This is a genomic window from Colwellia sp. 5_MG-2023 (assembly GCF_030547795.1).
Taxonomy (GTDB): Bacteria; Pseudomonadota; Gammaproteobacteria; order Enterobacterales; family Alteromonadaceae; genus Colwellia.
Window position 1 is genome coordinate 115,200 of sequence record NZ_JAUOPW010000004.1, and the last position, 57,671, is coordinate 172,870.

General features: G+C 36.1%; 47 protein-coding genes (2 of these 47 cut by a window edge). 14 read left to right on the plus strand and 33 right to left on the minus strand.

The features are described from left to right. On the minus strand, nucleotides 1–638 hold the 5' portion of the coding sequence (locus tag Q4496_RS05205) for a YcbX family protein (RefSeq protein ID WP_215973166.1). Its footprint begins 601 nt before the window's first position; only the first 638 of its 1,239 coding nucleotides appear in the window; the start codon lies at nucleotides 636–638; its stop codon lies beyond the left edge, outside the window. Between the two features lie 97 nt (nucleotides 639–735). Here Q4496_RS05205 and mpl point away from each other — a divergent pair, with 97 nt between their 5' ends. Together mpl and Q4496_RS05215 are read left to right on the plus strand one after the other, a co-directional pair. Then, a complete protein-coding gene (mpl, locus tag Q4496_RS05210) occupies nucleotides 736–2,118 on the plus strand; it encodes a UDP-N-acetylmuramate:L-alanyl-gamma-D-glutamyl-meso-diaminopimelate ligase (RefSeq protein ID WP_303610019.1) in 1,383 nt (460 codons plus the stop codon). Between the two features lie 177 nt (nucleotides 2,119–2,295). Then, entirely contained in the window at nucleotides 2,296–5,559 is a 3,264-nt protein-coding gene (locus Q4496_RS05215) for an amidohydrolase family protein (protein ID WP_303610020.1), read from the plus strand. A 582-nt stretch (nucleotides 5,560–6,141) separates the two neighbouring features. On the opposite strand, the gene rraA is transcribed toward Q4496_RS05215, so the two are convergent. Further along, entirely contained in the window at nucleotides 6,142–6,627 is a 486-nt protein-coding gene (rraA, locus tag Q4496_RS05220; protein ID WP_215973489.1) for a ribonuclease E activity regulator RraA, read from the minus strand. Nucleotides 6,628–6,760: 133 nt separating this feature from the next. Between rraA and Q4496_RS05225 the strand changes: the two genes are divergently transcribed. Further along, nucleotides 6,761–8,773, plus strand: coding sequence for a bifunctional diguanylate cyclase/phosphodiesterase (locus Q4496_RS05225; RefSeq protein ID WP_303610021.1), 2,013 nt, complete (start codon nucleotides 6,761–6,763; stop codon nucleotides 8,771–8,773). A gap of 76 nt (nucleotides 8,774–8,849) precedes the next feature. Here the strand turns inward: Q4496_RS05225 and Q4496_RS05230 are convergent, their stop codons facing one another. The 6 genes from Q4496_RS05230 to priA all read right to left on the minus strand — a co-directional run bounded on the left by Q4496_RS05230 (nucleotide 8,850) and on the right by priA (nucleotide 15,230). After that, nucleotides 8,850–9,773 (minus strand): hypothetical protein, encoded by a 924-nt coding sequence (locus Q4496_RS05230; protein WP_215973491.1) that lies wholly within the window; start codon nucleotides 9,771–9,773, stop codon nucleotides 8,850–8,852. A gap of 108 nt (nucleotides 9,774–9,881) precedes the next feature. Then, a complete protein-coding gene (locus Q4496_RS05235; RefSeq protein ID WP_303610022.1) occupies nucleotides 9,882–10,241 on the minus strand; it encodes a gamma-butyrobetaine hydroxylase-like domain-containing protein in 360 nt (119 codons plus the stop codon). A gap of 31 nt (nucleotides 10,242–10,272) precedes the next feature. Then, nucleotides 10,273–11,616, minus strand: coding sequence for an ATP-dependent protease ATPase subunit HslU (gene hslU / locus Q4496_RS05240; RefSeq protein ID WP_215973493.1), 1,344 nt, complete (start codon nucleotides 11,614–11,616; stop codon nucleotides 10,273–10,275). Between the two features lie 84 nt (nucleotides 11,617–11,700). Next, complete coding sequence (hslV, locus tag Q4496_RS05245) at nucleotides 11,701–12,219, minus strand: ATP-dependent protease subunit HslV (RefSeq protein WP_215973494.1); 519 nt, start codon at nucleotides 12,217–12,219, stop codon at nucleotides 11,701–11,703. Nucleotides 12,220–12,338: 119 nt separating this feature from the next. Continuing rightward, a complete protein-coding gene (locus tag Q4496_RS05250; RefSeq protein WP_215973495.1) occupies nucleotides 12,339–12,899 on the minus strand; it encodes an SPOR domain-containing protein in 561 nt (186 codons plus the stop codon). A gap of 120 nt (nucleotides 12,900–13,019) precedes the next feature. Next, nucleotides 13,020–15,230, minus strand: a complete 2,211-nt coding sequence (priA, locus tag Q4496_RS05255) for a primosomal protein N' (protein WP_215973496.1) — start codon at nucleotides 15,228–15,230, stop codon at nucleotides 13,020–13,022. 241 nt (nucleotides 15,231–15,471) lie between these two features. Here priA and rpmE point away from each other — a divergent pair, with 241 nt between their 5' ends. Further along, nucleotides 15,472–15,684 carry a 50S ribosomal protein L31 gene (rpmE, locus tag Q4496_RS05260; protein WP_215973497.1) on the plus strand — a complete coding sequence of 71 codons (213 nt, stop codon included), beginning with the start codon at nucleotides 15,472–15,474 and terminating at the stop codon, nucleotides 15,682–15,684. A 177-nt stretch (nucleotides 15,685–15,861) separates the two neighbouring features. Beyond that, the gene (gene dnaB, locus Q4496_RS05265) at nucleotides 15,862–17,280 is read left to right on the plus strand and encodes a replicative DNA helicase (protein ID WP_215973498.1); all 1,419 of its coding nucleotides are present in this window, start codon (nucleotides 15,862–15,864) and stop codon (nucleotides 17,278–17,280) included. 115 nt (nucleotides 17,281–17,395) lie between these two features. Here the strand turns inward: dnaB and Q4496_RS05270 are convergent, their stop codons facing one another. The 8 genes from Q4496_RS05270 to Q4496_RS05305 all read right to left on the minus strand — a co-directional run bounded on the left by Q4496_RS05270 (nucleotide 17,396) and on the right by Q4496_RS05305 (nucleotide 26,280). Further along, nucleotides 17,396–17,815 carry a secondary thiamine-phosphate synthase enzyme YjbQ gene (locus Q4496_RS05270; RefSeq protein WP_303601283.1) on the minus strand — a complete coding sequence of 140 codons (420 nt, stop codon included), beginning with the start codon at nucleotides 17,813–17,815 and terminating at the stop codon, nucleotides 17,396–17,398. 183 nt (nucleotides 17,816–17,998) lie between these two features. Next, nucleotides 17,999–18,961, minus strand: coding sequence for a LysR substrate-binding domain-containing protein (locus Q4496_RS05275; protein WP_215973500.1), 963 nt, complete (start codon nucleotides 18,959–18,961; stop codon nucleotides 17,999–18,001). 360 nt (nucleotides 18,962–19,321) lie between these two features. After that, on the minus strand, nucleotides 19,322–20,806 hold the full coding sequence (locus tag Q4496_RS05280; RefSeq protein ID WP_215973501.1) for a cadherin repeat domain-containing protein: 1,485 nt from the start codon (nucleotides 20,804–20,806) through the stop codon (nucleotides 19,322–19,324). Beyond that, nucleotides 20,807–22,840 carry a TonB-dependent receptor gene (locus Q4496_RS05285; protein ID WP_303610023.1) on the minus strand — a complete coding sequence of 678 codons (2,034 nt, stop codon included), beginning with the start codon at nucleotides 22,838–22,840 and terminating at the stop codon, nucleotides 20,807–20,809. Between the two features lie 2 nt (nucleotides 22,841–22,842). Next, on the minus strand, nucleotides 22,843–23,736 hold the full coding sequence (locus Q4496_RS05290) for a cobalamin-binding protein (protein WP_303601286.1): 894 nt from the start codon (nucleotides 23,734–23,736) through the stop codon (nucleotides 22,843–22,845). Between the two features lie 35 nt (nucleotides 23,737–23,771). After that, nucleotides 23,772–24,407 carry a cob(I)yrinic acid a,c-diamide adenosyltransferase gene (gene cobO / locus Q4496_RS05295; RefSeq protein ID WP_215973504.1) on the minus strand — a complete coding sequence of 212 codons (636 nt, stop codon included), beginning with the start codon at nucleotides 24,405–24,407 and terminating at the stop codon, nucleotides 23,772–23,774. Nucleotides 24,408–24,464: 57 nt separating this feature from the next. Then, nucleotides 24,465–25,466 carry an iron ABC transporter permease gene (locus Q4496_RS05300; protein ID WP_215973505.1) on the minus strand — a complete coding sequence of 334 codons (1,002 nt, stop codon included), beginning with the start codon at nucleotides 25,464–25,466 and terminating at the stop codon, nucleotides 24,465–24,467. Further along, the gene (locus Q4496_RS05305; RefSeq protein WP_215973506.1) at nucleotides 25,459–26,280 is read right to left on the minus strand and encodes an ABC transporter ATP-binding protein; all 822 of its coding nucleotides are present in this window, start codon (nucleotides 26,278–26,280) and stop codon (nucleotides 25,459–25,461) included. The genes Q4496_RS05300 and Q4496_RS05305 overlap by 8 nt, the downstream gene beginning before the upstream one ends. A gap of 329 nt (nucleotides 26,281–26,609) precedes the next feature. On the opposite strand from Q4496_RS05305, the gene bfr (Q4496_RS05310) reads away from it, so the two are divergent. Next, the gene (gene bfr / locus Q4496_RS05310; protein WP_215973507.1) at nucleotides 26,610–27,095 is read left to right on the plus strand and encodes a bacterioferritin; all 486 of its coding nucleotides are present in this window, start codon (nucleotides 26,610–26,612) and stop codon (nucleotides 27,093–27,095) included. 20 nt (nucleotides 27,096–27,115) lie between these two features. Beyond that, complete coding sequence (gene bfr, locus Q4496_RS05315; protein WP_215973508.1) at nucleotides 27,116–27,583, plus strand: bacterioferritin; 468 nt, start codon at nucleotides 27,116–27,118, stop codon at nucleotides 27,581–27,583. Here the strand turns inward: bfr (Q4496_RS05315) and Q4496_RS05320 are convergent. The 4 genes from Q4496_RS05320 to Q4496_RS05335 all read right to left on the minus strand — a co-directional run bounded on the left by Q4496_RS05320 (nucleotide 27,580) and on the right by Q4496_RS05335 (nucleotide 32,175). Further along, complete coding sequence (locus Q4496_RS05320; protein WP_215973509.1) at nucleotides 27,580–27,774, minus strand: (2Fe-2S)-binding protein; 195 nt, start codon at nucleotides 27,772–27,774, stop codon at nucleotides 27,580–27,582. The two genes, bfr (Q4496_RS05315) and Q4496_RS05320, sit on opposite strands and share 4 nt — an antisense overlap. A gap of 161 nt (nucleotides 27,775–27,935) precedes the next feature. Then, complete coding sequence (locus Q4496_RS05325) at nucleotides 27,936–30,008, minus strand: M13 family metallopeptidase (protein ID WP_303610024.1); 2,073 nt, start codon at nucleotides 30,006–30,008, stop codon at nucleotides 27,936–27,938. Between the two features lie 234 nt (nucleotides 30,009–30,242). After that, nucleotides 30,243–30,905, minus strand: a complete 663-nt coding sequence (locus Q4496_RS05330) for a TetR/AcrR family transcriptional regulator (RefSeq protein ID WP_215973622.1) — start codon at nucleotides 30,903–30,905, stop codon at nucleotides 30,243–30,245. A gap of 43 nt (nucleotides 30,906–30,948) precedes the next feature. Further along, on the minus strand, nucleotides 30,949–32,175 hold the full coding sequence (locus tag Q4496_RS05335; protein ID WP_215973511.1) for a threonine/serine exporter ThrE family protein: 1,227 nt from the start codon (nucleotides 32,173–32,175) through the stop codon (nucleotides 30,949–30,951). 88 nt (nucleotides 32,176–32,263) lie between these two features. Here Q4496_RS05335 and Q4496_RS05340 point away from each other — a divergent pair, with 88 nt between their 5' ends. Beyond that, a complete protein-coding gene (locus Q4496_RS05340; protein WP_215973512.1) occupies nucleotides 32,264–32,437 on the plus strand; it encodes a hypothetical protein in 174 nt (57 codons plus the stop codon). Between the two features lie 118 nt (nucleotides 32,438–32,555). On the opposite strand, the gene prsT is transcribed toward Q4496_RS05340, so the two are convergent. The 5 genes from prsT to dnaK all read right to left on the minus strand — a co-directional run bounded on the left by prsT (nucleotide 32,556) and on the right by dnaK (nucleotide 42,024). Then, complete coding sequence (prsT, locus tag Q4496_RS05345; RefSeq protein WP_303610025.1) at nucleotides 32,556–35,432, minus strand: XrtA/PEP-CTERM system TPR-repeat protein PrsT; 2,877 nt, start codon at nucleotides 35,430–35,432, stop codon at nucleotides 32,556–32,558. 109 nt (nucleotides 35,433–35,541) lie between these two features. Beyond that, complete coding sequence (locus Q4496_RS05350) at nucleotides 35,542–36,555, minus strand: collagen-binding domain-containing protein (protein WP_303601290.1); 1,014 nt, start codon at nucleotides 36,553–36,555, stop codon at nucleotides 35,542–35,544. Nucleotides 36,556–36,883: 328 nt separating this feature from the next. After that, nucleotides 36,884–39,160 (minus strand): putative bifunctional diguanylate cyclase/phosphodiesterase, encoded by a 2,277-nt coding sequence (locus tag Q4496_RS05355; RefSeq protein WP_368411053.1) that lies wholly within the window; start codon nucleotides 39,158–39,160, stop codon nucleotides 36,884–36,886. Between the two features lie 281 nt (nucleotides 39,161–39,441). Then, nucleotides 39,442–39,717 carry a hypothetical protein gene (locus Q4496_RS05360; RefSeq protein WP_303610026.1) on the minus strand — a complete coding sequence of 92 codons (276 nt, stop codon included), beginning with the start codon at nucleotides 39,715–39,717 and terminating at the stop codon, nucleotides 39,442–39,444. A 396-nt stretch (nucleotides 39,718–40,113) separates the two neighbouring features. Beyond that, on the minus strand, nucleotides 40,114–42,024 hold the full coding sequence (dnaK, locus tag Q4496_RS05365) for a molecular chaperone DnaK (protein ID WP_215973516.1): 1,911 nt from the start codon (nucleotides 42,022–42,024) through the stop codon (nucleotides 40,114–40,116). 273 nt (nucleotides 42,025–42,297) lie between these two features. Here dnaK and Q4496_RS05370 point away from each other — a divergent pair, with 273 nt between their 5' ends. The 3 genes from Q4496_RS05370 to Q4496_RS05380 all read left to right on the plus strand — a co-directional run bounded on the left by Q4496_RS05370 (nucleotide 42,298) and on the right by Q4496_RS05380 (nucleotide 45,904). After that, entirely contained in the window at nucleotides 42,298–42,600 is a 303-nt protein-coding gene (locus Q4496_RS05370) for a hypothetical protein (RefSeq protein WP_215973517.1), read from the plus strand. 79 nt (nucleotides 42,601–42,679) lie between these two features. Beyond that, a complete protein-coding gene (locus Q4496_RS05375) occupies nucleotides 42,680–44,800 on the plus strand; it encodes a TonB-dependent receptor (RefSeq protein WP_303610027.1) in 2,121 nt (706 codons plus the stop codon). 336 nt (nucleotides 44,801–45,136) lie between these two features. Then, on the plus strand, nucleotides 45,137–45,904 hold the full coding sequence (locus Q4496_RS05380; RefSeq protein ID WP_215973519.1) for a Crp/Fnr family transcriptional regulator: 768 nt from the start codon (nucleotides 45,137–45,139) through the stop codon (nucleotides 45,902–45,904). 36 nt (nucleotides 45,905–45,940) lie between these two features. Here Q4496_RS05380 and Q4496_RS05385 read toward each other — a convergent pair whose 3' ends face one another. The 7 genes from Q4496_RS05385 to Q4496_RS05415 form a co-directional block, all read right to left on the minus strand. Continuing rightward, the gene (locus tag Q4496_RS05385) at nucleotides 45,941–46,546 is read right to left on the minus strand and encodes a DUF3365 domain-containing protein (protein WP_303601292.1); all 606 of its coding nucleotides are present in this window, start codon (nucleotides 46,544–46,546) and stop codon (nucleotides 45,941–45,943) included. Nucleotides 46,547–46,564: 18 nt separating this feature from the next. After that, complete coding sequence (gene cydC / locus Q4496_RS05390) at nucleotides 46,565–48,346, minus strand: thiol reductant ABC exporter subunit CydC (RefSeq protein ID WP_303610028.1); 1,782 nt, start codon at nucleotides 48,344–48,346, stop codon at nucleotides 46,565–46,567. Beyond that, the gene (cydD, locus tag Q4496_RS05395; RefSeq protein WP_303610029.1) at nucleotides 48,343–50,133 is read right to left on the minus strand and encodes a thiol reductant ABC exporter subunit CydD; all 1,791 of its coding nucleotides are present in this window, start codon (nucleotides 50,131–50,133) and stop codon (nucleotides 48,343–48,345) included. Before cydD ends, cydC begins: the two co-directional genes overlap by 4 nt. A gap of 85 nt (nucleotides 50,134–50,218) precedes the next feature. Further along, complete coding sequence (gene cydX, locus Q4496_RS05400) at nucleotides 50,219–50,344, minus strand: cytochrome bd-I oxidase subunit CydX (RefSeq protein WP_215973521.1); 126 nt, start codon at nucleotides 50,342–50,344, stop codon at nucleotides 50,219–50,221. Between the two features lie 55 nt (nucleotides 50,345–50,399). After that, nucleotides 50,400–51,554 carry a cytochrome d ubiquinol oxidase subunit II gene (gene cydB / locus Q4496_RS05405; protein WP_215973522.1) on the minus strand — a complete coding sequence of 385 codons (1,155 nt, stop codon included), beginning with the start codon at nucleotides 51,552–51,554 and terminating at the stop codon, nucleotides 50,400–50,402. 10 nt (nucleotides 51,555–51,564) lie between these two features. Continuing rightward, complete coding sequence (locus Q4496_RS05410) at nucleotides 51,565–53,151, minus strand: cytochrome ubiquinol oxidase subunit I (RefSeq protein ID WP_215973523.1); 1,587 nt, start codon at nucleotides 53,149–53,151, stop codon at nucleotides 51,565–51,567. 77 nt (nucleotides 53,152–53,228) lie between these two features. Then, nucleotides 53,229–53,783, minus strand: coding sequence for a GbsR/MarR family transcriptional regulator (locus Q4496_RS05415; protein ID WP_215973524.1), 555 nt, complete (start codon nucleotides 53,781–53,783; stop codon nucleotides 53,229–53,231). Nucleotides 53,784–54,193: 410 nt separating this feature from the next. On the opposite strand from Q4496_RS05415, the gene Q4496_RS05420 reads away from it, so the two are divergent. Then, nucleotides 54,194–55,498 carry a sigma-54-dependent Fis family transcriptional regulator gene (locus Q4496_RS05420; protein ID WP_215973525.1) on the plus strand — a complete coding sequence of 435 codons (1,305 nt, stop codon included), beginning with the start codon at nucleotides 54,194–54,196 and terminating at the stop codon, nucleotides 55,496–55,498. A gap of 26 nt (nucleotides 55,499–55,524) precedes the next feature. Here Q4496_RS05420 and Q4496_RS05425 read toward each other — a convergent pair whose 3' ends face one another. Continuing rightward, a complete protein-coding gene (locus Q4496_RS05425; protein ID WP_215973526.1) occupies nucleotides 55,525–56,301 on the minus strand; it encodes an NRDE family protein in 777 nt (258 codons plus the stop codon). Nucleotides 56,302–56,465: 164 nt separating this feature from the next. Between Q4496_RS05425 and Q4496_RS05430 the strand changes: the two genes are divergently transcribed. Together Q4496_RS05430 and Q4496_RS05435 are read left to right on the plus strand one after the other, a co-directional pair. Beyond that, nucleotides 56,466–57,236: a class II aldolase/adducin family protein gene (locus Q4496_RS05430; RefSeq protein ID WP_215973527.1), complete on the plus strand. Its 771-nt coding sequence runs from the start codon at nucleotides 56,466–56,468 to the stop codon at nucleotides 57,234–57,236. Nucleotides 57,237–57,356: 120 nt separating this feature from the next. After that, nucleotides 57,357–57,671, plus strand: partial view of a mandelate racemase/muconate lactonizing enzyme family protein gene (locus tag Q4496_RS05435; RefSeq protein ID WP_215973528.1) — the beginning only. Its footprint extends 861 nt past the window's final position; the window shows 315 of its 1,176 coding nt (coding positions 1–315); the start codon lies at nucleotides 57,357–57,359; its stop codon lies beyond the right edge, outside the window.

The following is a 57,671-nucleotide window of genomic DNA, read 5'->3' on the forward strand; positions in this document are numbered from 1 at the left end:
GGCTTACTTACTTTGAACTCTACTTCACCAATACGAATATGTTGCCAACTATCTTCAGCAAAAGGAAGGCAGTCATCGACGACAATATTTGGTCGAAATTGTGCCATTGAAATATCTTGTGGTGAATTATTAGATGAATTAGCGAGTAAACGTTTATTAAGATCGTTTAATGATGCTTTTGAAATAAGTAATATAGGGTAGCCATCAGCGAATGCAATTTTTCTTGCATTATCCGTATTAGGTTTTCTTTCTCGATGAGAATTTTTTCCGAAGTAGAGTAATTCACAAGGTCGTTGTAAGTAATCACTAAACCAGTTATTCGCTTTTTGCGAGCAAAATTGTCCATTAACCTCATCACCCCAAACCATCACTTTATGATACTGGTCGGTAAATTCTTGATACGATAATGTTAACATTTCCATATTAGGTGCTGACAATGCTACCCCTTGCTCGGTCATTGTTGTTTGTACCAAGCATAACTTTGGCTCTGTTCTCGCTGTGATAAATTGTCCTGAAGGATCGCAAACAATAAAGCGTCTATCAAAGGCTAACCCAAGCTCTTCAACCTTTGAATTAGGTAAACTTATACCTGCTGTCGACTTAATAGGGTAAATATGAATACTGCTAACTTTTGTCATTTCTGTATATTGTCCGATATTTTTTTACTTGTCATAAGTGGATACGTTATATTAACCCTCATAATCTTTCATCTACTTTCAGTACTTTTTTTTGCTCATGACAAATAAAATTCAACATATACACATTCTTGGCATCTGCGGCACCTTTATGGGGGGCATTGCAGCATTAGCGAAAGAGCTGGGTTTTCGCGTAACAGGATGCGATGCTCAGGTTTATCCACCAATGAGCACACAATTAGAAGAACTTGGCATTGAGTTAATGCAAGGCTATAAAACAGAGCATTTTGATGATGAGCCAGATTTAGTTATTGTTGGTAACGCTATGTCTCGTGGCAATGTGATGGTGGAGTACATACTTGATCGAAATATTCCCTATATTTCAGGTCCTCAATGGTTATTAGAAAATGTTTTGAAAAATTGTTGGGTGCTTGCTGTCTCTGGTACGCATGGTAAAACAACAACAAGTAGCATGCTTACTTGGATTTTAGAATACGCACAGTTATCGCCAGGTTTTCTTATTGGAGGTGTCCCGCAAAACTTTAATTGTTCAGCACGATTAGGTAACACTCCTTTTTTTGTTATTGAAGCAGATGAATACGATACCGCCTTTTTTGATAAACGATCTAAATTTGTCCATTATCGTCCAAGAACATTAGTTATCAATAATTTAGAATTTGATCATGGTGATATCTTTAATGATTTATCTGATATTCAACGCCAATTTCATCACCTTATCCGAATGGTGCCTAGCAATGGTTTAATTTTATCACCAAAGAATGAATTCGCGATTAACGAAACATTAGCAATGGGCTGTTGGACCCCAACAGAGCAAAGCGACAGTGATAAAGGTTGGCAAGCTAATAAAGTTGTTGCAGACGGGAGTGAATTTATTGTTACTTTTAACGGTAAAGAGCAGGGCACTGTTAAGTGGGGACTCATTGGCGACTTTAATATTGATAATGCATTAATGGCAATTGCTGCAGCCAGACATGCTGGAGTACCAAGTCATATTGCTATTGAAGCTTTAGCCGAGTTTATTAATACTAAACGACGTTTAGAATTACGAGGCACAGTAAATCAAATTAAAGTTTATGATGATTTTGCTCACCATCCAACAGCGATTGCTAAAACCCTTGCCGGCGTTAGAGCGCAAGTTGATGGTAATAATAGTCCAGGCCGTGTTATTGCAGTATTAGAGCCTCGTTCTAATACGATGAAATCTGGTGTACATAAGGACACCTTGCCTGGTTCATTAGCTCAAGCGGATCAAGTGTTTTTATTTCAAGGTGAACAAGTAAAGTGGTCAGTCAGCGATTTAATTAATAATTGCCAGCAGCCTTGTATTGTTGAAGATGATATTAATCAGTTAGTGAATAAAATTACAGATTATGCACAAGCTGGCGATAGTATTGTCGTGATGAGTAATGGTTCATTCTCTTCTATTCACGAAAAATTACTTCAACGTCTTGACTTGAAATAGGTCACGTTACTCCCTTTGCTAAGCAAGAGACTTGTTTGGTGATTATCATTTAAAGTTAAGATTGATTGTATTATATTGTATGCAATCAAGCTTGACTTGAAACTATTCCACTATGAACTAAAACGATATTATTGATATGGTTTTAGCACATAAAACAATCGAATAAAGGACTGTAATATGTCGAAATACCTTCAGAAAATTATCACTGTCGGAATGATGCTAACCATGTCAGTATCGATAGTGAGCGTTAATGCCCAGGCGAAAGAATTAAAAGAAGAAAAACCTACTTGGTCGGTTAATTCGCCACAAGGCGTGTTTAAAAATGCGAGTATAGACGTGACCTCTGGTACATGGATGAATGTTGATGTTAGTCCAGATGGTACAACGTTGCTTTTTGATTTGCTCGGTGATATTTACACTATGCCAATCACAGGTGGTGAAGCTACTCCGCTAATGACGGATATTGCATGGCAAATGCAGCCGAAATTTAGTCCGGACGGCAAGTATATAGCATTTACTTCCGATGAAGATGGTGGCGATAATTTATGGATTATGAATCGAGATGGCAGTAATCGAAAAGCCGTTTCAACAGAGCCATTTCGTTTATTAAATAGCCCCGCATGGTCTCCTGATGGTAACTATTTAATTGGCAGGAAACACTACTCTAGTACACGTTCTTTGGGGGCTGGTGAGGTTTGGCTTTACCATAAAACTGGTGGTAGCGGTGTTATGTTAACTAAAAGGCCTAATGAACAAAAAGATTTAGGTGAGCCTGCTTATTCTGCTGATGGCAAGTATGTTTATTTTTCTCAAGATGCAACACCAGGGAAAACCTTTCATTATTCAAAAGATTCAGTGAAAGGTATTTACAAAATAAAACGCTTGGAGTTAGCAACAGGCGAAATTGACACCATTATTAGCGGTAAAGGTGGTGCTATTCGTCCAACACCGTCACCCGACGGAAAATACCTTGCTTTTATTAGCCGTGATGACTTTTCTTCAAACCTCTATTTATACGATTTAACCAGCGGTAAAGAAACAAAAATCTATGAAAATTTAGAACGTGACTTGCAAGAAACATGGGCGATTCATGGGGTGTATCCTAATATTGCTTGGACACCTAAGAGCGATAGTTTAGTTTTTTGGAATGGTGGAAAAATTAATCGTTTAGATATTGCTTCTAAAAAATCATCAATCATTGATTTTCATGTAAAAACTGTGAAAAGAATTCAACAAGCATTGCGATTTAAGCAAGACTTACCACAAGATAAATTTAACGTAAAAATGCTTCGTGATGTTGAGATATCGCCAGATGGCAATAAAGTTGTGTTTGAATCTATGGGGCACATATACACACGTAATATTAAGAACGGTAAAGCAGAAGGAAAGGCGAAACGATTAACTAAACAACAAAGCCATTATGAATTAAACCCAAGCTTTTCTCGTGATGGTAAAAACATTGTTTATGCTACATGGAATGACGATAAACAAGGTCAGATTCGTATTGTTTCAAGTAGAGGAGGTAAAGGCAAAGCATTATTAAATGAGCCAGGGAAATACATTGAGCCAACTTTTTCTCCTGATGGAAAAACAGTGGTATATCGTAAAATATCTGGTGGTTATATTACTCAACCGACTTGGGATCTTAATACAGGGATCTATGCGATATCTGCTAAAGGTGAACGTCAAGGTCGTAAACCTATTTTCATCACGAAAGATGGCAGACAGCCTCATTTTGGCAGCAGCAGTGATAATATTTATGTCATGCGCAATGGTGACAAGCCACAATTAGCATATGTGAGTCTTGATGGGAAAGAAGACCGAGTATTATATCAAGGAGAATTTGCTACTGAGTATAACGTATCACCTAACGGTAAATATTTAGCTTTTGCAGAACGTTTTAAAGTATTTGTAACTCCTTTTGTTGAACGTGGTGATGTTATTACTATTGGCCCTAAAGGAGGTAACTTTCCTGTTAAACAATTATCAATGCGTGCCGGTGAAGGGATTAATTGGAATAGTGATTCAAATGAACTGTACTGGAGCTTAGGTGCTAATTTATTTCAAGCCAATATTACTGATATTTTTGCAATAACTGATGCTGTAGATAAGAAAGAAAATATTGATAACACCTCTAAAGAGGCATCAGCAACAGAAGTAACTAAAACTTACCTTGGTTATACTAGTGCTGTTGACAAGCCTTCAGGCATTATCGCTTTTGTGGGGGGGAAAGTGATTACCATGGAAGGCGATAAAGTTATCGATAATGGTACTGTTTTGGTTGAAGGTAATATAATCAAAGCGATAGGTAGTAAGTCAGATGTTACTATTCCTTCTTCAGCTATTGTTATTGATATAACTGGCAAGAGTATTATGCCGGGGCTCATTGATGCGCATGCACATGGTCCACAAGGTAACAATCAAATAATTCCTCAACAGAACTGGAAAAACTATGCCGGTTTAGCTTTGGGAGTTACCAGTATTCACGATCCATCTAATGACACTAACGAATTTTTCGCTGCGAGTGAAATGCAAAAAGCAGGAAAAATTGTTGCGGCGCGTTTATTTTCAACAGGAAAAATCCTTTATGGCGCCAATGCTGCTGGATATACGGCACATGTGGATAGTTTAGATGATGCTAAGTTTCATGTAGAGCGCTTAAAAGAAGCGGGCGCTTTTAGTGTGAAAAGCTACAATCAACCACGCAGAAACCAACGTCAGCAATTTATTCAAGCGGCACGAGAGTTAAATATGCTGGTAGTTCCTGAAGGTGGCTCTTTATTACAGCATAACTTAACCATGTTAGTTGATGGTCATACAACTTTAGAGCATTCAATTCCTGTCGCTAATATTTACGACGACGTGAAGCAGTTATGGTCGCAATCTGAAATGGCATATACACCTACGCTTGTCGTTGCCTATGGTGGAATTTGGGGGGAGAACTACTGGTATGATAAAACTGATGTTTGGTTACATCCTCGTTTAAGTAAGTATGTACCAAGTGAATTTTTACAACCTAGAGCGATGCGTAGACCAAAAGCGCCATTGCATCACTATAATCATTTTAGCGTTGCTAAGGTGGCTAAAGAGTTACAAGATTTAGGTATTAAAGTTAATTCAGGTGGTCATGGACAGCGTGAAGGATTGGCGATGCACTGGGAAATGTGGATGATGGCGCAAGGTGGGATGACACCATTACAAGCATTAAAAACTGCGACTATTGCTTCAGCAGAAACGTTAGGCTTAGACGAACAACTTGGTTCAATTAAAACAGGTAAATTAGCCGATCTAATTGTGGTTGATGGCGATGTCAGCCAAGATATACGACAAAGTGATAAGGTTATTTATACTATGATTAATGGTCGTTTATACAATGCTGAAACTATGGATGAAGTAGGGCATTATGATAATAAACGCGCTAAGTTCTATTTTGAAAATTAGCAATAGCGCTAACTACATGTAATAAAAAGACTGTCTTTTTATTACATGTTATATGTTTGTTTAGGAAGTAAATATATACCTACCAAATAGGCATAATAAGTTCATTTTATTAGGTTAGATTAGATTCGTTTAAATTTAAATGGTTAACTTTTATAATTATACCAATCTCACTAGCTATGTGATCATTTCTACTTGCTAAAATCACCAACTACATCGTTATTTATTTAATAATTAGAACAACTAGTTATTGCAATAAATGCCTTGTATTTGGCAATTTTTTCTACGTATAAAATTGTTCACTTAATTAATGAAACTGGTATTAAGCATTTTTTCACTTAAATTTTTTCATTTAAAGGATAGCGAGTGAATTTAAGTCGCTAGGGTAAGAAAAACCCTAGTAGCTTTATATGAAACAAAATTTAGTACAAGGCGGTATTTATTAATAGAGAATAACTCTCAATGACAAAGAAATACGGTTGAAATCACTGGTTACTACAGTTAAGCACCTTCAAGCAAAATCACCCGTGAGCGAAAACACCAGAATAACCTTTTTTGCATTTTTCCAAGTAACTCAATTTGACTTTATTCAATATCTAATGGCTCTGGAGACAATATAATACCGGTATTGTCAGCATAAATATGATCATCAGGTAATATGGTTACGCCACCAAAGTTAATCGCAATATCAATTTCACCAAATTCATTATCGTTAGCGCCAACAGGAATTGAAACTAATCCTTGAATACCGATATCTATTTCTTCAATAGCGTCAACATCACGAACACTTCCATAACAAACAATACCTTCCCAGCCATTGTTTGCGGCAGTCTCAGCAATATCTAAGTCAATTAAAGCGCGCCTAGTTGAACCACCACCGTCAATGACGAGTACCTTGTTTGCTCCTTCCGTCATTACTGTTTTTTTTATGAGCCCAACACCTTCGAAGCACTTTATGGTGACTACTTTGCCCCCAAAAGAATGTCGGCCACCATAGTTGCTAAAAATAGGATCGATAACGTCAATTAAGTCAGCGTAGATATCACACAGTTGCGAGGTATCACATTCCATAACAATAGCCTTAAGTTTTAGAGATAATAGCTGTTAGTATAACCTGCTGAAGTGAAAATAAAATAGCTACTTGTATTTTGGACTAAAACTCTCTTTAATAGATGATTCATTCTCACTAATAATTGATATATTAATGCTTGTAAGTACGGACTCATTTACATTTTTATTTGCTATGCAAGCCATTGTGTTTGCTATTTTGTCATTAGTATTTTTAGTGTATTTTCGCTCTTTTAAACGTGAGTATGTCAAATGTTGGTTGTTTAGTTTAGTGGCATTAAGTGGCTATTATGTTATTAGTGCAGCACTTCCTATTACCGACATCTATATAAAAAATAACAGCTTATTGCTTTTTTATGAGCAAGTTCAACAAACAGCCTTATATCTCTTTCTAGCTTTTTTATTACTTGGCCTTTATCGCACAAAAAGAAAGCTCACAAAAACCTTTGTGAGTCTAGCCGTGTTACTCACTTTTTTTGTTAGCTTAACGGCATCAATTGCTTATTTATTTAGCGAAGATAACGCAGCTATGTACTTTGAGGTTAAAGCACAGGTACAAAGTTTTATTTTCATTATTAGTTTCTTAAGCGCAAGTTTATATCTCTTTATTGATCGCAAACCACACTTTTCTAGTAAACTTTTATTTGCCTTTTTCCTTATTTCTGCCATTCGTTATCTCGCTTATGTAACCATGACAGTGATGACTTTAACAGCTGAGTGGCTAAACCAATTAACGTTACTATTAACTTATTTTGATATTGGTGCTCACAGTATTTTAGGATTTATTTTACTTATTTGGATACAAGGGGATGAGCGTAATATCTCGAAACAGTCTATTCTTCGTGAGCAGTATTTAGGAAAGCATGACTTCTTAACGGGCGCGTTAAATCGCATTGCAGTAATGAATCAGCTAACAGAGGCAATTACTACTGCTAAACAACAATCATGTAAGCTTGCTGTATTTCTAATTGATATAAAGCAGTTTAAATTTATTAATGATACTTATGGGTTAAAAGTAGGTGACTGCATTCTTAAAGAAGTCGCAAGTAGGCTAAATAATAGTCTGCTACGGCCTAAGGCGGTAGGGCGGTTAAGTGGTGATTCTTTTATGTTTGTTATTGAGTATTATAATGAGCCGTCAGTTGCTCGAGTGCCAGAGCATCTCCATCAAATTATTGGTCGCCCTTATCAATATCATGATCAAGAAGCACATATTCAAGCGAGTATTGGATATACCTCTTTTCCCGAATATGGTGATAATGCGGAAGAATTATTGCAAAATGCAAATCTAGCTTTGCATCATGCAGAAACGAATAATATATCTACCATCAATTTTGAATCAGGTATGCAAGCAGGTGGACGACGTTTATTATTAAAAGAGAAAGAGCTTAAAAATGCCATTCTTAACGATGAATTCGTTTTATATTATCAACCGCAACTAAACTTGTTAACGAATCGCTTAGAAGGCGTTGAAGCTTTGGTACGTTGGCAGCACCCAACCAAAGGTTTATTGTTACCAGGCGATTTTTTAGATGATATAGATACTTTGTTTATGAATAGTCAGTTTGATAATTATGTTTTAAGTAAAGCCTGTAGTACGAATGCTCGATGGTATGAAAAATATAAACGCAGGGTAACTATTGCCGTTAATATTACCGCTGTTGAATTTCAAGACCCTCAATTTGTTAGTAATATTCAAACTTTATTACGTGATAATAATTTATCTCCTAGATATTTAGAGCTAGAAATCACTGAAAATGTGGTAATGACTGATATCGATACGGCTATGACCACTATTACGTCATTACAAAGTATGGGTATCAAAGTATCAATTGATGATTTTGGTACAGGCTATTCATCTTTGGCCTATTTACGCCAATTACCTATCGATAAAATTAAAATAGATCGTAGTTTTATCACTGAAGTTGCAACCAATGACTCTGATTTAACTATTGTTAAATCGATGATAAAACTCTCTCATGGTTTAGGGAAGCGTGTACTTGCCGAAGGTGTTGAAAATAGAGAACAACTAAATGTATTACGTAATATGGGCTGTGATGCAGTTCAAGGATACCTTATTGATAAACCATTGCCGGAAGAAACATTTGTTAGCTATTTAACTAAGCAGAATACAAGCACAAAAACTTAGTTTATGCTTATTATGAGGTTTAGCTGGCTTAGTGAATTGAGGTTGTCGTTAACGCGTAACTTATTAATTATATGATTTATTGTTTAGAGGGAGCTTTAGTTTGTATACGCTCTTTCGTGACTTGATCAAGCTTAATCATATAAGAATTTCTGCCAACGCCATAGAATTCTTCATCGGTAAAAATAATGGTGTTTTCGTCAGAAAAGGTCACTGCTTCTTTTTGTGTGACGATACCCAAATCAATTTTATAAGCATCACCTGAGAAAAAATCATCACCTTGCCAATTTTCAAATAACCATAGTCGTTCTGAGTCTAATAGTACTAATTTACTTCTATCTGGACTTAGAGCTGCCGACGTTATCCAGCAGAGCTTTTGATGTGTGGTACAAGTATTAAAGTTACTAATAAAACTGGCCTGATAATTATCTGCGTGATCACCAATTTTATATAAGTTAGTATCGCCATCAAATGGCTTTGTTCTATTTTTTGAAAATAAATATAAGTGTCTTTTGTAAAAAACAAACGCCTCTAAATCAAAGTTTTTTTCTGACGCTTTAGGTGGAAAGTTTCGATGCTCTGGAAAGGTGAATTTAATTATTTCCGCTTCAGTTTCGGTTCCTTTAATATCAATAGGATTCTCAATTTTATAAATGGTGAGCCACTTACGCATATTGTCATTATTACCAAAGTCACCAATAAAAAAGTGGCCAAAATCATCCTGGGTCATGTCTTCCCAGTCTAAATTTCGCCCATTAGTAATAGTAACTGATTTTTTAATTTTTCCATCGCTTTGTACTTGGTGTATTTGTGCTGAATTACCGCCATCATTGATAGCCCATAAGTTGCCTGCTTTGTCGAATTCAATCCCCGAAACTTCTTTAATTCTGCTGTCTAAGGTGACGACTTTACTACTATAGAGTTCATAAGATTCACTGATTATTACAGCTAGAACGACGACCGCACTTAGACCTACAAACGCATAAAACGATTTTTTTATCATTGATTTTCCGTGTAAAGTTAAATCTATATGGTCGTGAGTATTGAAAAGCTAGGTTGACAAAACTATATATAAACGACAATAGCACTAGAGGTACAAGAATAGCTTAATTTACAATTGAGTGATATTGATCATTGCTTCACGAGAGTGCCCAGAGGCTTTTAAATTTGTAAGATAGTGTTGCCAACGATCATTCTGTTCTGTTACTAATAACGCTATATATTTAGTTGAATATATAGCGTTATGTTGATCATCAAAAATAAACCTATAGCCATGTTTACCTAAATTTTCAATTGCGGTTAACACAACATCCTTTTTATGAGTAACTAAGCTTTGTTGTTTGGTCGGTTTATTTGCTGAAGGGGTAAAAACACGTAAATATTCAAAAGGTAAACAAGCAGACTGCCCATTGTTAAAATCAATGGTAAGACTTTTTGTATTTGTATTTATCAAAAAACTTTGAATATTCATAAGTGGTTGTAAACTCGTTAAAATATGTTTCTTATAGGATGAAACGGCTTAAATCTTCATCTTGTATTACGTCATTTAACGTTTTATCAACATGTGCTTTATCAATAACAATTTTTTCGCCTGAACGTTCATTAGCATTAAAAGATAATTCTTCCGTTAATCGTTCCATCATAGTATGCAAGCGACGAGCTCCTATGTTTTCGGTAGTTTCATTAACTTGCCAAGCAGCATTCGCTATTGCTTGAATACCGTCATCACTAAACTCAATATCCACGCCTTCTGTTGCTAATAACGCAATATACTGCTCTGTTAGTGAGGCGAAAGGTTCTGTTAATATTCTAACAAAATCTTCTGTTGTTAACGCTTTTAGCTCTACTCGAATAGGTAGGCGACCTTGTAATTCAGGAATTAAATCTGAAGGTTTAGCCATTTGGAAGGCACCTGAAGCAATAAATAGAATATGATCAGTTTTAATCATGCCATGCTTAGTACTAACCGTTGAGCCTTCAACTAAAGGTAATAAGTCTCGCTGTACGCCTTCACGTGATACATCACCGCCACTATTACTATCAGCACGCTTACAAATTTTGTCTATTTCATCAATAAAAACAATCCCATTTTGCTCTACCGCATAAATAGCTTTTTGCTTAATATCATCTTGATTAACGATTTTAGCGGCTTCTTCTTCTTGCAACGCCTTAAAAGCATCTTTAATTTTTAATTTGCGCTTTTTAGTTTTATCATTCGACATACTTTGGAACATGCTTTGCAATTGCGAAGTCATGTCTTCCATGCCTGGAGGTGCCATAATTTCTACGCCGACTTGCGGTGCAGCTAAATCAAGTTCAATTTCTTTATCGTCTAATTTACCTTCACGCAATTTTTTACGGAATACTTGACGAGTATTGTTATTCTCACCGTCTACATCATTTTTTTCAGCGTTTCCAAATCCATCACGAGCAGGAGGTAATAACACATCTAAAATACGCTCTTCAGCAGCTTCTTCAGCTAAATGTTGCACACGATTCATTTCGTCTTCTTTAACCATTTTAATTGCCATATCGGCAAGGTCACGAATAATCGTCTCAACTTCTTTACCTACATAACCCACTTCTGTGAATTTTGTGGCTTCAACTTTAATAAAAGGAGCATGTGCCAGTTTTGCTAAACGACGTGCAATTTCAGTTTTACCTACACCGGTAGGGCCTATCATTAAAATGTTTTTTGGGGTTACTTCATTGCGTAGCCCTTCGTTTAGTTGCATACGACGCCAGCGGTTACGTAAAGCGATGGCAACAGCACGTTTGGCTTCGCTTTGGCCGACAATATGGGCATCTAATTCATGGACAATTTCGCGGGGAGTCATATCTGACATATTTTAATCCTCGTTTTGTCTTGATTCATCAAAACAATAATCTTTTTGAAAATATAATGGAGAAACTACTATTAAGCCTGTGGCTTACAATTCATCTATCGTTTGAGATTGATTAGTGAAAACACATATATCACCAGCAATTGTTAAGGACTTCTCTACAATTTCTTTGGCGCTTAAGTCGGTGTTTTCTAATAGTGCGATAGCGGCTGATTGGGCAAAATTACCTCCACTACCAATAGCGATTAAGTCATGTTCGGGTTGAACAACATCACCATTACCGGTAATAATTAATGAGGCAGTTTCATCAGCAACAGCTAATAAAGCCTCAAGCTTTCTAAGGGCGCGATCACTACGCCAATCTTTGGCTAGTTCAACAGCAGCTTTGGTTAAATGGCCTTGATGTTGTTCAAGTTTACTTTCAAAACGCTCGAAGAGGGTAAAAGCATCAGCAGTACCGCCGGCAAACCCCGCCAATACTTTGTTGTTATATAAACGACGAACTTTTTTGGCATTACCTTTCATAACGGTATTACCTAGTGACACTTGACCGTCACCACCAATGGCTACTTTGCCATTACGTCTAACTGAAACAATAGTAGTCATGTTAACTCCAATCTCAATAAATACATTTTTTGTTGTAAATAAAGTTGGGGTTATTAATGAGTTTTCAAGGATAGAATTTATTTTATAGTCATTCTATCCAATTTATTTTGAAGGATAGGTTATTTCCATAACCAAATCTGACAACGATTAATGTTGTTATTACGTAATTTGTGTTTATCTTGCTCTGCAGCGCGTTTTCGTGAATATGGACCTAAAACGACTTTATGCCATATATTATTTTTGCCTTGTGCAGTTTGAATTGAACTTTCTAACCCAGAGAAAGCTATTTTAGCTCTTAGTGATTCTGCTTGGGCTGCCGTTTTAAAAGAACCACATTGCATTTTATAAGGACCATTTTGTTTAACTTCATACTGTCCTACTTCAATTTCTTTGGTTTTTAAATTTTCAACATAAGTCCATTTTTCTTTAGGAGGCTCAGGTAAGTCTTTCTCTTTTTTAGGCTTAACTTCATGTTGAGTTTGAATAGGCGTTTTAGTTGTTTCATCTGTTTTTAAAAACCATAAACTATAGACAAAAACGGAAATAAATATGATAGCTATCAGACCTAAAAACTTGAGTTTTCGAGTCGAAGTTGGATCTGGTTGTGCCGATTTTTTTTTGTAAGGGCTATTTTTTTTCTTTTTTTGCGGCGTACGAGAAATATAATCTTGATTTGACATGAACTACAGAAGAACCAGGAAGAATGTAGGCTATTTTATACTTAAGTTATTTCTAATTACAAGTAGATATAGCGAAAGCAAAACTATCCAGTAAAAGTAGGCTGCAGTTTAATTATTTGATTACCAATTTAAATCAATAGGATCAATGTCTAAACTCCAACGTACTTTACTTTGCCATTCATTATTCGGGATGGCAGCTAGTAACTGGAAAATAGCAATATGCAGATCTTTTCTTGATTTAGCCTGCAAAATTAAATGATAACGAAATTTGCCCGCCTTTTTCTCCATTGCTGCAGGAACAGGTCCGGCAAATTGACAGTTAGTGAAAGTAAGCTCAGTTAATAGTCGTAAGAACTTTTCAGGATAGCTTGGGTAATTGGCTTCAGCGCGGAATAAGGCTTGATAACTAAAAGGTGGCAACATAGCTTGCTTTCTTTCAGCTAAGGCTTGTTTGGCAAAGTGTTGGTAGCCATTATGCACTAGGTCTTGTAGTAAAGGATGTTCAGGATAACTGGTTTGTACTAACACTTTACCTGGTTTACTCGCACGACCGGCACGACCAGCGACCTGAATTAATAGTTGTGCCATTTGTTCGCTGGCACGAAAATCAAAACTGAATAATGCACCATCGCCATCAAGCACCGCTACTAAGGTAACATCAGGAAAATGATGACCTTTAGCCAGCATTTGCGTACCAATAAGTAATTGATGTTTTTTATCTGTAATTTCTTGTAATAACTTAGTTAATTCACCTTTTTTACGGGTGCTGTCTCTGTCTATTCTTACCACACTAACATCAGGAAATATCTCACCAATTCGTTGCTCTAACTGTTCTGTTCCTTGACCTATAGGTGCAATACGAATACTACCGCATTTGGGGCATTGTTTTGGTACACGTTTTTGGCTACCACAATGATGGCAAATTAATAGTTGTTGTTTTTGATGGTAAGTATAAGGTTTATCGCAACGTTGGCAGTCAGCAAGCCAATGGCATTCTTGACAATTTATTGCGGGTGCATAGCCTCGCCTATTTAAAAAAATAAGAGCTTGTTCACCACGTGCTAGTGTTTGTTTAATCTCATGTTTTAAGCTGCCAGACAAACCAAATTCCATTTGTTGTTGAGCAACATCAATTAATGTTATTTGCGCTTTACTGCTTTTTCCAGCTCGCTTACGTAGCTGGTGGTATTGGTACTTGCCAGATAAGGCATTTTGTAATGATTCAAAACTAGGTGTAGCACTACCTAAAATAATAGGAATATTTGTTTGCCTAGCGCGTAAAATAGCAATATCTCGCCCATGATACCGAAAACTGTCTTGCTGCTTTAACGAGCTGTCGTGCTCTTCATCAACAATAATCATACCTAACTTGTGCAAGGGGGAGAAAATAGCAGATCGTGTGCCTATAACAATGGCAGCACTACCTTGTTGGGCGCTTAACCAAGTATCTAAACGCTCAGTATCGTTAAGGTTAGAGTGATGCAAACAAATAGGCACGCTAAAGCGTTGCTCAAAACGCAATAGCGTTTGTGGTGTTAAACCTATTTCAGGAACAATCACTAATACTTGTTGATGATTTGCTAATACATTTTCCATGGCCTGTAGATAAACTTCCGTTTTACCACTGCCAGTAACACCGTCAATTAAGTGGCAAGAGAAGCGATCTAACGATTGATTGATTGCGGCAACAATCAATGCTTGCTCGGTTGATAGCAATTGTTTGTTTTCTTGGGTTAATTTGTTATCTTGCCAAGAAAATTGCCCTGGTTTATGCTTAACCTGCTTGATAAGATCTTTGGCAACCAAGGCATTTAACTGTGCCTTGCTATAACCTAAAGTACGCAATTCTGCCCAGCTAATACCATGATGTTTTGCTATTAATTGAAAAAGTGCGAACTGTTTTGGCGCTTTAGTTTCAACCTTAGCTAATTGCTCTTGCTGTTCATTTTCGATTAGCTCTACACTTTGCCAAACCATCGGTGGCTGCAGATCTACTTTTTTTACCTGACGTAGTAATTTGGGGAGTGCTTGTTGAAAAACGTCACCAATAGGATGGTGGTAGTAGTTAGCACATAACTTGAGATAATTAACCAAAAAATCGCTTAAGTGAAAGCTATCGTTAAGGCGTTGTGAAATTGGTTTTATTTTTGAGTCAATATCACACTTGTCGGTTATCGCGATAACAATAGCGATAACTTTTCTTGCACCAAATGATACAGCAACACGTTCGCCAATTTTTATTGGTGGTGTTTGTAGTTCCTCAGGTACTTGATAGGTAAACAGCTGGCGCATAGGAACGGGAACTGCTACTTGTACATATTGCTCAGACACGAATAATATAGAATGCTTGTTATAAGAATAGGCCGTTTATATTACCGTAAAAATTACTATTTATTAATAAGTCTTTTTTAGTCAGTTTAGTATCAGTTTAGCTTGCAGTCGGTGCGGTGATCATTTATTATTCGCCTCCATTAATTTTTACACCGTATGGTGCTTGGCGTTTTAAGTTCATATAACTAAAGCGGCTGAGTGGCGATACGCCCAATTTCTCGAAAGAGATATAGAGGTCCCCATGAAAGACGGAATTCATCCTAATTATGTTGAGTTTAAAGCAACTTGTTCTTGTGGCAATGTTATTACAACTCGTTCAACAGCAGCTAAAGACGTGCATTTAGACGTATGTTCAGAATGTCACCCTTTTTACACTGGTAAGCAGAAAGCTGCTGAGACCGGTGGTCGTGTTGATAAATTCAACAAACGTTTTGGTGCTCTTTCTAAGAAGTAATTTTTACTTTTTAGTTTCTTTTCTTGTTATTAAGAAAAGTAGCATCGAAAAAAGCGCCGAAAGGCGCTTTTTTTATTTCTGACATTTGTAGATTTTAGTACTCTATTTTTTGTGGTGTTTCTGCTACATTAACCATCCTAGAAAAACCTTCTCAAATTTAAAATTAAGGCTCAATAAATGGCAGAAAGAAAGCCAGGTAAATTTGCTAAAGAAAGGCAATTTATCAAAGATAAGCAAATTGATGCATTAAAAACGCCACCGCATTCATTAGAAGCTGAACAATCTGTGTTAGGTGGTTTATTGCTTGATAATGAAACTTGGGATCGTGTTTCAGAAAAAACAGTGGCTGATGACTTTTATAGTCGTTCACATCGTCTGATTTTTGAAACTATTGGCGCCCTAATTGAACTAGGTGAACCGGTTGATTTAATTACGCTGTCTGAAGCCTTAGAAAATGATCAAAAGCTTGATGATGCAGGTGGTTTTGTTTATCTCGCTGAGATGATGAAAAATACACCAAGTGCGGCTAATATTACAGCTTATGCTGATATTGTTCGGGAACGTGCCGTTACGCGAGAAATGATCAGCGTAGCTAATGAATTAGCGGAAGCTGGTTATGATACGCAGGGTCGCTCTAGTGCCGATTTACTTGATTTTGCGGAAACGAAAGTATTTGCAATAGCTGAAAAACGCGCTAACAAGTCTGAAGGGCCTGAAAGCTTGCATTCAGTGTTAGAAAAAACCGTCGATAGAATTGAAAAACTATGTTCAACGGAGACCGGTGGTGTTACTGGTGTTCCTAGTGGCTTTGCTGATCTAGATAAAATGACGGCTGGTTTACAAAAGTCAGATTTAATTATTGTTGCTGCTCGTCCATCAATGGGTAAAACAACCTTTGCAATGAACTTGGCTGAACATGCTGCAATGACACAAGAGTATCCGGCATTAATCTTTAGTTTAGAGATGCCTGCGGATCAAATTATGATGAGAATGCTAGCCTCTTTAGGGCGCATTGATCAAACTAAAATTAGAACTGGGCAGCTAGACGATGAAGATTGGGCTCGCTTGTCTTCTACTATGGGCTTACTAATTGAAAACGGCAAAATGTTTATTGATGATGCTGCGGGCTTAACACCAACAGAAGTACGCTCTAGAGCGAGACGTATTCATCGAGATCATGGTGGTATTTCTATGATCATGATCGATTACTTACAACTTATGCGCGCACCTCAGTTTTCAGATAATCGTACTTTAGAAATAGCAGAAATTTCTCGCTCATTAAAAGCCTTAGCTAAAGAGTTACAAGTACCGGTAGTGGCGCTTTCTCAGCTAAACCGTGGCTTGGAGCAACGTAGTGATAAACGTCCAATTAACTCAGATCTACGTGAATCAGGTTCAATAGAGCAAGATGCCGATTTAATCATGTTTATTTACCGTGATGAGGTATATCACGATGATAGTGAATTTAAAGGGATGGCAGAAATTATTATTGGTAAGCAACGTAACGGACCTATTGGCCGTGTTCCACTGACTTTCCAAGGTAAGTACTCACGCTTTGATAATTATGCTGGGCCACATGTGCTTGAAGAAGATTAGTTGAGTGAGTATTGGCTTGTATTATTTTTTTGAATGTAAGCCTTTACTTAAGACTAATATTTTAACTTAACAGTAGTCATTGTTATAACGGATGCTAACTAATTGATTCCTTATATTATTCACCGTTGATGGTAGCTATTACTGTACGGCTACCACCATAATCTCTATGCTCGCCTAAATAAATACCTTGCCAAGTACCTAGGTTTAGTTGCCCATTAGTAATAGGAATAGTAATGCTTGAGCCGAGTAAACTAGCTTTTATATGGGCTGGCATGTCGTCATCACCTTCATAGGTGTGTTGATAATAAGGGGCTCTTTCAGGAACGAAAGTATTAAAGTGTTTTTCCATATCGGCGCGAACTGTTGGGTCGGCATTTTCGTTAATCGTTAGTGACGCGGAAGAATGTTGAATGAATAAGTGTAGTATGCCGTGTTGCACTTTTTCTAAGCCAGTAAGTTGTGCTTGAACTTCATTGGTAATTAAATGAAATCCACGACTTTTGTTGGTTAACTTAATCTCCGTTTGTATCCACATATTAATATTTTCCTTTATAATACCAATCTCACTAGTTATATGATCATTTCTACTTGCTAAAATCACCAACGATATCGTTATTTATTTAATAATTAGCACAACGAGTTATTGAAATATATGCCTTGTATTTGGCAATTTTTTATACGTATAAAATTGTTCACTTCATTAATGAAATTGGTATAACTATTCTGTTATCTCTGCTTTATTTAAACGTTCAAAAGCTGAAATAGTTTGTGGTATCAATTGCTCAATGATTTCAATATGCGGGCTTTGCGCTTGATAACGGGCGTAGAGCGTTTTATATATACCCGTCTCACCAATACGTTTAGTTTGTACTAATGATTGCTTGCTTAAACTATTTACTAACCATTTAGGCAACACCGCTATACCCATATTAGCAGCAACCATTTGTAATATCATATGACTATTCGCAACTTGTTTGATCGCTTTTGGTTTGTATTTATTACCAGATTCTTGATTAGTATTTTTATTTAAAAAAAGCTTAAAGAGATCAAGCTCTTCTATTTTCACTGGGTAGGTGAGTAAAGTGTAGTGGCTAAAGTCAGCGGCTGATAAAAAATCTTGGGCTGTGGTTTCACTTTCTTTTGCTAGTACAGCAACTACTTCATAGGTTCCAAGTGATTGATAAATATAGTTATCGTTTTCATTTTTTTCATCAATAAATAGAATGTCGACATCATCAGCAGGTTTATTAGTAATAGGTTTAGGAAAAGCTTGCTCTAATGACGTTTTACCAAAAAAGGTTTGCTCCATAAAGTTAAGTTTTAATTTTGGATACTGTTGTGAAAATTGCTCGGTAATAGGTAATAACCACTGAAAACAAGCGTGACAGGCTATAGCTAAATTGAGGTGAGTTATGGTGCTTTTTTCTGTTTTTAATTCGTTTAGTGCCGTACTTATTTTAGGCAAAATATTATTGGCTAAAGTTAGTAATACTTGCCCTTTTTCGGTGAACTGAACAGGCGACGTATTACGAATAAAAAGTTGTGTATTTAAGCGCTGCTCTAAGTCCTTTAACTGATGAGAAAGCGCTGACTGACTAACAAAAAGTGCATCAGCTGCCTTTCTTATATTTCCGGTGTTTGACAAGGTGGTGAGTGTTTTTAGGTGCTTTATCTCAAACATTATGAAAATTCCTTCATGTCCATCGTGAATTTTTACCCGTTCAGCAACTAGGTATTATTTAAAAGTATAACCATTTGGGTGTCTAGACGTCTAGGTGTTTTTTCGTTTATTTGTAAGTAATGAATTCAATTGGAGCAAGCCATGTAAAGTTACCATTTATATTTTGCTTATTGGCGCTAAACGGAAGGCGAGGGAGTTAAGCTACTATTAGATAATATGGCACTAGCTGCTAAATAATTAAGTACAAAGTGTATTTACTCATTTAGTCACAATAATGTAGCAAGTAAACTTTTAGAATCTGCAATAAGAACCTCGACCCTGCATGATCGAGGTTTTCTATAAGTTTAAAAAGCTCTTAGCTTATTCTTCAAGGAAGCGAATAGTACTTGGGTTTAAGTTTGTCGCTAAACGTTCGTTTACTATTTCATTCGTTTCACTGTTGATAATATCAATACCAGGTGCACTCGGTGTTGGCATACTTAGCCATAGGAAATTGGCATTATCTAAACCAAGAAAGTTAATTCCTTCTGTACCTGTGTTCGCTACATTATTCTCTGTAATTTCGCCAGTGGTTGGGTTAAATTGGTATAGTGATGATATTTCATGAAAGCTTGGTACAAACACTGATTCACTAGTATAAAAATAGCCTTTTTCTGCTGATACAATAACGGCACTTTTAATAAAGCCACTAACGTTGTCTGTAATACTGCCCGCATTAAGTACTTGGCGAACGCTATAATCGGTTGGTTCAATTTCTTCAATACGACTCAATGTTAAATCAGTGTTGCTATAATCGCTACGGGTACTGATATATATTTTATCATTGCCTGTAGTAATGCTGTTTTCAAGTGGATTTAACCCTTCTAAAGGAATACCTTTAACAGTATCGTCACTATTAGCGTTAGTTTCTATTTCTTCATCAGTCGCGGTATCAAACACTGCTACATAACTAGTATTTGGTGCATAAGCATCTGATAAACGTTGCATAACAATATAAAGCTTACCATCGTTAATAACTGCAGCAGCAGGACTTGGTGTGCCATTGGTATTGTTTTCAGGCACATAACTAGATAAATCTAATTCACCCACTTTAAAGTCATCAATATTATCGGCTTGTGGGTTAACAACCCATACCTGGCTTGAACCATAGCGTAATAAGTAGGCTTTTGTATCGTCTAATGATACTAACGAATATGGATTACGGCTAATTGAATCTTGGCTATCTTGTGTTGAAAAAGACCATATTGCAGTATCTCTTTCACTAACTTCAGCACCATTATACTTAGTGATGGTATCAATGAAAAATCGGCCGATATGGTAAACATCAGTTTTGTAGCTAGCTAACGTATAGTCAGAAGCATCTTTGATATAATAACCACTATCAACTTGTTGAGTTTCCCCGTCCATATATACAACTTCAGAACTGCTATAGTCTGGCGCTATTGTTTGCACTACCGCTAATGAAGGAGTGTCTTTAATATCGCCAACAGTAACCGTAATACTTAATTCATCAGAGAGTTCACCACTATCAGTAGCCGTAACGGTAAGTACGTATGGACCCGTATCACCGTTGTCAAAATCAGGCGCGGTATTAAATGTTAGTAATCCACTTTGATCAATAGTAAATAGTGAATTATCTGCGCCTGAAAGGCTGAATGTTATGGCATCATTATCAGAATCTGTCGCAGTATATTGAGCTACAGTTAATGAGTTTTCAGCAACAACAGGTGCCGTTTCACCGGTGAGCGTTGGAGCATTATTGCTGTCTGAATTACAACCACTTAGCAAGGCAGCTGAGATTAACAAACTTAGGGGTAATACTTTTTTTGTATAGGTTGTTGACATTTATAGATCCTCTATTGAAAATTTGAGTTGAATACTTTTACCTTGAGCTGGCCTATTGGCCAGGTCTTGATATTTTTCGTTAAATACATTGTTAAATGATAAACTGGCGTTGTATTTTGGTGTTTGCCAGTTCAGTGCAATGTTCGTTAGGCTACGGTCGGCTGGATTACCGCTACCGAGATTACTATTTGTTGATTGAAATTGGTTGTTACGATTAAAATAGAGCTCTTTATCAAGGTTGCTATTTATTTTTATCTGCCAATTGGGTTTGATCTTATATAATAATGAAGCACTGTATTGTTGGTGATAGATACCTGGTAGCTTTTTATTATCAAAAGCAATAAATGGTGAAGAGGTATCACTATCAATAAGGCTAACTTGCATTGAGAGCGATAAATTATCAAGTAATGAAATATTTCCCTGAAGTTCAAAACCATTTAATAAAGCGCCACCCACATTAGTATAAGAGCCAACACCACTAGAGTTAAAAATTGCAACAATTGAGTTCTCCAAGTCTTGACGGTAAAGAGAAGAAGATAGATTGAATTGCTTAACTTGGTATTGGAGCCCTAAAGTGATTGTGTTTGCTTCTTCTGGTAATAAATTGCCATTACCTTTAAAAGATCCTCGGTCACCAAACAGCTCAAAGAGGGTTGGTGTTCGAATACCATTACTAAAGTTTACAGAAGTATTAAAGTTTCCCGTTCCGTAATTAATCCCCAATTCTTGAGTAGAGTAATGGGTATTTTTAGTCTCTTTTTGACTATCGATTGCGTTTAATGCGCTATTGGCATTCTTTTCTCGTAATTGATTACCTAATATGTAGCTGCTAATAGGATAACTATCGCTTTTCCATTCAATACGTGCACCAAAATTTATTTGTGTTTGTGCTGCTTCAACATCACAACTACTGATGCCATTACATTGAATGGCTTCACCATTTTGAGTGCTGAATGAGCTAAAATTCTGCCTGCTAATATCAACAAATGGTGTGAAACTTAGTGTCGACCAGTTAATATTTGGTTTAATACTAATCTGCTGTTTAGTGTTTTTGTAATCGCTAGTTTTTATTCTGTCTTCGTTTGGACGCTCTAAATACAGTTCATCTTTGTTTTCACCAGAATAATTAATTTCAATTCCTTCAAAATTTATATCACCGAAACTATTAATATCAGCTAACCAATAATGTTGAATACTGTATCTAATTTGATCACTCTCTAATGTAGAGCTATTTTCTGGAGAGTTATTCTGATAGTTAGCTAGGGCTTTGTCTTGTTTGTTATATTGCAAATTAAAGCGCAATTGGTGCTGATCTAACTGAACATTGTCATTAATAAACAATGATAGCTTTTCAAATTCATTATTTCTTAATGGTTCATTAATTGATTCAGAAGGGTTTACAAAGCTTTGAGGAACTAAATAGTTATAGTCATTATCACTGACCAAGTAATTTCCGCCGAATGCTAGGCTGTGTTTTTTAAAAGCATTATTACTTAAAAAATTAACTTCTTTATAGCCAAATGAACCTATCGATAACGCAATTTTCTTTTTGTTTTCACTTGGGTTATAAGTGTTTACTCTGATGACACCGCCAATTGGGGTAGAACCTGTTCCTAGTGCTTGGCTTTTACTAATCTCAATGCTCTCAATTTGATCCGTCGGTATTTGGTTAAGATCAAAACCACCAAATTGACTATCGTTGACGAGTTGCCCATCGATATACATTTGTACTTGTTTACCACTTGAACCCCGGATAGAAATAGAGACAGGGTTACCTAAACCACTAATCTGTCTTATTTGTATACCATTGATATTCTTAAGAGCATCAGATAATGTTTGTGCAGAAGTAATTAAATCTTCACGATGTAATACTTGATAATTGACACTATTGAATTCATGAGAATTGACGATTTCAATGGTTTCTATATCCGTTTCTACACTATCTATATTTGATTGTGCACCATAACTTATTTTGGTAAAAAACAAGCAACAGCAGTAAAAACTAAGTGAAGGTATTGAGAGTAATTTATTCATAATTATTCGAACGTTTTATCTGAAGTGTTAGCTTGGTAGAAGGCTCTGCTTTTATCTATATCGGCACAGAGTTTGGATAAGGCAGTTAAGCTTCTCATCGTCATACGATGCATTGAATCAGCATTTGGTTGAATTATTTGTTCGTTTTTAACGGCAGGTATAATTGGCCAGTCTTGCCAGTTGAAACCGACTTTAGCACTTTGATTTGCCGATAAAGGCTGAATAATTAATTGAATAGGTGCTTGTAATACTTTCTCTATATTTACTTGGGGATAGGCTATATCCACTTGCTCAAACGGATTATTGGCTTGGCAAATATTCAAGAATTGTTGAGGCCAACTATCTTTCGCTACCGTGGTTAATGGCTTAGACCATAATTCGTAAAAAATCGTGATAGGCGGTTTATTTTGGTATTGAGTTTTTATAAGGTTGAGTTGGCCAAGTAGTTTCTCGGCTTGAGCATTGGCTTTTTGTTCATGACCTGTTAATTGACCAAACTCACGCATTTCTTTCGCAATATCTTCGAAACTATGCGGTTGAGAATAGATAATGTTAAAGCCGAGTTGCTCTAATCGAGTAATGTCATCACTTGGGTTACCACTTTTCCAAGCGATAATATAATCAGGTTGTAATGTAATAAATTTTTCAATTTGCAGGCGTAAGTAATTACCCACAATAGGGATCTCTTTTGCTTGCTCGGGGTAGTCGGCAAATGTTGTGGTACCGATAATTTGTTCACCTGCTCCTATGTCATATAACATTTCTACAATATGAGGAGAAAGTGCGATAATACTAGGCTTCTGTGCTGCTCTTGAGGTTGGTGAACTGTCAGCAATACTTGCAAAGCTCAAGCTAATTAAAGCGAATAATATTAATTTGAGGGCTATATTTTTCATCTAGTAGATTTACCTTTATTACTGACAGCAATGCGCTACCAATCAATACCTTGTTGTGCTTTTATACCGTTATCAAATGCATGTTTAATTGATTGCACTTCACTCACAGTATCTGCTAAGTCAATGATAGCGCGGTGACAACCTCTACCTGTAATAATGGCGTGTTGGTTTACTGGACGGTTTTTTAATGCTTCAAGTACTTCATCTAACTCAATATACTTATAAGCAACCATGTAGGTTAATTCATCCATTAAAACCACATCAATACTTTCATCTTGTAATAATTTTTTGTTTTTTAGCCAAACTTGTTGTGCTGCGGCAATATCTTGCGTTTTGTCTTGTGTGTTCCAAGTAAAACCAGTTCCCATCACGTCAAAACCAACACCTGCATTTTCTAATAATGAACGCTCTCCACAAGCCCATGTACCTTTTATGTACTGAACAACAGCTGCTTTTAAGCCATGACCGACAGCTCGGGCAACAGTACCAAAACCAGATGTTGATTTACCTTTGCCATTACCAGTAATAACAATGATCAAACCTCGTTCTTCTTGAGCATTATCTATACGTTGATCAACTTTTTCTTTCACAGCTTGCATACGTTTTTTATGTTGTGCATTTTTTTGATCTAGGTTCTTTTCTGAATTGTTTGCTGAGTTATTATCTGTCATTTTATCTATCACTTTGCGTTTGTTTTATCGTTAAAATAAGCATTTAAGTAATCACTATTAATTAATATTTCTTGTTTTAACCATAATAAATAAGAAAAATATACTGCCTAAAGCAGAGGTTATTATACCAATGGGAATTTCAGCATTCGCTAATGCGGAGCGGGCGATAATATCGACCCAAATTAAAAAAATCCCACCAATTAAGGCACTACCAATAATCAGTTTTAATGTAGTGACTCCAAATACTTGACGCACAATATGTGGGATCATTAAACCTACAAACCCTATGCCACCACAATAAGCGACAATGGTAGCAGTTAAAGCGGCACAAAGAGCGAGCATGAGTAATCTTAGTTTATCTACATTAATACCTAAGCTTGCTGCACTTTCATCACCAAGTAAGAGCGCGTCAATTTGACGATGTAGGGCGGTAATGATGACAATAGTGATGAGCAATACCGCGGTAATAGCATAAAAGTTACTCATCTCAACACGCGCTAGACTGCCCATAAGCCAAAAAATAACGCGATTAGTAGCATAGGGCTCACCAAAGAAAAGAATAAATTGCGTCACGGCAGCAAGCATAAATGAAACTGCAATACCGGTAAGTAATAATTGTTCCATTCGCTGTAATACTTTGGCAATAATAAGCACAATAACTATCGCTAATAAAGCACCCAAAAAGGCAGCAAGGGGAAGGGCAATAGCGAGTTGTTGTTCTAAACCAATGCTAGTTAACGAAATATTAGCAATAGTTACACCTAAGCCTGCACCCGATACTATGCCAAATAAATAAGGATCGGCTAATGGGTTACGGGTTGTATTTTGTAAAATTGCCCCTGCAATGGCTAATCCCATGCCAGCCACTAAGCCTACTAATACTCTAGGTATTCTGACTTGCCAAATCACCATTTGGCTTATTTTGTCTGGGCAGTTACCCACTAGACACTGAAAAATTTGAGTGTGATTGATATCTGCTGGTCCATAACTTAAACCTGCGATAGCTGAGAGCAAGGTGAAAATAATTAAGGAGATAACAATGAAGTATGATCTAGTCATTTTTATTCCTTAAATTGATTGTTTGTTGTTCTGGTAACGAGAAAAATACACGAGGTTTATGTTGTAAATCATCTTTTATGATTGAGCATGGTAATCTAAAAACTTTACTTAACTGGGTCTGTGTTAATACTTGCTCAGGTGTGCCATCAGCAATTAATTTACCTTGCTCTAATAATAATAATCGTTGGCAATACTGACTGGCCAAATTCAGATCGTGGACTGTCATGATTACCGTTATATTTAATTGATTAACTAGATTTAATACTTGGTGCTGATAATAAACATCAAGATGATTGGTTGGTTCATCTAAAATAAGTATTTGTGCCTTTTGTACTAGCGCTCTAGCAATCAGGACACGTTGTTGTTCACCACCGGAAAGTTGACTATAGGGCATCTTTTCTGTGTTAGATAAGCCCACTTTTTCTAACGCAAGTTTTATCTGTTGTTTGTCATGGTCATTATCAATGGCAAATAAACCTTTAAAAGGTAATAACCCCATTCTGACAATATCGAGCACAGTTAATGAGAAAATCGCTTCTGCTTTTTGGGTTACATTGGCAAAATTTCGGGCTAATTCTCGAGCAGAATAACCACTAATTATTTTGTTTTTTAGATGAACGGAGCCTGATAATGCTACGGTTTTATTGTGCTGTTGTTGATTGGTAATGCAACGCAATAAACTCGTTTTACCAGCACCATTTGGACCAATAATACCGATCACTTCTCCCTTACTCACGTTAAAGGAGATATTATTAAGGATGGCTTTATTGTTTACTTGCCAATGAAGCTGGTGAACTTTCAGTAGTACTGACATTGTTTGTTGGTGTTTTCCCGCACGCAAAATTTTTAAGGTTTGTTAATTATATTAAAAGGTTAAGTATCTGACTTATCGTTAAATTATTACCAATAAATAATGGTAGTAACTTATGAATCACAGTTGCGGGTACAGTGGAGGAATTCTTTATTAAAAATAAAGGCACCTCATTCCTTAACCATTTGGAGAGTTTACGCAGATAGTACAAAATAAGCAAGCTTTAGCGGTTTAGACGTCTAAATACCAATAAAAGAAAATAGGTAAAATTTCACTTATCACTTATTTTTCATCTACACTGAAGATAGGTTTAATATTTTCAGGAGTAAACAATGAAAGGTAACAGTAAAGTTATTGCGAGTCTTAATGGTTTATTACATAACGAGCTTGCCTCGATCGATCAATATTTTATCCACTCTCGTATGTATCAAGATTGGGGCTTAGATAAGCTATATGACCAATTAGAGCATGAAATGCAAGAAGAGCTTACTCATGCTGATGCACTAATAAAACGTATTTTATTTCTTGAAGGAGTACCTAATTTATCAGATCGTCGTGATTTACTTATTGGTGATGATGTTAGTTCAATGTTAAAAAATGATCTTATTTTAGAAATGGAGGTTGTGGCAGGACTTAAAGAAAGTATTAAATTATGTGAAGCTGAAGGAGATTACCAAAGCAGAATTATGTTAGAAAAACTCTTGGAAGATACTGAGGAAGATCATGTTTATTGGCTTGAAAGACAAATAGGGCTAATTGATAAGATTGGACTAAATAATTATATTCAATCACATATGGGTAATCACCTAGGTGGATAAACTAACAAGAGGGTTTTATTATGAAAGGGGATAAAGGTATTATTGCTTTGTTAAACAAAGCACTTGCGGTTGAGTTGATTGCAATTAATCAGTATTTTTTACATGCCAGAATGTATAAGAACTGGGGGTTGGAGCAATTAAACAAAGCGGATTATAAAACATCAATTAAAAAAATGAAGCAGGCTGATTCGTTAATTGAACGCATTCTTTTTTTAGAAGGTTTACCTAACCTACAAGATCTCGGTCGATTACATATTGGTGAGGAAACAACTGAAATACTTCAAGCGAATATAGCATTAGAGCATAAATCTCGTTCAGTACTACAAGAATTAATTGAGTCATGTGAACTGCAGCAAGATTATATTAGTAGGGATTGTGCTGAAAGCTTATTAGAAAGTGTTGAAACACAAATTGACTGGATTGAAGAGCAGCAATATTTAATTACGAATGTAGGGTTAGAAAATTACCTACAAACAATGATGAATTAAGCAACAAAGGCCTCAGTTTCTGCAATTTGTACTAATTTATCATTCAGAATACTTTTACTGCATTGGCAACATTTCCCACACTGTGAACCAATTTTTAATTCACTTGTTAATTGTTTCATGGTGTGAGCACCGTTGTCCACAGCGGCTTTAATTTGGGTGTCGGTTACGCCAAGACACAAACAGACATACATAAGTAATACCAAAAATACTTTAATTAAAATCAATGTTGATATAGTAATGTAAACAAGAGTGATTATCAATAAGGTTTGTGGTTTTTATTTAGTATTATGTTTTATATTCCATAAAAAAAGCAGCTAAAGCTGCTTTTTTTATTTAAGGTATGAAGTCTATATTACCAAATTTTAACGCGTTTTTCTGGTGCTATATACATTGCATCACCTTCTTTCACATCGAATGCTTCGTAGAATTCATTCATGTTTGAAAGCGAACCTAAAGCACGGAATTCACCTGGTGAATGAGGGTCTGTTGCTACGCGGTTACGCATTGATTTTTCAACAATTTTAGAACGCCAAATTTGAGCATAACCCATAAAGAAACGTTGATCACCCGTTAAGCCATCAATTACAGGTGCTTCTTTACCATTTAATGATGCTTTATACGCTTTATACGCAATAGTTACACCTGATAAATCACCAATATTTTCGCCTAAAGTTAATTCACCATTTACGTTTAAATCATCAAATACTTGATAAGCAGCATATTGATCTACTAAGGCCTTAGTGCGAGCAGCAAACTCTTTAAGGTCTTGTTCTGTCCACCAATTACGTAAGTTACCTTTGGCGTCATATTTACTACCTTGATCATCAAAACCATGACCCATTTCATGACCAATAACTGCACCTATACCACCGTAGTTTACGGCATCGTCAGCTTCCATATTAAAGAATGGTGCTTGTAAAATAGCGGCAGGAAAAACAATTTCGTTAGCCGGCGGATTATAATAAGCATTAACTGTTTGTGGTGTCATATGCCATTCCCATTTATGGATTGGGCCACCTAGTTTAGCGATTTCTTTATTATTTGATATTTTACGTGAGCGAATAACGTTACCTACTAAATCATCTGATTTAATAGTTAACGCTGAATAATCTTCCCATTGGTCAGGGTAGCCAATTTTAGGAGTGAAGGCCGCTAATTTTACATGTGCTGCTTTTTTCGTGTCGGCAGACATCCACGTTAGATCGTCAATACTTGAACCATAAGCATTACGTAAATTTTCTACTAATTCACTCATGCGAGCTTTAGCTTCAGGTGTAAAATGACGAGTTACGTAAACTTTACCAATAACTTCACCTAAATTACCATTTACTACACTCACGCCACGTTTCCACTGTGGACGTTGTTCTTCTCTACCACTAAGTTGCTTAGAGAAAAAGTCAAAATCTTCATTATCTAAGTCAGCAGTTAAATAACTTGCAAAAGCGCTTAATGTATTAAATGTTAAGTATTGCTTCCAAACGTCGATAGAAGTTTGTTCGAATACTTCACCAAAGCCTTTAATAAAATCAGGTTGGTTAATAATAATATCTTTTTGTGTTGCAACCCCTTCAGCTGCTAAAAAAGCCTGCCAATTAAATTTATTGGTAAGGGTATCTAAGCTGCTTGTTGCTAGTTTGTTATATGTTTTTTCGCTGTCACGGTTTTGTACAGGAGTCCAGTGATGCTCAGCTAGGTTAGTTTCTAATTCCATGATATTTTTAGCAGCATCTTTTGCGTTGCTTAGACCTGCTAAGTTATACATATTTTCAATATGTGTAATATAGCCGCTACGTAATTTTACAAACCGTTCAGCATCATTAAAGTAGTAATCTCTATCTGGTAAATTTAAACCATTTTGCCAAATATGCGCGGCGTAGCTTGCAGAGTCTTTAGCGTCAATACTAATATATAAAGCTAGTGGGTTATTGATACCAACTGTTGAATAGGCACCAAAAAAGGTGGCTAAGTCATCTTTAGTTTCAATAGTGTTAATCGCAGACAAGATTGATTGAATAGGGGCGATACCGTCAGCATTACGCTTTTCGCTATCCATATAAGAGCGGAATAAATCAGCAACTTTTTGTTCGTCAGAGCCTACTTTTAAACCGCTCGTAGCTGCAAGTTCTTCAATAATAGCTTTTACATCTTCGTCTGCTTTATCACGTAAGTCGTAAAATGAACCGATTGCAGTTTTATCACCAGGAATTGTGTGACTCTTCATCCAACCGCCATTGATGTAGCGGTAAAAGTTATCTTGTGGACGTACACTTTTATCCATGTTTTTTTGTTCAATACCAGAAGCTAAGGCTGTTTTTTGTGGAGCTTCCATACTTTTTTGAACTTCAGATTGATTCATGTTGCTGTTGCTACAGCCACTTAGTATCAGTAAAGAAGTACAAACTGCGCCAGTTATAATTGCTTTCATTTATTAACTCTCATTTATGTTTTTAATAATCATGTTGTTCAATTTATATTGTAAAGTGGAAAATAAGTATCTGAAAAACATGCCTAACTAATACTACGAAAGAATTCGTTCAAACTCCAGTTCAGAACACATCTATTTACATAATAAATTTATGCTAAGTTTATAAACAATTTATGCAGATTATACTAGTGCCATTAGGGTGATTGGTGGGCTTTATAGGATAGAATACGAGTTTTATTCTTTCTGAGAGGTAAGTAGCTCAACAGCACATTGACACATTTCATCAATTTGGCTGGCATCACCATAAATACCGTCAATAACCAGTTGTGCTATTCCGTGTAAGGTTGCCCAAGCAACCTGTGCTAAACGTAGTGAATTATGTGACTTTGGTAATATGCCTTTTTGTTGCCAAAGTTGTGTCATTTCAACTTGATACTGAAAGCTAGGATAGGCAACATCAATAAGTTTTTGTGTTCCTTTTGAGCCGTTATTGCCTTTTGTTTCATTCGTTTTTTCTGTTTTTTTCCATAATGTACTGCCAAACATTAATCGATAAATCGCCGAGTTTTGTGTGGCAAAGCGTACATAAAAATGAACAAATGTATGATATTTTTCTTGATCGGTTAGCATATTATTATTAAATATTTCTTCTGCTTGAGCTTTCCAACTAATAAAGCCTTGTGCAGCGATAGCTGAGAGCAAGTCATTTTTATCTGTAAAGTGATGATATGCCGCGGTGCGTGATACACCAATACGTTCAGCGAGTTTTCTCAATGATAAGGTTTCAATACCATCTTCTGATATCATCGCTGTTGCGGTCGCAAGTAAGCTACTCTGTAAGTCACCATGATGATAAGTTGAATTTTTACTATCAATAGTTGGATTGTTTTTTTTCATCATTATTTAAGTTTCTATTGTGTGTGCTTTAAAAAGGTTACCGCTATAGTGTTTTTCTATGAGGAATAGCTACATTTGAAAAAATAATCCCCGCAACTAAGGACATAAAAATAAGAAATGTTTGCGAGCCTAAGTCAGTCACATCTAACATTTGCTTTCCTGAAACTAAGCTGTTGAGTCCAATATAAACTTTACTACCAGGGACTAACACAACCAGTCCCAGTAAGCGCACTATAGAAGAAGGTAAATTCATAATTCGAGAAAATAAATTACTATAAATTCCTAAGGCAAAAGCTCCAACAAAAGCTCCTAAAGCGACTCCTAGATAGCTAGTAGCCCAAATACTTACGCCAAAAGAAATGTAACCGGCAATCATACCCCATGGCGCATCTTTTAATCGTACTTTAAATAAAATAACTAATGAAATAGTCAGAGTCGTGACGGCTAACCATGACGTCCAAACAGGCATAGTTTCAGGAGGAATAAAGGTGACTTCTCCCCACATTAAATTACCTAATGCCATGCCCAAAACAGCGCCAAAATAAAGTTTGAACAGTACCATAGCACCATCCATGATACGTGCTGTCCCTGACATTAAGTGCCTTGCTGCTAATTCAGATAAGCCAACTGTTAACGATAAACCAGGAATAAAAGATATAATACTGGAAAGAATAACCATAGGTATATTAATACTAGGATCAAATATTGAAATCAAAGAGGCTAATAAGGAGGTTGTTAATGCCGCCATTGGCTCTAGCATTTCGGTGACACGACGTGAACGCTCAGCCCACATTACAAATGAGAAAACAACAAAACCTAATATAGTTGACCAGAAAACATCATGCCAACTTGTGTGCATTAACATTGCAAAAGCACCGCTTGAGGCACCAAAAGCTAAAAAAGTTAACAAAAAACCATACGGAGGGGGCTTTGAATTGACTTCTTTTAAACGTTCAATAGCTTCATCTAGCGTTCTTTCACCGCTGGTTAACTCGTCTACTAATTCATCAATACGTGCTAAAGACCCCAAATCTATTTCGCCAGGCGCCACGCGAACTAAGTGATTGTATTGATGCTCATCTTCCTCATCAGATAAAATAAAAGTTAATGCCGTAGGAGTAACCATAAATGAAGCACGAATATCTAAAAAGTGCGCAATGGAAAGTAAATTATCCTCTAAGCGATATGCTGTAGAGCCTAACTTGTGAAGAGCCTTCCCAAGTTGGATGATAAATCGACGTTTTTGATAAAAATCATCTGCAGGTGTCATATAATTAGAGTAATAAAGGTAAATAAAGCTTGTGTGCTATGTTAATGTATTTTTAGTAATTAGCAATTGTAAAATTTGAAGGATATATATGACTTTATTCATTATTCTTGCGTGTGTGTTTGGTGTTGTTGCACTTATGGTCATACTCGGAGAAAGATTTGGTAGCCCAATGAGTAATGAACAACAAGCCAGGTTTAGTAAAGTAAGTTGGATACTTGTTTTTATGATTTTAGTTGGCGCTATTATTAAAGAGATGCTTTAGCGCAGAACACACAACAACTACGTTTAGTTGTTGTGTTAATTTTATAAGAAGGAGAAAGCCGCGCTGCTTTTGTGATGAAATAAAAGGCGGGCTACCAATAATATAACTACTCGTTAAACTATTGTTGTTGCCATGCTGAAAATAAAGCCTTTGCTTTAGCTTTTTCCGTAAAAGGTTTATCAGTTGACAAGCTCTCTTTTAGATAGCTTAAGGCTTCTTTTCTTCTATCTAACTTATCTAACGTTAAGGCTAAGTGATACTTAATTTCAGCATTATTATAATCCAATATATTCGCCTGCCTAAGTAAAGATAATGCCTTATTATAGTTGCCTAAAGCTAGCTCAACTAATGCATTAGTATCTATAATATTTACATTGTCTGGCGATATTTTAAATGCACGCTGAGCTAAGTTATGTGCTTTTTCTATATTATTGACAGTTAAATTGGCTAAAGCTGCATTATTTAATAAGGCGATATTTTTAGGGTTATTAGCTAAGTGTTTATCATAAAAGTCTATTGATTTATCTAACTGACCACTACGTTTATAGTTTTCAGCAAGCGCTAGGGTTATTTCAAGATCGTTCGGGTTATTGCTGAGCCATAACGTAAGTAAGGTATCAATGTCAGCATACTGTTTCTGCGCTGTATACAAAGAGTATAGGCCTAATAAAGCAGGTTTATTCGGTTGTGCTTGATATGAATTCTGATAAAAGCCAAGGGCTTGTTCATTATCTTTGCTCATATAAATTGAGCCTTTAAATTGCTCGATTAAATAAACGGGGAATAATTGAGGATCTAACTTATCTACCAACGCAAGCGCAGTATTCTTTTCATTATCTTGATTATATAGCTGTATGAGTAGTTGGTATGCTTCAAATAGGCTCTTATCAATAGAGATAGCATGCTCTAAGCTTTTTTTAGCTAGATCTTTTTTACCCAAATAAGTGTACATTTTTGCTTGTTTAAATAAAACAGGAGGTTTGTTTTGCGTATGCTTTAACGCCAAATCCATTGCACTTATCGCTTTTTCATGCTGTCTGTTTTGAATATATAAGTTAGACGCTAATAAATGTATGTTGCTATTGTCATTGTGTGTATCTAAATAGTTATTCACAATATCGAGTGCTTTTGTTAACGCTTTATTTCTCTCATAATGCCTTACTATTTTTTCAAGTGCGATGACATTATCTTGATTTTGAGATAATGCTTTTTGATACCAAACCAGAGCTTCTGATATATTTTCAGCGTAATAGTGAATATCGCCTAACTCGACCATTAAATCACTGTTATTGTTTTGCATTAATTGAGTTTTTATACGTTCAACGGCAATATCAATATTACCTTGTAACGCATCAATTCTAGCTAAGTGAATAACGGCCTGATTGTTATTATTATCGAGTGCGTACGCTTTTTCTAAAAACTGTTTAGCTTGAGGTAAATATCCTGATAAACCTAATAAGGTTGCGTGAATTTGATTAACACTAGAATTATTAGGGTAGTTTTTTATTAATACAGCGCTGATATTTAAACCGGCTTGAAGTTGATTGCTTTCTTGATAGGCTCTCGCTAACAAAAGTAATAATTCAAAATTTAAGTCGTCGTTAGTTTCATTGCGAATGGTTGAATCTTCATCAAGTACTTCACTTAATACTGTGACTATTTTTGTGTAATCACCTTTTAACAGTAATAACTTTGCTAAATCTATACGCGGTTGCAATTCATTAGGAAATGCAGTCATCACTTTATCAAAATAAAATTCTGCTTCATTTATATTTCCTGTCATTAAGTTAGCTTGGCCTAGCAATGCCCATGATTCGCGGTCGTTATCATCGTTCAAATAAGCTTTCACTAGATACTTACGGGCAACATAACTATTACCTAAAGCAAGTTCGGTACGCGCAAGTAGCTTTAATACCTGAGGATCATTAGGGGCTATTTTATTATATTTAATAAAGGCTTTTTCCGCGGCTTCCATAGCATTGTTTTGAAAGCTTATTAATCCTTTTAAAAAGTAATAAATGGGTTGTTCATCCATCACTTCCTCAGGAATAGCCATCATAACGGTATCTAAACGTTTTTTTATTTCTATCGTTAATTGCGATTGCTCACTTGCTTGAGCTGATAATAACTTAATATAATTGGCAATAGGTTCATTAGGTAGAACCTCAACAATTTTATCAATATCGGATATTGCTGAATCATGTTTTTGCATATTCATTAATAAAGTAGCTCGAACTAATAAAGCTGAATAATTATTAGGCTCATAAGTTAATAGCTGTGTTATATACTCTAAAGCTAACTTATCCTTTTTAAGTTGCTTATAAGTTATGGCTCCCATTAACAGTGCCTGGATATTATTTGGGTCAATTGTTAATGTATGATTAATTAATTCAATTGCTTCATCAAAGTTGAGCTCTTTTAAAGCCACCTTAGTTTTGCCAATAAAAGCCTCGGTATTATAAGGACTTAACTTTAGCGCTTTATTGAATTTATTTCGTGCTTCCTTGAGTTGATTGTCACCTGTTAACGCAAAACCATGAAAGGTTAACATTGTACTTTGATAGGTATCACTGGTTTGTGGCTCTATAGGTAAACTTAAAACTTGATCGAATTTATTTTGTAGCAAATAAGCCTTAGCGTATAAAGGGGCCAATAAACGAATAGCAGCGCCTTCTTGTTTAGAAAAATTAAGCTCTATCTCGGCTAATGCCCCTTTACCTTGAGCTAATAAATTTTCAGCCATTAGTACACGAGAAGGTAAATGCGAACTATCAATTGATAATATATTTTTAAGGTGGATAATTGATGTTGCATAATCACCATCATGAAAGCTTGTTAACGCATCTTCATAAGTTTTTGGATCGACGCTAGCATAACTAAGTGGGGAAAGCAGACTACTAAATACAACGATTAATAAGTTTCGTTTATATAATAAAAAAAAGTTACGTTTAATTAACTTCATAGGTTTCAATATTAGCTGTTTTAATGAGGTCAAAATATTTCCTTTATTTTAAATGTAGTCATAGTTATTTTATATCTAAAGCTAAGATCTAAAACGGAGCTAAAAAGCTCCGTTTTATTATCTAACGAGTTAACATAAAAAATCAAACGTTTAACTTTTTACGTTGATAGATCAAGCCAGTCATTGCAAGCAGCATAAGTACTATTGAGCTCGGCTCAGGTACTTGAGTGACAGGTCTTCCAGCTGAAGGGGCAGGAACTGTAACATCAACATTAGTCGCTAAATGTATTTCTGCATTAGTGATTAATGATAAAACACCTACAGCGCCATCAATATTCCCACCTGTTTGAGTAACTGTTGCATAAGGGGCTAGTAAAGCACCAACAAAATTTTGAGCGTTTAATGTAATGACTTCGGCTTCATAGAAATTCCAAATGATTTTAGAGCCAAATTTATTCTTATCAAAATTCATATTTGAATTATTTAACATTGATACATCATTGCCAGGTACATTAATGACAATATAAGCAAGATCATTTGCATTGTCTCCCGTCATACTTAGACTCAGATTGTTTAAATCAAATATATTCGTAGAGCCATCTAATGTAAATACTGCAATATCATTGTCAGTATTCAATCCTTTATCAATTGCAAATGTTTTGTTATTTCCATTTGTCTCTATTTTACTATTAGCGGCTAGCGAAGAAAAATATGCAGAAGAATTTTCTAACTGAGCTTTGTAATCTGCTTTAATTGCATCTAAACCTGTTGTTAACTTAACGTTATCGATCTTTGAATCTATTAATGTACTATTAATGAGCACTTGATTAGAATTTATTGCTGCCGTTACGATGTTTTTTTCCGAGCTTAATACGGTATCATGTACATAAACACCAACTTGTGCGTTTATTGAACCCGCAACAGTTAATGCAGTAATATCTGAACGTGAATTTTGGTCTAGTCTTTGACCGAAATCACTTTTTAGACCTGTATAGTTACCACCGACAAAAGTCTTACCGTCAACATGCGTCCCCCCGAGACCTTCAAAGTCCTCAATAGTGATTACATTATATTCATTCAGGATAAACTCACTCGCATTTGCCGTTACTGAGGCTAAAAGGAATAAACCTGAAAGTATAGAAATAAATTTTTTCATAACAACCTACTTTTCATATAAAGCGTAATTAATAAAATAAGCATTACGCTAGAACTAATATATATCTAAATTTAACTACTAGATAAAATGATTTACGATAATAAGCATTAAGCACAAATCAAGCCAAGATATAAAACTATAGTGTTATTAGGGCTGTACAAATGTTTTTTATGTGTCATCTTATTTATTTGTAAATATAACTGACAGTGATAACGTAAATATTATCAACTTATATTACCATTATAAGCTTAGTATAGCTCAATAGGAAATAAATGTAGATTAAAGCTTTATTTTTTATATTAGGAATATAACTGGGCCTAGCGATAAATTAACTAGGTAAGTTTTCCACTTTTTCACCATTAAAAAATAATCCATTTTGTTGAGTGTATAAGTAAAAATCACTTGCTGTCATTGGTCTTGCAAAATAATAACCTTGAAACTCTTCTGAGCCCATATCAGCTAGTGAAGCTATATACTCTCTTTTTTCTATACCTTCAGATACGCATTTTATATTAAGTGAGCGACACATAGCATGAACAGCTTTTACTAAATTATAGTGTCGTTTTGACGTAGTAATCATATTCGTTAATGATCTGTCTAACTTTAATTTATTGATTGGGTAATCAGCTAATCGCGCTATATTTGAATAACCAGTACCAAAATCATCAATAGATATAATAAATCCCCAAGATTGAAGACTTTGAATAATTTTAAGGGCATTAGTGTTGTTTTCTTCTAACGCTGTTTCTGTTATTTCTAATTCAATTTGATCGGGCTTAACATTGAAGTCGGCTAAATAGCGTATTAAATTTGAGACAAAATCTTTTTGGTTAAAATCAAAAGGTGATAAGTTAATTGCAATTGGCACTACATCGAACCCACTTTGATTCCACTTTTGTATTTGCGCGCATACTTTTTGGATGATTAAATTGGTTAACGGGCAAATTAATCTATATTCTTCTGCTACAGGAATAAAAGTATCAGGAGGCACAACACCAAGTACAGGACTATTCCATCTAGCAAGTGCTTCTAAACCAATACAAAGACCATCTTTAGTGACTTTGGGTTGATAATAGACATCAAGTGCTGCTGATTGAATTGCTTCATCGAGTAACATTGAAATTTCATGTTTTTTCAAAAATAGCTGCGAGCTTTCTTGGTTGTAATAGCTAAAAACGTTAATATTGTCTGCACTTTTTAACGCTTCTTGTGCATTGGCAATAACTTTAGCACTAGAATTATTCTCTTGAGAAAATTGCGCAATACCAAATAAATAAGACTGGGTAAACGTACTATTAAATAGGGTGTACTCTGCATCTAATGTTTTTTTTATACGAGATAATAATTTTTCTAACTCTTCTACATTTGGCGTATTAATTAAAAAAACAAGTTTCCCTAACCCTGCATCTGAACATAGCAGGATTTCTTTAATATTATCGGTAATACGTTTATATGCCGCGATAGTAAGTGTGCGAAAATCGGATTCGCCAAATTTTAAATTTACATAATCATTATTGGCACTTTGAATAACAATAATATAAAAACCTGCAGATTTTTTAATAGCTAAACTTTCGCATTGGCGTTCAAACCAGTCTTTATTTGGTAAATTGGTTTGTGAATCGGTATAGCGTAAACGCTTATATTTTTCTTCTATTGAAATTAAATTTTTCTTTATTTTTTGCTCTTGTGTACAGTCTGAAAATTCATACACCGTGTAGGTTGAGTTGACCACATTTTGTTTAGTGACTCGATGATATGAATCTTTAATTTGTATTAATTGGTCTTTGTGGTCGTTGCTTGTTAATTTAGGTAATAAAGTCGATAGATGTTCATTCGTAGTCTGGGTGTTTAACTCTATAGTAAATAAAATTTTAGCTTGTTCATTAAGATCGATAATCTCGCCTTTTTCGCTAAGAATAACTTTAGGCTTATAATAATGAGAAAAGAAAGTTCTATAGAGTTCATTTTTGGCGGTTAAGTGAGTATTCGAGTCTTGAATTGATTGATTTAAGCGTTTAGCAGCGACACTGGTACGGGCCACAGCAAGCGGTATACAAATATTATAAAAGGCGAAGATAACTCCCATTATATACCAGTTTGTATTGGGTAATTGCTCAGGTGGGCTGAAAAGTATTGATAAATCAACATTGTAAATAATCATGAAAAAAGGTGCTAAATTTAACAACGCATAACATATTGCTGATCGGTAACCCAGCAATATCAGTGCAATAGTAGGGCAAGCGAACATATACATTGAACCTACTTTGGCAAGTTCAAGATCCGTGATAAATAAATTTATTGCTAAACTCGCTAATACCGTCGTAATCAAAAAAAAGTGAGCACAGAATTTATAATATTTATAGCTAGCGATTAACAACGTAATGACAATTGAGAAGAATGAAACCGAGAGGATGATGATATGTATTAAACTGAGTTGTACCGCTGGGCCGAAGGTATGACACACAACGGCCAAACATACTAACATAACGGTAGATAGAATAATTCTCAGCGCGCTTATTCGCCAATTTGGTATTTTATTATTTGTATCATCATTATCCGTTAACAAAAAAAAATTAAGAATACTCGATTTATATTGTAACAACACTTAATTCCACCTACATCCATGATATAAATAATCAATTATTATAGTACCTTAATGAAAGTTTAATCATATTTCTAGTGTTAAATATTAATTCATGTCAGTAGGGCAACTATATGGACATATTTTCTTGAGAAGGTTCTATTTTAAATCGATTCTTTGTTCGTTTATTCGCCTAAGTTTATACAAGCTTTATTGGAGAATTCGTGGTTTCGAGTACTCATAAGTACACTGTTATTTTGTCATCTTTAATAGTGAAATGGTAATGGCTGTAAAACGGCTCAAGACTAAATTACAAATGCGATTATTATTGCTGTTACACCTAAAACACTATATTCAGGCATGCCACTCGGTAGTTTTGACATAAGTAAGAAACAAACAAAAGCTATAGCAAATAATATGGCACTGCCAATAAATACTCCAATTAATTCATGACCCATAATTAATCCTACAATAGCCAAAGGAATACTAAACAATAATGCTGAAAAATAAGGCTCTTTTTTTATTAAATATAGTTTATATGAAAGAGCTAACATTAACAGTTTGAAAATAAAAAAGAGCATGGGGGTACCTTAAGATAAATAGTGATAATAAAACGGCTAACGAATACTAATGTCAGTAAATTCTTGCTTAATTGCGTTAGTTAAAATAATACATATCGCGTTGTTTTCAATCTCAATAGCTAGCTATTACTTAATTGATAGCGGTACTCTGGTTTATTTTACTATTTACAATAAGCTTACAACTTTAATGAAACGAGTATCGAAGTATATGAACCTTGGATAAAGTAAGCGAAGCTGAAGAAAATAACAATTATTACTTGCTATAAATAAGTGAAGGGTAACTAGATATTTGTTGTTTTGGGGCGTTTTGAAACAAAAAAGCCCCTAATCATGACGATTAGAGGCTTCAATTCTAAAGAGTTAATGTCTAAACGTTAACTCTTTAGCTATTACTTATTAACCATTACTAACATCTTCAAATTCAGCATCAATGATGTCATCATCTTTAGCACTGTCATTGGCCGCATGTTCTTGATACTGCTCTCCTTGTGGTTGTGACTTCTGTTGCGCTTGTTCTGCTTGCATCATATTACTGTAAGCATCTTGTAATGCTTTTTGTCGCATTTCAATCGCAGATTTATCATTACCATTCACAGACATTTTCAATTGCTCAATTAACGATTTAAGCTCATCTTGTTGCTCTTGTGCCAAGGATGTCATTGATGTTTCTACTGTATGAATCAATTGATCCGCTTGGTTACGTTGCTCAACTAGTTCGCGCTTTTGTTTATCTTCCGTTGCGTGTTGCTCTGCATCTTCAACCATGCGATTAATTTCATCTTCTGTTAAGCCACTTGATGCAGTAATTTTAATACTTTGTTCTTTGCCAGTTGCCTTGTCTTTCGCTGACACATTTAAAATACCATCAGCATCAATATCAAACGTTACTTCAACCTGCACCGAACCGCGCGGACCTTGAGCTATATCGCTTAAGTTGAATTGTCCAAGCGACTTATTATCTGTCGCCATTTCACGCTGTCCTTGTAGAACATGTACTGTTACTGCAGCTTGGTTGTCTTCAGCAGTAGAAAAAACTTCAGAAGCCCGTGTTGGTATCGTAGTATTTTTATCAATGAGTTTAGTCATTACACCACCCAAAGTTTCTATACCTAATGATAATGGCGTTACATCCAGCAATAATACATCACCCACGGTTCCAGATAACACTCCGCCTTGAATAGCTGCACCCATGGCAACGGCTTCATCCGGGTTTACATCTTTACGTGGCTCTTTACCAAAGAAAGCTTGAACAGCTTCCTGTACTTTTGGCATACGTGTTTGACCACCAACCAATATAACTTCACTAATATCAGCTTTACTTACACCGGCATCTTTTAATGCTTGCTCACATGGAGCAATGGTACTTTTTATCAAATCATCTACTAATGACTCTAACTTGGCGCGAGTAACCTGTACATTTAAATGTTTAGGGCCACTAGCATCAGCAGTGACATAAGGTAAGTTTACGTCGGTTTGTAATGCAGACGATAACTCTATTTTCGCTTTTTCAGCTGCTTCTTTAATACGTTGTAATGCTAAAGAGTCATTGTGAATATCAATGCCAGTGTCTTTTTTGAATTCATCAGCAAGATAATTAATAAGGCGTAAATCAAAATCTTCACCACCTAAAAAGGTATTACCATTGGTTGCTAACACTTCAAATTGTTTTTCTCCGTCCACATTGCTGATTTCAATGATAGAAATATCAAAAGTTCCGCCACCTAAATCGTAAACCACGATGTTTTGATCGTTTTTACTTTTTTTATCGACCCCATAAGCTAAGGCCGCAGCTGTTGGTTCATTAATAATACGTTTAACATCAAGTCCTGCAATTTTACCTGCATCTTTTGTTGCTTGGCGTTGAGAATCATTAAAATAGGCTGGTACAGTAATCACTGCTTCAGTGACTGTTTCACCTAAATAGGCCTCAGCATCTTTTTTCAATTTACGTAAAAGCTGAGCTGAGACTTCTTGTGGTGACATGGATTTGCCATTCACTTCAACCCAGGCATCACCGTTATCTGCTTTTACAATTTTATAAGGTGCTAGCTTAATATCTTTTTGCACTTCTTTGTCATCAAATTTACGACCAATTAATCGCTTAATAGCAAATAATGTGTTCTCAGCGTTTGTCACTGATTGTCTTTTTGCTGGGTGACCTGCTAGTGTTTCATTGTTTGCATACGCGATAATCGATGGTGTAGTGCGACTACCTTCTGCATTTTCAATAATTTTTGCAACACCACCTTCCATCACTGATACACATGAGTTTGTTGTACCTAAATCTATACCTATAATCTTAGTCATAATAACCACCTATATTTAAAAAGGGTTTAATCAAAAAGGTCTTATGCTGTATGGCAATGTTCTGTTAGCAGCTAGACCACATAAACAACCTTGGCTGTTTGTTAGTGGGGCTATAATACGTGAGTTGAGGAAGTGCTACTGTCACAAATGTGACAGTAATGATAATTTTTTGGAATGTCATAAAAATGTGAGTTGAGAGCTACTTAATACATCACTGATAAAAGTTAATTAATATATCGACAAAAATATGAGTAACGTTATATCATATCATTTATGCCGAGACTTACATTACATTCACTGAGAAGCCAAACAACACTATTAAAATATATATTAGTGTTTGTTGTGTTATTCAGTGCTTTTTCTGCTTGGCACGACACATCTCATGTCTTAAACACAGCTCAAGAATGTGAGCTGTGTTCTAGCTCTCTTGATTTAGAACATTCTATACCTACTAAAATAAGTCTCTTTGAGTCAGATGTTCATTCTTTTTCTTTAATAAAGTTAAGTAGTTGGCACCTTTATAGCGTATTTATTGGTCATGCCGGCAATAGGGATCCGCCAGTTGTTATTTTTTAATTAACCAGTTAAACGTATTTTATGCTCGTTATTTAATGATAACGAGAGAGTTTTATTGTGTATTTTTAGAGATAACAACATGAAAAATAATTATTCACCTATAGTGCTAGCCTTATTAACAGCAATGAGCAGCACTGCTTTTGCTGCCGACAAAAACATTCAAAAAGATGAAAACGATATTGAGCGAGTGTTAATTACCGCTTCTCCGTTAAAGCGCACCGTGCTTGAATCAAGCACACCGGTAACAATTTTAAGTGGCGAAGCATTAGATCAAAATCAAGCGGCAACGTTAGGTGAAACCCTAAAAAATGTACCCGGTGTACATAGTTCATATTTTGGACCGGTTGCAAGTAGCCCAATTATTCGTGGTTTAGATGGGCCACGAATTAAAGTTGTTCAAAATGGTCTAGGTGCTTCGGATGCATCACGTGTAGGTCCCGACCATCAAGTTTCAACGGAAGCTTCTACTGCGACTCAAATTGAAGTGTTAAGAGGCCCGGCGACGCTTTTATACGGAAGTGGTGCTATTGGCGGCGTAGTAAATGTGGTTGATAATCGTTTGCCTACACAAAGGCAAGATGGCGTAAACGGTGAAGTATTTGCACAATACAATAATGTTGCCGATGCTAGCACTGTTTCAACAGATTTAAATGCTGGCTCGGGTGATTTTGCTTTTCATGTTGATGGCTATACTCGCGAAACCGATGATTATAAAATACCAGTACCTGCAAATATAGATGAGGAAGGCGGCAGCACTACACTTGCTAACTCAGCTATTGATGCCAGCGGTTATAACTTGGGAGCAGGCTGGATAACTGATGATACCAGAGTTGCTTTTGCGTATGGCCATATGGACTCTGAATACGGTTTACCGGGTGAAGAAGGGGTGTTTATAAAGCTAAATCAAGACCGCTACCAAGGAGTCGTTGACTGGAATAACCTAGCTGGTTTTATTAAAGCGGTACATTGGCAAAATGCCTATACAGACTATGAACATTCTGAAATTGAAGGCACTGAAATTGGTACTACTTTTAAAAACGAAAGTATAGAGTCGAGATTATGGGCTGAACATGCACCTGTTTATGGTTGGAAAGGGGTTGTTGGTTTACATTATAACAAAAGTGATTTTGAAGCGATTGGTGAGGAGGCCTTTACCCCACCAACTAAAACAGACAGTGTAGCCGCATTTTTAATGGAAGAGAAAGAGGTAGGCCAACTGTTATGGCAGCTGGGTACACGTATTGAGCAATCGACTCATAATGTAAATAATGACTTTTTTGCTGAGTTAAGTGATTCAAATAATATTTCGTTCGACGATAAAGATTACACTGCGGTATCGGGATCTGCTGGAGTAGTTTGGAGTATTAACGATAAACACTCCTTAGCCTTTAATTATGCATACTCACAACGAGCGCCATCGTCTTCAGAAATATATGCCTATGGTCCTCATATCGGCTCAGGCACTTATGAAGTCGGCGGTGGATTTGAGCTTAATAACGACAGTGGTCAATACAATGTTGTTCAATCAGATGAAAGCATGAAGAAAGAGGCTTCAAATAATATAGATCTTACGTATCGCTATAATGCCGACACATGGAATGCTAATTTTAGTGTGTTTAATAATGATATTAATAATTATATTTTTGAAGACGTTACAGGTTTAGTGATTAGTGATGGGGCCTTTATAACTTCTACTGTGTATGAAGACCAAGTAGCTATGTCAGGTGAGTCAGACGAAGAAACTGATGGTTTACCTGTGGTTTTGTTTGCACAGCAAAACGCACGCTTATACGGCTATGAAGCGCAAGTTGATTGGCATTTAAACGATGACTGGCGCTTAGAAGTATTTACTGATTATACCCGCGCTAAATTAGATTCAGGTGGTAACGTACCAAGAATACCACCAATGAGATTTGGTTCATCGGTTCATTATGAGTATGGCAATTGGCATACCGAAGTTGAAGTTATTCGTAACAGCAAGCAAGATAAAATAGCGGAAAACGAAACGCAAACGTCAGGCTATACAATGCTATCTGTCTCAGCTAATTACTATCTTGATTTAGGCGATGTGGATATGACTATTTATATCAAAGGCGATAATTTAATGGATCAAGAAGGCCGAGTACATTCTTCATACTTAAAAGACGAAGCACCTTTACCTGGACGATCAGTTAGTTTAGGTGTGAGAGCGCGTTTTTAATGTCTACTCATTAAGCATAGGGGAAGCAGTGATATCTGAATATTAGTTTCAAATATTACTGCTCTCTTTAAATTAAAATAAGTGAGGTGTTAATCGTTGTTATTGTTACTTTGAGAAAAACTAGTCTGAAAAATATGATTGCTAGATCGTATTGCTTTGGGTTCTATTCTTTGTGTTATTCGGTTGGTGTAATTTTTGATGAAAATATATCGCCGAAATACTTGCATACCTTCCTTTTACAATTTAATAGTCGTTTAGGTCGTTATGAATTAACTTTTGCTATGTAGCGCTAACACGTTAAAATAAAAACATACTTAAGTTCTGTATTATTTGGTTATGTTAAAAGAAGCATCTCATTTACCGCAAAAAGCCAGTCCGGTGTTAGTCAAGCAAGCGAATATGTTTGCCGATTTACCTACCAAGCTGATTGAAGATTTCCAACAAGAATTTCAGCTTAATGAATGGTATAAGGGCGATTACATTAATTCAGATATTCTAACTAAGCGCTTTTTTGTAGTTATTGACGGACATTTAGAAATAAAGAAGAGTAATCCAGAAACGGGTAGGGAAGCGACGTTAGATATGCTTTATGCAGGGGATTGTTTTGATTTAATGGTGTTATTTGACGAGCAACCGCACGATGTGATTATTTCGCCATTAACCACGGTAAAGCTACTGTCAGTGAAACTCACGACAATGCGACATTGGTTGTGGACTTACCCTGAATTTAATCAACAGTTCATGCCTTATTTAGCGAAGAAAATGCGTGAAAAAGAACAGCAAGCGAGTGATTTGATCCTGCATGATGTGCCTACGCGTTTAAGTCGTATTATTTTAGAGCATATTAATAAAATTAAGTTTTATACGGGAACAAAAGAGACCGAACATCAGCACCATTTAGTGAATGGCTTAAACGATGAAACATTGGCGCGAATGACTGGCTCGGTTAGACAAGTCATCAATAAACAATTACAGCTTTGGAAAAAAGCCGACATTATAGATAAAAAGCGTAACCAGCTAATTATTAAAGACTTAGAGGCATTAGAAAAAGCAGCCTATGACACGCAAACTTTACCAAATGCTCCTTTAGATGACTCGTTTTAGCTAAGTTTTTTAGTAAAGTTAAAAGCCCATTGCGGGTTAATCACTTATTTTTTGTAAAGAAAAGGCACCTCTAATATCACCAATAGAGAACCCCGTAGCTTGATCATGGGGGTATAACTCGTTTATTTTATCAGCAATATTACTGCTTATATTTTCACCATGACAAACTAAGCAACCACCAGCTGTCGGTATTGGCTTCATATAACGATAAATGGTTTTATCATCGCTTTGTACCATTGCTGAATATTCCATTGTTGCCACATTTTCTCCTGCTGCTTTACGTTGTTCAAATTGTGCTAATACGGTAGATTCCCATTTATCTGGTGTGTTATTGGTATTACGTACTTTTAATGATGTTCGGGCGATGGTCCAATTCGACAACGCTGAGTGCTTATTGGCAATAGGTCCTGCTTCGGTATTACAGACTTCTAATGCCTTTATTGGTCCTTCTGCTTTCATGGTAGAAACTAATACCGACTTCAAATCACTACCAAAAGCTTTTACCAATGATCTCGCTTCAAGCGAATCCTTTGAAGATGCTGTTATATTATTAGTCACTTCATTGGCGTTTACTAATAAAGGCAAGGTAACTAAAGTTATGATCGTGCTTGTTAATAGCATTGTTGTAGTGATTAATTTCATTGTAAACCTCTGTTTTTATCAAAAATAATTAAGCAGCATTTGATAATACTGATTGTTACTAGCTAGCTCTTTATGATTACCTTGGGCGATAATGCTTCCTTGTTCCATCACGATAATTTTATCCATTTTTTCTAGCATAAGTGGTTTATGTGTGATCACAAGTAAGCTTTGATTATGTTGGTTAACATGCGCTAAGACATTTTCCATAACTGTTTGTTCGTTAATGCGATCTAAGCCTTTTGTTGGTTCATCTAGAATCAGTACACTCGCAGGGCGAAGCAATAATTGAGCTATTTGTAAGCGTTGCACTTGGCCGCCTGAAAGCCCTATACCGGTAGAGCCTAACCAGGTTTGCAAGCCATCAGGCAATTCATCAATAAAGTCTAATAAATTCACGGATTGACAAGCTTTTCGCATTTCTTCTAAGGTCGCATCGTGCTTAGCTAAGCGTAAATTATCTGCAATACTTGCATCAAAAATATGGCCTTGTTGGCTCATTAACGCGATTTCTTGGCGCAAAGAAGTTGACTCTATTAAACTCAAATCTGTGTCAGCTAATGTTATTTTTCCCTTGCTTGATGGTAGCGCTAAGCCTGTTGGCCAAAACCCCATCAGTAAATTAATCAACGTTGATTTACCTGCGCCACTTGCGCCGATAATAGCGACTTTTTCACCGGTTTTAATCGAAAGATTAATATTAGTTAAACTGGCTGATTTTTGTTCAGGGTAACAAAAGGTTAGGTTGTCAAAATAAATATCGCCTTGTTGGGCTATTTGATCACCATTATTAGCCGGCTTTGGCTTATCAATAATCGCGAATAGTCTTGCTGCACTGGCTAAGCTTTGTGGGAGTAGTTGCAATGCTAACGGCATACTGTTCACTGTTTCAAAGCTTACTAATATTAGTAAAATAGCAGCCACTAACGATTTACTGTCTATTTCACCAGATGTTAAATAGGGTAATAAAATCAATAAGCAGGCCAGAGCTGATAAGTGAATAAGTAAGAAGGTTATCGCGCTTAAACGCGCATTAATACGTATTAAACGATAACGCACACCGTAATATTCTTGAGTAATATGGGCGATAGAGCGCTGAAAACGAGTGCTAACTTGATAGACTAGCAAGGTTTTAATCGCGCTCATGCCATTGACTAACTCTTCGGTTAGATGGCTTTCTAATTGTGATGTTTTACGAGCGTCTTTGAGTGATGCTACATAACTAATCACCGGGAAAATAAAGGCGACAATTAATAATGCTGCTAACATTAACCAAGCAATTTCAGTGGAAAAAGTAGCTAAAGTGTAACAAACAATAGGTACCGATATTAACGCAATGATAATGGGTAATAAAACACGTAAATAAAAATTATCAAGGTTCTCGATATCTTGCTGTAATCTTGCTAATAAATCTCCTGAACGTAAGTCCATTTGATAATAAGGTAATAAAGGCTCAAGTTGTTGATAAAAATAATGACGCAAGCTTGCTAACGCATTAAAGGTTGCTCGGTGAGTTAGCATACGCTCTGCATATCGACCGGCGGTACGAACAATCGCTAAAAACCGTATAATAGCCGCGGGCGTAAAATAATTTACCGTAATACCTGTGGCTCCACCAATAGCCATTAGAGTGATAAACCAGCCTGATACCGCTAATAAGCTAATGTTCGCTAAAATGGTAATTACCGATAATAACGCACCAAGTAACATCAAAGGTAGTTGCGGCTTTAGCAGGTAAAGCAAACGCATGAAGGTTTTCATGTTTGCTTTTTCATCTGCGGCTTGTGAGAAATTAGTCTTCATACATTCCCCTTCAAAAGCACTTGCTGAGCATAATAACCATTATGTGCTAACAGTTCTTGATGTGTACCTGATTCGATGATTTTCCCTTGCTCAAGCACAATAATTTTTTTAGCATCAATTACCGTATGTAAACGATGAGCAATAACAACCACAATATTATTTTTTGCATAGTCATTAATAGAGGAAGTAATAATTTTTTCAGTTTCTTGATCAAGATAACTCGTTGGTTCGTCGAGTATCAGCACCTTAGGTTGATGGTAAAAAACACGGGCTAAGGCTAAGCGTTGTGCTTGTCCGCCTGAGAGTCCAGCACCGGCTTCACCAATTTTACTGTTAATACCTTGCTCAAGGCTTTGTACAAAGCTTGATAAGCCTGATTTTTGCAGTGCATCTTTTACGCGATCTTCTTGATAATCGTCCGACATTGCAATATTAAAGGCTAATGAACCATAGAATACTTGGGCTTGTTGTGAAATCCAGCCACAATGTTGTAACCAGTTATCACGGTTAGCTGAGGTGAGTAACTGCTCATTAATGGTAACTTGTCCTGAATTAGGGGTAATAAAGCCTAATACTAAATCAGTTAAGGTTGATTTACCTGAACCACTTTCACCAATGACGGCATATAAACCTTGAGATGAAAGCTCAATGTTTATATTGCTTAAGGTATTACTACGCTGCGGATAAGCAAATTCGACTTGTGCAAGTTTAATCGTAAAAGGGGCGGTAAAGGTTGTTTGTAGTGATCTTTCTGGCACGGGTTGACTCAATATATCAACCAAGTCTTCCGCTGCGGTTACACCGGCCATTTTTGCATGGTACTGTGTGCCAAGCTGTCTAAAGGGTAAATAAAATTCTGGCGCTAGCAGTAAAACCCATAAGGCAAATACATAATCTACATCACCATAATACAAACGAAAACCTAATACGACGGCAACTAACGCAATTGAGATTGACGCTAAAAACTCTAAGACAAATGATGAAAGAAAGGCAATTTTTAAAACGCCCATCGTTTGATCACCATAATCATCACTAATTTTTTTGACGGCGGCAATTTCTCTTTTTGAGGCATTGAATATTTTTAGCTGGGTTAATCCCTGAATAATATCCAGAAAATGACTACTCATTCGTTGTAGTTTAGCCCAGTGTTTTTGGTTTAACTGTTCTGCTTTGTGACCAATAAGGATCATGAAAAACGGCACCATAGGTGCTGTTAATAATAAAATGAGTCCTGACTGCCAATCGATAGGGAATACCGCAATAAGTATTGCTAGTGGAATGACGGCACAATAGGCGATGGTAGGAAGGTAGCCAGCAAAATAATCTTCTAGTGAATCTATTCCTTGGTGTAATAGATGCGCTAACTTAGCACTACCTTTTGTTTGCGCAAAAGAAGGACCTAATTGAAAAACACGATACAGTAATCGTGAACGAATATTTGCTTTTATATTCATAGCACTGCGGCGACTATAGCATTCGCTAAAATAGCCAAGTACCGCACGACAAAAAATAAGCACTACTAACGCAATAATAACCATGCTAAAACCAGTAAACATGGTGCTATTAGTGGCTAGTTCATTACTTGCATCATTAAATAAATGAGTGCTTTTTTCTGAAAATATAACCCAATCAATCAGGTAAGCTAAAACGGCTGTTTGTAAGATCATTAATAGTCCATTTAATGATCCTAAAGCAATGGCGACACTCAACTTGCCGTGAGCGTGCTTCTTTTGGGCTTTGAGCCATTTATTTACATGCTTTTTTGGTTGCGTTGTTTTTTCGCTCATAATGTCCTTGGCTTACCATGAATCTTGTATGCTTAGCACTATTATATTGGTACTAAGCATATTGTTTCTGGTTAATTATTGATGACTATTTATCACCATTTTGATCATCGGCAACATTATCTACATGTTGTTCCATTTCGTACCACATAACATTAATAATGCCTAAAGATACGGCGAGTAATACACCTAAAATCCAACTGAAATACCACATAACATTTTCCTCTAAATTTATTTAACTTTTTAGTAACTATTTAAGCAACTAAGTATTAATAGGCACTGTGATTGTTTTGCTCAATCTCTTCAATAGTCACGGTACGCCACATCTTTTTATAACACCAAATAGTGTAGCCAAGAATAATAGGAACAAAAACAGCAACTACCGTGAACATTAGCGTTAGCGTAGTTTCACTTGATACGGTATCCCACATTAGTAAGCTGTGATTGGGATGGCTGCTTGAAGGCATAACAAATGGGAACATTGCAATGCCTGCAGTTAATATTACCGAAACAATCGTCACCGAGCTGGCAATAAAAGCAGTAACTTTTACTGTCATTCTGTTGCTTTTATTACTTAAGAAAAGTGCAACGATTAAGGGCATGATTATTCCGGTAAGTGGTACTAGCCATAATACAGGGGTGTTTTGGTAATTATGAAGCCACGCACCAGCGGTTGTGGTTACTTGTTTTAAAGTGGGTTGTGCTTGTCCCATTTTATCAATACTACTTGTTACTACATAACCATCAATACTTTGCCACACCATCACGCCTGCTAGGACGAACGCGAGTGATAACACCACGGCAACAACACGACCAATATTCGCTGAACGCTGTGCAACCTTGGCATCTGTTCGCATCACTAACCAAGTTGAACCATGCATTAATACCATAGCAACACTGACAATACCTGTTAGCAAAGTAAAAGGAGTGAATAAAGCGAAAAATGAGCCCGTATAAGTAACACGCATTAACTCATCGAAACTAAAAGGCACACCTTGTAATAAGTTACCAAAAGCAACACCAAATACTAATGGCGGTACCATAGAGCCAACAAATAATGCTTTATCCCAATTACTACGCCAGTTTTCAGATTCAATTTTACTACGATAATCAAATGCTAGCGGACGTAAAAATAAGCTAAATAGCGTTAGCATCATAGCAAAATAAAAGCCGCTAAACGCTGTAGCATAAACTAAAGGCCATGCTGCAAAAAGTGCTGCGCCTGCGGTAATTAACCATACTTGGTTACCATCCCAATGGGCCCCAACAGTGTTAATAACCACACGGCTCTCGACATCTTTTTTAGCAACAAAGGGTAACAAGCCACCGACGCCCATATCCATGCCATCAGTAATAGCAAAACCGATAAATAGGAAGCCGATTAGCCCCCACCATATTAGTTTTAATGTTTCGTAATCAAACATGTCTTTCCCCTTAAGAACTTTGGCTGCGAAGACCCGGTGCTAACACGGATTCTTTTTCAAAATGATAACGACCTGTATGTAAAGCACTAGGGCCTAATCGAGCAAATTTGATCATTAAATACATTTCAATAATAAATAAAATGGTATAGACAATAATAAAGGCTGCTAGCGAGAAAATTAAGTCGCTTACTGCTAGATTAGACGTTGACATGAAAGTCGGTAAAACTTCACTGATAGACCACGGTTGACGACCAAACTCTGCGACAAACCAACCTGTTTCTATTGCTATCCAAGGTAGAGGTAATGCGAAGAGTAGGGCTTTTAATAACCAACGTTTTTCTTCTATTTGTCGTTTAGCGTTAAAGTAAAAAGCTAAGCCAAATAACAGTAACATCGTAAAACCACAGGCAACCATTATTCTGAACGCCCAAAAAATGGGAGCAACTGAAGGGGTTGAATCTTTAACTGCCATTTGTATTTGTGCTTCAGTGGCATCTACCACATTATCAGTATAACGTTTCAGTAATAAGCCGTAGCCAAGATCATGCTTTGTTTCGTTAAATCTAGCGATATTTTCTGGGGTTTCTTCGCCATTTCTCAGTTTTTCTAAATATTCATAGGCAACCATACCGTTACGGATTCTAGGCTCATGGGCTTTTTGTAAATCACGTAAGCCCATAACTTCACCGTCTAAAGAGCGGGTAGCAATTATGCCTAATGCATACGGGATTTTTACCGCATAATCCGTTTCCATGGTTTCGTCATTAGGTAAACCTACTAGGGTAAACGCTGCAGGAGCTGGTTCGGTATGATATTCGGCTTCAATAGCAGCTAGTTTAACGCGTTGTACTTCGCCAACTTCATAGCCTGACTCATCACCTAAAAGAATTACTGATAGTATTGCGGCAAGACCAAAGCCGGCAGCGACAGAAAAAGAGCGTTTAGCAAAAGCAACATCTCTTCCTTTAAGTAGATAATAACTGCTAATACTTAAAACAAACATTGCGCCTGCTACATAGCCTGCTGCTACAGTATGAATAAATTTAACTTGAGCAACGGGGTTAAAAATTATTTCGCTAAAGCTAACTAATTCCATGCGCATTGTCATATAGTTGAATTCACTACCGACAGGATTTTGCATCCAGCCATTGGCAATTAATATCCATAGAGCTGACATGTTGGTCCCTAATGCCATTAGAAAGGTGCCGATTAAATGCTGGCGCTTGCTTAATCTATCCCAGCCTAAAAAGAACATCCCAACGAACGTGGATTCAAGAAAAAATGCCATTAAACCTTCAATGGCTAATGGAGCACCAAAGACATCACCAACATAATGTGAGTAATAAGACCAATTGGTACCAAACTCAAACTCCATGGTTAGCCCAGTTGCAACACCAATGGCAAAGTTGATGCCAAATAGCTTGCCCCAAAATTTTGTCATGTCACGATAAATTTCGCGGCCAGTCATAACAAAAACGGCTTCCATAATAAATAAGATCCACGTTAACCCTAAGGTTAAAGGGACAAACAAGAAATGAAATAAGGCAGTAACAGCGAACTGCCACCGCGATAGCTCTACTAAGGTTTCATTGATCATATTGATTTCTCTCTTGCGTGATTATTGCACAACACATTATTTAACGTCTCGATGGTGTTTGGTTGTTCTAAATTTATTTATTCAGTTTGCTTTTTAGAAAATAAGGCTTGTTTAACTGATAATATCTTGGTCACACCTGTTCCTAATTTCATTAGCGTATTTAATTGTTCAGGGGTTAGTTTTTGTAATTCAGCAGCCCAATTGGTGATCATTTCTAATAAGTCATGAATGTCTTTCATACGTTGCTGAGCATATATTTCACTATCGGTTTCTGGCGTATCTAGTAGTAAATTTCGTAGTAATGATAGAGTCGGATCTACTTCACGTTTACGTCTTTCTTCAAAAACAATATTCGCCATGTCCATCACACTACCAATAGCATTGTAGTATTCTTTACGATCGCCCGGTACATGAGTAACTTGTACTAATTTCCATGACTGTAGTTCTTTAATACCCATACTGACATTGCCGCGAGAAATATTAAGCGTAGTTGCCAGATCGTTTGCGGTAATTGGTTTGTCAGTAATCACCAATAAGGCATACATTTGCCCAACGGTACGATTGAAGCCCCATTTACTACCCATTTCACCAAAGTGATAAACGAATGACTGGTTTTTCTCTGAAATTTCCATAGACTTAAAAATAAAGTTTCAATAATTTCTGAAAGTTTAAAACGTTTTGAACGTTTGATCCAGATCAAATTAAAAATATTCATCATCATTTTATCCCACATACTGAAATTAACTTTAAAAGTACTTGAATTTTAGAGTAAAAATGCTATTTCTTAGCTTAAGTTACTCTGATCAAAAGTGCTTGTTATTAGCGATGAATATTTAACATTAATTACTTATAGCAGTATCATGCTTGTATATTCAGTAATATGAATAGCAATATAAGTGCCAAAGAATAACGTTAAAATAAACACTTTTAAAACAGTGTATTAAGCTGTAAATATCGTTTTTTATAATAATCTGCTTTTAATTGAGTCATAAATGACATTAAATGGCGAGAGTTTGTGACAATTTTGGCTTAAGGGGGCGAAGTGGTACACCAAACAATTCAAGCAATTATCGAGTCTGTTGAAAAACCAGCTATTTACATTACCAATGATTACTCAATAGAGGCCGTCAACCAAGCTTATCGTGATACCTATAAAACAGAAGTATTGCTGGGAAAGAGTAAATGCTATGAAGTCTCGCACAATGCAACTAAACCTTGTGATCAGCAAGGTGAAACGTGTCCTTTATCATCTTGTAAAATAACCGATAAAAATAGCTCAGCGTTACATATTCATCGAACCGAGTTAGGCGATGTTTATTGTAGTATTTTGATGAAACCCGTTAAAAATAATGACGGAATAACCATTGGCTTTTTAGAAATATTAGAAAAAATTGATTTTGCTAGCAGTGTCAGTAGTGATCGAAAGCTAATAGGTAAAAGTCAGCCTTTTCAAAATTTGCTTAAAATGATCACGCGCAGCGCCAGCAGTAATATTAGTGTGTTGCTACAAGGCGACACCGGTACAGGGAAAGAGCTTGTCGCGTTATCAATACATCAGGCGAGTAAACGAAAAAATGAAGCGTTTATAGAGGTTGAATGTACTGGCTTAAGTGAATCGTTATTTGAATCTGAGTTGTTTGGCCATGAAAAAGGGGCTTTTACCGGTGCCAATACGAGTAAAAAAGGTTTGGTTTGCTTAGCAAATAATGGCACTTTATTTTTAGATGAAATAGGTGACGTCCCGCTTAACTTACAGGTGAAGTTACTACGTTTAATTGAAACAGGTTATTATCGACGTGTAGGGGGTATTGATAAGAAAAAGGCTAACTTTAGACTGATTTGCGCTAGCCACAAAAATATAGAAAAAATGGTGGTAGAAGGCACTTTTCGTGAAGACTTATATTATCGAATTGCAGGGTTTCCTATTCGTTTACCAACGTTAAAAGAAAGGCAGTCAGACATTTCGTTATTAGCCGAACATTTATTATCAAAAAGTGAGTTTTCATCAAAAATGTTTTCACCAGAAGCATTAACTAAACTGTCAAATTATCACTATCCGGGTAATATCAGAGAGCTTAAAAATATTGTACAGCGAAGTGCTTTATTAAGTGATGACGAATTCATTAATATAGAACACTTGCCTCAGCATATTACTAATGCAACTAAGGTGGAAGATCACCCTGCTAATTTACTATCCAATGAGAAAAAATATCTTATTGAGCTATTAAACAAATATGGTAATCAACCAAAAATAATTGCTGATAATTTAGAAGTAAGCGTTAGAACTCTTTATCGAAAATTACAAAAACATCAGTTGAATATCAGAGAATATACTTTACCTAAGTGAGCCAACGCATGCATCGTTTAAGTAATTTATGTTGCTGGAATAGAGAATTGCTGCTCTTTTACACATTTTCCTTGAGCATCATAACTCCTGTCATAAACAGAAATATTTCCTTGATTGTCTTGGGTGATTATATTGGTAGTACGAGTGCCATACTCTGGCGATACAATAAAAATTGAACTAAGGCGTTGCTCCCAATCTAATGGAACCCCCGTTTTAGGTAATTTCTCTATTTCGGCTTGTTGATTGTTTTTCATCAGGGTGAATAAGTTATTGATATTCAAAAGTTGACTAGCAGACTCCTGTATTGCCGTAGCAAGCTGTTCTTGTCCTAAAGCCATTTTAGGCCAAATATCGTCTAAGTCGCCATTACATAAACTATGAAAGCCAGTCGTTAATGTTTGCTGTTTTTTTGATGTGCTATTAAAGTAGGTGAGGTTGTCGAGTTTTCCAAACACTAGGTTAAAGCCATTATACTGATGTGCTGTATTCACTAGTTGTTTATTTATTTCTTGATCTTGCTTAGCTAATGCTTGTGTTACCAAATCACCACGTGATTGTTTATTTTTATCAAATAACTGTGGCTCGCGAAAATTAGTAAGCGCACTAAATCGACCTTGTTTATTTAACCCTAGCCAAGTGCCGCCTGCTTGTAAGTCTTTACCAGCTAAAATACTTGCTTGTTGCTTTGTTTCTGGCCACCAATGCATCATTTGGGTTGGTCTTTGATGAACTTCATCTCGGTTAGCACAAATAATCACTGGGTATTTAGGGTGTTCTTTAATGGCAAAAAATAAAATACACATATTAAGGTTGTTTTTAATTTGAAATTATAACTTATGATAACTCTTTCTTTATACCGAGTGTTAGCTCAGGTAGTATTCAATATAAAGAAATTCTCATATTGTACTCTGTGTATTACAGTGTACATACTTCAATTTATATATTGAAACGCAACTAGGTCATGAACATGTTCGAAATTCCCCCGATAAATTTAAAAGATAAAGTTTCAGCACAAGAATGGCAAACGCGTGTTGATTTAGCTGCCTGCTACCGATTGATGGTAATGCACGGTTGGGATGATTTAATCCACACTCACATTTCGGCACGTATTCCAGATAGTGAACATATTTTAATTAATGCTTTTGGTTTAGCTTTTGAAGAAGTAACCGCATCTAATTTAGTCAAAATTGATATTAACGGTAATATTGTTGATAAAGATTGCCCATTTGACATCAACCCTGCCGGTTTTACTATTCATAGTGCTGCTCATGAAGCGCGGCACGATGATATGTGTGTTATGCATGTGCATACTAATGAAACTATTGCGGTAGCGAGCTTGGAAGAAGGTTTATTACCTTTAAGTCAATATTCGATGTTTGCGCTTGCGTCACTCAGTTATCATGGTTATGAAGGCTTAGCGGTTAATCATGAAGAGAAGTTAAGGATTCAAGAGGACTTAGGTGATAAAAACTTTATGTTACTGCGTAATCATGGTGCACTGACCATGGGCAAAACCATTGGTGATGCGTTTATGCATATGTATGACTTAACGCGAGCATGCCAAATACAGTTACAAGTAATGGCAACAGATATGAAACCTATTTATGCGCCGCAAAGTATTATTGATGGCATTAAAGCACAAGCTAATATTGTACATACAGGAAAAACCGGTGGTGAAACTGCTTGGCCAGCAATGTTACGTCGAGTGTATCGCAAATATCCAGATTTTGCTGATTAACGTCAATTCCGTGCTTTTTCGTTCAAATTGAATCATACAGCTTAACGCTGGTAGTTAGTGGTTTAGTCGTTAGTTTTAAGATAAAGATAAAGATAAATAAACTTATTAAAAGAGATAAAAATGAAAATTACTCATATTGAAGTATTTGATATTCATTGCCCCAAACGTCCTGCGTGGAATCCTGTTTTTGTACGTATTCATACTGATGAAGGGATAAGTGGCGTTGGTGAAGCTGGTTTGGCTTATGATTGGGGGCACAGCGCAGCAGCAGCAATGCTGAAAGAAATTTCGGAAGCGGTGTTAATTGGTTTTAATCCTTTTAATACTGAATTGTTATGGTCACGTATGCTCAGAGAAAGTTTTTGGGGCTTAGGTGGCGGACCTGTATTGTATTCAGCGATGAGTGCAATAGATACTGCTTTGTGGGATATAAAA

Coding starts and splice junctions, on each gene's coding strand:
- Q4496_RS05385 (WP_303601292.1), bottom strand. CDS start 46,546: ATGAAATTAATCACTACAACAATGCTATTAACAAGCACGATCATAACT.
- bfr (WP_215973507.1), top strand. CDS start 26,610: ATGAAAGGTAACAGTAAAGTTATTGCGAGTCTTAATGGTTTATTACAT.
- cydX (WP_215973521.1), bottom strand. CDS start 50,344: ATGTGGTATTTCAGTTGGATTTTAGGTGTATTACTCGCCGTATCTTTA.
- Q4496_RS05380 (WP_215973519.1), top strand. CDS start 45,137: ATGTTAAAAGAAGCATCTCATTTACCGCAAAAAGCCAGTCCGGTGTTA.
- Q4496_RS05235 (WP_303610022.1), bottom strand. CDS start 10,241: ATGAATATTCAAAGTTTTTTGATAAATACAAATACAAAAAGTCTTACC.
- hslV (WP_215973494.1), bottom strand. CDS start 12,219: ATGACTACTATTGTTTCAGTTAGACGTAATGGCAAAGTAGCCATTGGT.
- Q4496_RS05285 (WP_303610023.1), bottom strand. CDS start 22,840: ATGAATAAATTACTCTCAATACCTTCACTTAGTTTTTACTGCTGTTGC.
- Q4496_RS05225 (WP_303610021.1), top strand. CDS start 6,761: ATGCTTGTAAGTACGGACTCATTTACATTTTTATTTGCTATGCAAGCC.
- Q4496_RS05275 (WP_215973500.1), bottom strand. CDS start 18,961: ATGTTTGAGATAAAGCACCTAAAAACACTCACCACCTTGTCAAACACC.
- bfr (WP_215973508.1), top strand. CDS start 27,116: ATGAAAGGGGATAAAGGTATTATTGCTTTGTTAAACAAAGCACTTGCG.
- Q4496_RS05430 (WP_215973527.1), top strand. CDS start 56,466: ATGTTCGAAATTCCCCCGATAAATTTAAAAGATAAAGTTTCAGCACAA.
- rraA (WP_215973489.1), bottom strand. CDS start 6,627: ATGGAATGTGATACCTCGCAACTGTGTGATATCTACGCTGACTTAATT.
- Q4496_RS05320 (WP_215973509.1), bottom strand. CDS start 27,774: ATGTATGTCTGTTTGTGTCTTGGCGTAACCGACACCCAAATTAAAGCC.
- Q4496_RS05415 (WP_215973524.1), bottom strand. CDS start 53,783: ATGGAAATTTCAGAGAAAAACCAGTCATTCGTTTATCACTTTGGTGAA.
- cydB (WP_215973522.1), bottom strand. CDS start 51,554: ATGTTTGATTACGAAACATTAAAACTAATATGGTGGGGGCTAATCGGC.
- Q4496_RS05410 (WP_215973523.1), bottom strand. CDS start 53,151: ATGATCAATGAAACCTTAGTAGAGCTATCGCGGTGGCAGTTCGCTGTT.
- cydC (WP_303610028.1), bottom strand. CDS start 48,346: ATGAAGACTAATTTCTCACAAGCCGCAGATGAAAAAGCAAACATGAAA.
- dnaB (WP_215973498.1), top strand. CDS start 15,862: ATGGCAGAAAGAAAGCCAGGTAAATTTGCTAAAGAAAGGCAATTTATC.
- Q4496_RS05215 (WP_303610020.1), top strand. CDS start 2,296: ATGTCGAAATACCTTCAGAAAATTATCACTGTCGGAATGATGCTAACC.
- Q4496_RS05350 (WP_303601290.1), bottom strand. CDS start 36,555: ATGAAAAAATTTATTTCTATACTTTCAGGTTTATTCCTTTTAGCCTCA.
- mpl (WP_303610019.1), top strand. CDS start 736: ATGACAAATAAAATTCAACATATACACATTCTTGGCATCTGCGGCACC.
- hslU (WP_215973493.1), bottom strand. CDS start 11,616: ATGTCAGATATGACTCCCCGCGAAATTGTCCATGAATTAGATGCCCAT.
- dnaK (WP_215973516.1), bottom strand. CDS start 42,024: ATGACTAAGATTATAGGTATAGATTTAGGTACAACAAACTCATGTGTA.
- Q4496_RS05300 (WP_215973505.1), bottom strand. CDS start 25,466: ATGACTAGATCATACTTCATTGTTATCTCCTTAATTATTTTCACCTTG.
- Q4496_RS05305 (WP_215973506.1), bottom strand. CDS start 26,280: ATGTCAGTACTACTGAAAGTTCACCAGCTTCATTGGCAAGTAAACAAT.
- Q4496_RS05375 (WP_303610027.1), top strand. CDS start 42,680: ATGAAAAATAATTATTCACCTATAGTGCTAGCCTTATTAACAGCAATG.
- Q4496_RS05360 (WP_303610026.1), bottom strand. CDS start 39,717: ATGCTCTTTTTTATTTTCAAACTGTTAATGTTAGCTCTTTCATATAAA.
- rpmE (WP_215973497.1), top strand. CDS start 15,472: ATGAAAGACGGAATTCATCCTAATTATGTTGAGTTTAAAGCAACTTGT.
- Q4496_RS05340 (WP_215973512.1), top strand. CDS start 32,264: ATGACTTTATTCATTATTCTTGCGTGTGTGTTTGGTGTTGTTGCACTT.
- Q4496_RS05335 (WP_215973511.1), bottom strand. CDS start 32,175: ATGACACCTGCAGATGATTTTTATCAAAAACGTCGATTTATCATCCAA.
- Q4496_RS05370 (WP_215973517.1), top strand. CDS start 42,298: ATGCCGAGACTTACATTACATTCACTGAGAAGCCAAACAACACTATTA.
- Q4496_RS05250 (WP_215973495.1), bottom strand. CDS start 12,899: ATGTCAAATCAAGATTATATTTCTCGTACGCCGCAAAAAAAGAAAAAA.
- Q4496_RS05280 (WP_215973501.1), bottom strand. CDS start 20,806: ATGTCAACAACCTATACAAAAAAAGTATTACCCCTAAGTTTGTTAATC.
- Q4496_RS05325 (WP_303610024.1), bottom strand. CDS start 30,008: ATGAAAGCAATTATAACTGGCGCAGTTTGTACTTCTTTACTGATACTA.
- Q4496_RS05330 (WP_215973622.1), bottom strand. CDS start 30,905: ATGAAAAAAAACAATCCAACTATTGATAGTAAAAATTCAACTTATCAT.
- cydD (WP_303610029.1), bottom strand. CDS start 50,133: ATGAGCGAAAAAACAACGCAACCAAAAAAGCATGTAAATAAATGGCTC.
- Q4496_RS05425 (WP_215973526.1), bottom strand. CDS start 56,301: ATGTGTATTTTATTTTTTGCCATTAAAGAACACCCTAAATACCCAGTG.
- Q4496_RS05230 (WP_215973491.1), bottom strand. CDS start 9,773: ATGATAAAAAAATCGTTTTATGCGTTTGTAGGTCTAAGTGCGGTCGTC.
- Q4496_RS05290 (WP_303601286.1), bottom strand. CDS start 23,736: ATGAAAAATATAGCCCTCAAATTAATATTATTCGCTTTAATTAGCTTG.
- cobO (WP_215973504.1), bottom strand. CDS start 24,407: ATGACAGATAATAACTCAGCAAACAATTCAGAAAAGAACCTAGATCAA.
- Q4496_RS05270 (WP_303601283.1), bottom strand. CDS start 17,815: ATGTGGATACAAACGGAGATTAAGTTAACCAACAAAAGTCGTGGATTT.